Annotated in this window: 50 protein-coding genes and 1 pseudogene (1 of these 51 cut by a window edge); 25 read left to right on the forward strand and 26 right to left on the reverse strand. The window is 72.5% G+C overall.

Going from position 1 to position 56482, the window contains the following annotated elements; all coding sequences use genetic code 11:
* Both JFN87_RS07475 and JFN87_RS07480 read left to right on the forward strand, forming a co-directional pair.
* Positions 1 to 1450 (forward strand): LCP family protein (locus JFN87_RS07475; protein ID WP_245178914.1); only part of this gene is annotated, 1450 nt, incomplete at its 5' end.
* A gap of 153 nt (positions 1451 to 1603) precedes the next feature.
* Positions 1604 to 2914 (forward strand): LCP family protein, encoded by a 1311-nt coding sequence (locus JFN87_RS07480; protein ID WP_209339115.1) that lies wholly within the window; start codon positions 1604 to 1606, stop codon positions 2912 to 2914.
* Between the two features lie 59 nt (positions 2915 to 2973).
* On the opposite strand, the gene JFN87_RS07485 is transcribed toward JFN87_RS07480, so the two are convergent.
* Positions 2974 to 3303: a MarR family winged helix-turn-helix transcriptional regulator gene (locus tag JFN87_RS07485; protein WP_209339116.1), complete on the reverse strand. Its 330-nt coding sequence runs from the start codon at positions 3301 to 3303 to the stop codon at positions 2974 to 2976.
* Between the two features lie 524 nt (positions 3304 to 3827).
* On the opposite strand from JFN87_RS07485, the gene JFN87_RS07490 reads away from it, so the two are divergent.
* Positions 3828 to 6068, forward strand: coding sequence for an FUSC family protein (locus JFN87_RS07490; RefSeq protein WP_209339117.1), 2241 nt, complete (start codon positions 3828 to 3830; stop codon positions 6066 to 6068).
* Between the two features lie 27 nt (positions 6069 to 6095).
* On the opposite strand, the gene JFN87_RS07495 is transcribed toward JFN87_RS07490, so the two are convergent.
* A complete protein-coding gene (locus tag JFN87_RS07495) occupies positions 6096 to 7277 on the reverse strand; it encodes an acyl-CoA dehydrogenase family protein (RefSeq protein WP_209339118.1) in 1182 nt (393 codons plus the stop codon).
* Positions 7278 to 7483: 206 nt separating this feature from the next.
* Between JFN87_RS07495 and JFN87_RS07500 the strand changes: the two genes are divergently transcribed.
* Both JFN87_RS07500 and JFN87_RS07505 read left to right on the forward strand, forming a co-directional pair.
* Positions 7484 to 8827, forward strand: coding sequence for a UDP-glucose dehydrogenase family protein (locus JFN87_RS07500; RefSeq protein ID WP_209339119.1), 1344 nt, complete (start codon positions 7484 to 7486; stop codon positions 8825 to 8827).
* 129 nt (positions 8828 to 8956) lie between these two features.
* Complete coding sequence (locus tag JFN87_RS07505) at positions 8957 to 9319, forward strand: VOC family protein (RefSeq protein ID WP_209339120.1); 363 nt, start codon at positions 8957 to 8959, stop codon at positions 9317 to 9319.
* A gap of 58 nt (positions 9320 to 9377) precedes the next feature.
* Here JFN87_RS07505 and JFN87_RS07510 read toward each other — a convergent pair whose 3' ends face one another.
* From JFN87_RS07510 to JFN87_RS07520, 3 genes are all read right to left on the reverse strand, one after another.
* Positions 9378 to 10484: a CU044_5270 family protein gene (locus JFN87_RS07510; protein WP_209339121.1), complete on the reverse strand. Its 1107-nt coding sequence runs from the start codon at positions 10482 to 10484 to the stop codon at positions 9378 to 9380.
* Complete coding sequence (locus JFN87_RS07515) at positions 10481 to 11113, reverse strand: RNA polymerase sigma factor (protein WP_209339122.1); 633 nt, start codon at positions 11111 to 11113, stop codon at positions 10481 to 10483. Before JFN87_RS07515 ends, JFN87_RS07510 begins: the two co-directional genes overlap by 4 nt.
* Positions 11114 to 11218: 105 nt before the next feature.
* Entirely contained in the window at positions 11219 to 11545 is a 327-nt protein-coding gene (locus JFN87_RS07520; protein WP_209339123.1) for a YrhK family protein, read from the reverse strand.
* A gap of 135 nt (positions 11546 to 11680) precedes the next feature.
* On the opposite strand from JFN87_RS07520, the gene JFN87_RS07525 reads away from it, so the two are divergent.
* On the forward strand, positions 11681 to 12562 hold the full coding sequence (locus JFN87_RS07525; RefSeq protein ID WP_307865351.1) for a cyclase family protein: 882 nt from the start codon (positions 11681 to 11683) through the stop codon (positions 12560 to 12562).
* 43 nt (positions 12563 to 12605) lie between these two features.
* Here JFN87_RS07525 and JFN87_RS07530 read toward each other — a convergent pair.
* From JFN87_RS07530 to JFN87_RS07540, 3 genes and pseudogenes are all read right to left on the reverse strand, one after another.
* Positions 12606 to 13934, reverse strand: a pseudogene (locus tag JFN87_RS07530) (lipopolysaccharide biosynthesis protein); the annotation flags it as partial.
* Positions 13927 to 15213 carry a DegT/DnrJ/EryC1/StrS family aminotransferase gene (locus JFN87_RS07535; protein WP_372449195.1) on the reverse strand — a complete coding sequence of 429 codons (1287 nt, stop codon included), beginning with the start codon at positions 15211 to 15213 and terminating at the stop codon, positions 13927 to 13929. The pseudogene JFN87_RS07530 and the gene JFN87_RS07535, both read right to left, overlap by 8 nt.
* A 192-nt stretch (positions 15214 to 15405) precedes the next feature.
* A complete protein-coding gene (locus JFN87_RS07540) occupies positions 15406 to 16398 on the reverse strand; it encodes an RNA polymerase sigma factor SigF (RefSeq protein ID WP_209339125.1) in 993 nt (330 codons plus the stop codon).
* Between the two features lie 350 nt (positions 16399 to 16748).
* Here JFN87_RS07540 and JFN87_RS07545 point away from each other — a divergent pair, with 350 nt between their 5' ends.
* Positions 16749 to 17117 (forward strand): STAS domain-containing protein, encoded by a 369-nt coding sequence (locus tag JFN87_RS07545; protein WP_209339126.1) that lies wholly within the window; start codon positions 16749 to 16751, stop codon positions 17115 to 17117.
* A gap of 174 nt (positions 17118 to 17291) precedes the next feature.
* Positions 17292 to 17774, forward strand: coding sequence for an ATP-binding protein (locus JFN87_RS07550; protein ID WP_209339127.1), 483 nt, complete (start codon positions 17292 to 17294; stop codon positions 17772 to 17774).
* A 171-nt stretch (positions 17775 to 17945) separates the two neighbouring features.
* Here JFN87_RS07550 and JFN87_RS07555 read toward each other — a convergent pair whose 3' ends face one another.
* Positions 17946 to 19466 carry a peptide MFS transporter gene (locus JFN87_RS07555; protein WP_209339128.1) on the reverse strand — a complete coding sequence of 507 codons (1521 nt, stop codon included), beginning with the start codon at positions 19464 to 19466 and terminating at the stop codon, positions 17946 to 17948.
* Between the two features lie 334 nt (positions 19467 to 19800).
* Here JFN87_RS07555 and JFN87_RS07560 point away from each other — a divergent pair, with 334 nt between their 5' ends.
* Together JFN87_RS07560 and JFN87_RS07565 are read left to right on the forward strand one after the other, a co-directional pair.
* Positions 19801 to 20478: a response regulator transcription factor gene (locus tag JFN87_RS07560; protein ID WP_030897302.1), complete on the forward strand. Its 678-nt coding sequence runs from the start codon at positions 19801 to 19803 to the stop codon at positions 20476 to 20478.
* Between the two features lie 60 nt (positions 20479 to 20538).
* The gene (locus tag JFN87_RS07565; protein WP_209339129.1) at positions 20539 to 21804 is read left to right on the forward strand and encodes a sensor histidine kinase; all 1266 of its coding nucleotides are present in this window, start codon (positions 20539 to 20541) and stop codon (positions 21802 to 21804) included.
* Positions 21805 to 21859: 55 nt separating this feature from the next.
* Here the strand turns inward: JFN87_RS07565 and JFN87_RS07570 are convergent, their stop codons facing one another.
* Complete coding sequence (locus JFN87_RS07570) at positions 21860 to 22366, reverse strand: GtrA family protein (protein WP_209339130.1); 507 nt, start codon at positions 22364 to 22366, stop codon at positions 21860 to 21862.
* Positions 22367 to 22535: 169 nt separating this feature from the next.
* Between JFN87_RS07570 and JFN87_RS07575 the strand changes: the two genes are divergently transcribed.
* From JFN87_RS07575 to JFN87_RS07585, 3 genes are read left to right on the forward strand one after another with little or no spacing between them, the layout of a single operon-like run.
* Positions 22536 to 23654 carry a 5-(carboxyamino)imidazole ribonucleotide synthase gene (locus JFN87_RS07575; RefSeq protein WP_209339159.1) on the forward strand — a complete coding sequence of 373 codons (1119 nt, stop codon included), beginning with the start codon at positions 22536 to 22538 and terminating at the stop codon, positions 23652 to 23654.
* Between the two features lie 32 nt (positions 23655 to 23686).
* Positions 23687 to 24184, forward strand: a complete 498-nt coding sequence (purE, locus tag JFN87_RS07580) for a 5-(carboxyamino)imidazole ribonucleotide mutase (RefSeq protein ID WP_209339160.1) — start codon at positions 23687 to 23689, stop codon at positions 24182 to 24184.
* A gap of 8 nt (positions 24185 to 24192) precedes the next feature.
* Positions 24193 to 25401, forward strand: a complete 1209-nt coding sequence (locus JFN87_RS07585) for a dipeptidase (RefSeq protein ID WP_209339131.1) — start codon at positions 24193 to 24195, stop codon at positions 25399 to 25401.
* Between the two features lie 24 nt (positions 25402 to 25425).
* Here JFN87_RS07585 and JFN87_RS07590 read toward each other — a convergent pair whose 3' ends face one another.
* The 10 genes from JFN87_RS07590 to hutU form a co-directional block, all read right to left on the reverse strand.
* Complete coding sequence (locus JFN87_RS07590) at positions 25426 to 26526, reverse strand: glycoside hydrolase family 26 protein (protein WP_209339132.1); 1101 nt, start codon at positions 26524 to 26526, stop codon at positions 25426 to 25428.
* Positions 26527 to 26528: 2 nt separating this feature from the next.
* Positions 26529 to 26969: a hypothetical protein gene (locus JFN87_RS07595; RefSeq protein WP_209339133.1), complete on the reverse strand. Its 441-nt coding sequence runs from the start codon at positions 26967 to 26969 to the stop codon at positions 26529 to 26531.
* A 42-nt stretch (positions 26970 to 27011) separates the two neighbouring features.
* A complete protein-coding gene (locus JFN87_RS07600; protein WP_209339134.1) occupies positions 27012 to 28898 on the reverse strand; it encodes a hypothetical protein in 1887 nt (628 codons plus the stop codon).
* A gap of 119 nt (positions 28899 to 29017) precedes the next feature.
* A complete protein-coding gene (locus tag JFN87_RS07605; protein ID WP_245178915.1) occupies positions 29018 to 29809 on the reverse strand; it encodes a polysaccharide deacetylase family protein in 792 nt (263 codons plus the stop codon).
* On the reverse strand, positions 29806 to 31119 hold the full coding sequence (locus JFN87_RS07610) for a glycosyltransferase family 2 protein (protein ID WP_372449198.1): 1314 nt from the start codon (positions 31117 to 31119) through the stop codon (positions 29806 to 29808). Before JFN87_RS07610 ends, JFN87_RS07605 begins: the two co-directional genes overlap by 4 nt.
* Before the next feature lie 270 nt (positions 31120 to 31389).
* Positions 31390 to 32571 (reverse strand): GNAT family N-acetyltransferase, encoded by a 1182-nt coding sequence (locus JFN87_RS07615; RefSeq protein WP_372449196.1) that lies wholly within the window; start codon positions 32569 to 32571, stop codon positions 31390 to 31392.
* A gap of 229 nt (positions 32572 to 32800) precedes the next feature.
* A complete protein-coding gene (gene hutI / locus JFN87_RS07620) occupies positions 32801 to 34006 on the reverse strand; it encodes an imidazolonepropionase (RefSeq protein ID WP_209339136.1) in 1206 nt (401 codons plus the stop codon).
* Between the two features lie 134 nt (positions 34007 to 34140).
* The gene (locus JFN87_RS07625) at positions 34141 to 35520 is read right to left on the reverse strand and encodes a formimidoylglutamate deiminase (RefSeq protein WP_209339137.1); all 1380 of its coding nucleotides are present in this window, start codon (positions 35518 to 35520) and stop codon (positions 34141 to 34143) included.
* Complete coding sequence (locus tag JFN87_RS07630) at positions 35517 to 36719, reverse strand: allantoate amidohydrolase (RefSeq protein WP_209339163.1); 1203 nt, start codon at positions 36717 to 36719, stop codon at positions 35517 to 35519. The genes JFN87_RS07625 and JFN87_RS07630 overlap by 4 nt, the downstream gene beginning before the upstream one ends.
* A 20-nt stretch (positions 36720 to 36739) precedes the next feature.
* Positions 36740 to 38413 carry a urocanate hydratase gene (gene hutU, locus JFN87_RS07635; RefSeq protein ID WP_209339138.1) on the reverse strand — a complete coding sequence of 558 codons (1674 nt, stop codon included), beginning with the start codon at positions 38411 to 38413 and terminating at the stop codon, positions 36740 to 36742.
* Positions 38414 to 38532: 119 nt separating this feature from the next.
* On the opposite strand from hutU, the gene JFN87_RS07640 reads away from it, so the two are divergent.
* Positions 38533 to 39909, forward strand: a complete 1377-nt coding sequence (locus JFN87_RS07640) for a type III PLP-dependent enzyme domain-containing protein (protein WP_209339139.1) — start codon at positions 38533 to 38535, stop codon at positions 39907 to 39909.
* Between the two features lie 8 nt (positions 39910 to 39917).
* On the opposite strand, the gene JFN87_RS07645 is transcribed toward JFN87_RS07640, so the two are convergent.
* The gene (locus JFN87_RS07645) at positions 39918 to 40577 is read right to left on the reverse strand and encodes a TetR/AcrR family transcriptional regulator (RefSeq protein WP_209339140.1); all 660 of its coding nucleotides are present in this window, start codon (positions 40575 to 40577) and stop codon (positions 39918 to 39920) included.
* Positions 40578 to 40661: 84 nt separating this feature from the next.
* Between JFN87_RS07645 and JFN87_RS07650 the strand changes: the two genes are divergently transcribed.
* The 5 genes from JFN87_RS07650 (at position 40662) to JFN87_RS07670 (ending at position 43768) form a co-directional block, all read left to right on the forward strand.
* Entirely contained in the window at positions 40662 to 41399 is a 738-nt protein-coding gene (locus tag JFN87_RS07650; protein ID WP_209339141.1) for an SDR family oxidoreductase, read from the forward strand.
* A 197-nt stretch (positions 41400 to 41596) separates the two neighbouring features.
* The gene (locus JFN87_RS07655; protein WP_209339142.1) at positions 41597 to 42055 is read left to right on the forward strand and encodes a hypothetical protein; all 459 of its coding nucleotides are present in this window, start codon (positions 41597 to 41599) and stop codon (positions 42053 to 42055) included.
* Complete coding sequence (locus JFN87_RS07660; protein ID WP_245178916.1) at positions 42052 to 42819, forward strand: transcriptional regulator; 768 nt, start codon at positions 42052 to 42054, stop codon at positions 42817 to 42819. The genes JFN87_RS07655 and JFN87_RS07660 overlap by 4 nt, the downstream gene beginning before the upstream one ends.
* A gap of 40 nt (positions 42820 to 42859) precedes the next feature.
* A complete protein-coding gene (locus JFN87_RS07665) occupies positions 42860 to 43294 on the forward strand; it encodes a roadblock/LC7 domain-containing protein (protein WP_209339143.1) in 435 nt (144 codons plus the stop codon).
* A gap of 99 nt (positions 43295 to 43393) precedes the next feature.
* Positions 43394 to 43768, forward strand: coding sequence for a hypothetical protein (locus tag JFN87_RS07670; protein WP_209339144.1), 375 nt, complete (start codon positions 43394 to 43396; stop codon positions 43766 to 43768).
* A 31-nt stretch (positions 43769 to 43799) separates the two neighbouring features.
* Here the strand turns inward: JFN87_RS07670 and JFN87_RS07675 are convergent, their stop codons facing one another.
* Positions 43800 to 44375, reverse strand: a complete 576-nt coding sequence (locus tag JFN87_RS07675) for a hypothetical protein (RefSeq protein WP_209339145.1) — start codon at positions 44373 to 44375, stop codon at positions 43800 to 43802.
* Between the two features lie 109 nt (positions 44376 to 44484).
* Positions 44485 to 45330: a MurR/RpiR family transcriptional regulator gene (locus JFN87_RS07680; RefSeq protein WP_209339146.1), complete on the reverse strand. Its 846-nt coding sequence runs from the start codon at positions 45328 to 45330 to the stop codon at positions 44485 to 44487.
* A gap of 146 nt (positions 45331 to 45476) precedes the next feature.
* Between JFN87_RS07680 and JFN87_RS07685 the strand changes: the two genes are divergently transcribed.
* Together JFN87_RS07685 and JFN87_RS07690 are read left to right on the forward strand one after the other, a co-directional pair.
* The gene (locus JFN87_RS07685) at positions 45477 to 45887 is read left to right on the forward strand and encodes a hypothetical protein (protein ID WP_209339147.1); all 411 of its coding nucleotides are present in this window, start codon (positions 45477 to 45479) and stop codon (positions 45885 to 45887) included.
* Positions 45888 to 46289: 402 nt separating this feature from the next.
* Positions 46290 to 47171, forward strand: coding sequence for a polysaccharide deacetylase family protein (locus tag JFN87_RS07690; RefSeq protein ID WP_209339148.1), 882 nt, complete (start codon positions 46290 to 46292; stop codon positions 47169 to 47171).
* Between the two features lie 106 nt (positions 47172 to 47277).
* Here the strand turns inward: JFN87_RS07690 and JFN87_RS07695 are convergent, their stop codons facing one another.
* Positions 47278 to 48759, reverse strand: a complete 1482-nt coding sequence (locus JFN87_RS07695) for a cystathionine beta-synthase (protein WP_209339149.1) — start codon at positions 48757 to 48759, stop codon at positions 47278 to 47280.
* Positions 48760 to 49008: 249 nt separating this feature from the next.
* Between JFN87_RS07695 and JFN87_RS07700 the strand changes: the two genes are divergently transcribed.
* Together JFN87_RS07700 and JFN87_RS07705 are read left to right on the forward strand one after the other, a co-directional pair.
* Entirely contained in the window at positions 49009 to 49992 is a 984-nt protein-coding gene (locus JFN87_RS07700; RefSeq protein ID WP_209339165.1) for an SGNH/GDSL hydrolase family protein, read from the forward strand.
* Between the two features lie 364 nt (positions 49993 to 50356).
* Positions 50357 to 51577, forward strand: a complete 1221-nt coding sequence (locus JFN87_RS07705) for an acetyl-CoA C-acetyltransferase (protein WP_209339150.1) — start codon at positions 50357 to 50359, stop codon at positions 51575 to 51577.
* A gap of 151 nt (positions 51578 to 51728) precedes the next feature.
* Here the strand turns inward: JFN87_RS07705 and JFN87_RS07710 are convergent, their stop codons facing one another.
* Positions 51729 to 53213: a hypothetical protein gene (locus tag JFN87_RS07710; protein WP_209339151.1), complete on the reverse strand. Its 1485-nt coding sequence runs from the start codon at positions 53211 to 53213 to the stop codon at positions 51729 to 51731.
* A gap of 392 nt (positions 53214 to 53605) precedes the next feature.
* Between JFN87_RS07710 and JFN87_RS33555 the strand changes: the two genes are divergently transcribed.
* Together JFN87_RS33555 and JFN87_RS07725 are read left to right on the forward strand one after the other, a co-directional pair.
* The gene (locus JFN87_RS33555; protein ID WP_245178925.1) at positions 53606 to 54742 is read left to right on the forward strand and encodes a hypothetical protein; all 1137 of its coding nucleotides are present in this window, start codon (positions 53606 to 53608) and stop codon (positions 54740 to 54742) included.
* Positions 54743 to 54937: 195 nt separating this feature from the next.
* Positions 54938 to 55747, forward strand: coding sequence for an IclR family transcriptional regulator (locus tag JFN87_RS07725; protein WP_209339152.1), 810 nt, complete (start codon positions 54938 to 54940; stop codon positions 55745 to 55747).
* On the opposite strand, the gene JFN87_RS07730 is transcribed toward JFN87_RS07725, so the two are convergent.
* Positions 55698 to 56482 carry the 3' portion of a PDR/VanB family oxidoreductase gene (locus JFN87_RS07730; RefSeq protein WP_372449199.1) on the reverse strand. It continues 175 nt past the right edge of the window, so the window shows 785 of its 960 coding nt (coding positions 176-960); the start codon falls outside the window, past its right edge; it ends in the stop codon at positions 55698 to 55700. The two genes, JFN87_RS07725 and JFN87_RS07730, sit on opposite strands and share 50 nt — an antisense overlap.

The raw sequence follows: 56482 nt of genomic DNA on the forward strand, positions 1-56482 counted from the left end.
GCCGGGCGGCAGGCCCCCGGGGCGGCGCCCCGGCCGCAGGCACGGCGCGGCCGGCGTCCCGGCGCCGCGCTGGGGCATGCGGCTCGCCACCGCACTGTCGGTCTTCGTGCTCGGCGCGGGCGGCATCGGCCACGCGGTCGTGACGAGCCTGGACAGCGGCATCGGCCGCGTCGACCCGTTCAAGGACATGAAGAACAGGCCCGCGGCCGGACACGGCATGAACCTGCTGCTGGTCGGCACCGACGGCCGGTCCACCATCACCGCGGCGCAGAAGCGCGAGTACCACCTGGGCGGCGCGCCCTGCCACTGCACCGACACGATCATGCTGGTGCACCTGTCGGAGGGCGGCGAGCGCGCCAGCGTCGTCAGCCTGCCGCGCGACAGCTACACGCGGCTGCCGTCGCCGTCGAAGGGCGGGTCGGGGTCGACGTATCCGGCGAAGCTCAACGCGGCCTACGCCCAGGGCGGCCCCGGGCTCACCGTGAAGACCGTCGAGTCCATGACGGGCGTCAAGATCGACCACTACCTGGAGGTCGACTTCACCAGCTTCATGCGGACCGTGGACGCGCTGGGCGGCGTGTCCATCTGCACGCCGCGGCGGCTGAAGGACGCGAACACGGGCCTCGACCTCGCCGCCGGCACGCACAGGCTGAACGGCGGGCAGGCGCTGCAGTACGTGCGCTCCCGGCACATCCAGGGCGACGCGAGCGCCGACCTCGGCAGGATGCAGCGGCAGCAGCGGTTCGTGGCGGCGATGATCAAGCAGGCGACGAGCAGCGGCGTGCTGCTCAACCCGGTGAAGCTCAAGGACGTCGTGTCGGCCGTGCTGGACTCGGTGCGCGCCGACCCCGGTTTCGGTCCCGGGCAGCTGCTGTCGCTGGGCCAGGCGATGCGCGGCTTCTCGCTCTCGTCGTCGGAGTTCGCTTCCGTGCCGCTCGCCGATCAGGGCGTGACGCTCGCGGACGGCGGCTCGGCGGTGAAGTGGGACCCGGTGAAGGCCAAGCAACTGTTCCGCGCGGTGCGCGAGGACAAGCCGCTCGCGCCCCCGCACAAGGCCACGCCCCCGGCCGGGCGGGGCGCCACGGTGGTGGACGTCGACCCTGGCCGGATCCGGGTGCAGGTCTACAACGGCACGTCGACGGACGGCCTCGGCAAGCGCGTCGACGACGCGCTCAGGGCGACGGGCTTCGACACCACGCGCGCGCCCGGGACCAAGCCGGCGCTGAAGGCGAAGGCCACCGTCGTCGAGTACGACCCGCGGTGGGACCGCTCGGCGCGGTCGCTGGCCGCGGCGCTGCCGGGCAGCCGCCTCAAGGCGGTGAAGGGGCAGGGCGGGACGCTGAAGGTCGTCGTGGGGAAGGGGTTCACGAAGGTGGCTCCCGTGCGGGCCGAGGCGCAGCCGAAGGGCGCCTTCGGCACGGTCACGGGCGACCAGGTCGTCTGCCCCTGACCACGGCGCCGACCGGCCCGGGAGCCGCGGGCCCGGTGACCCGTTTCACACATGTGTGGATCCCGGTGCCATTGCATCAGGTTGGCAACAGGCCCGGTGCGATTTACCCCGTGATCTGTCTGGCCCCCGCCACCGCCCTGCACACTGGACCGCATGAGCGAGTGGCCCGAAGGATGGAACGGCGAGCGTCCCGAGCGCTACGGGCGCGGCAGCGCCAGCGCTGAGCCCGAGGGGGCGCGCGCGATGCCGCACGTCCAGCGCGGGAACGTTCCCCCGCGCCAGCGCGGGCGCTACGGCATCCCGCCCCAGCAGGCGCCAGGCGGGTACGGCGACCAGTACGGCCAGGGCGATCCCTACAGCCAGGGTTACGACAGCGGCTACAACACCGGCCAGGTGTACGGCGGCGGCCGGGGCGGCGGTCCTGGCGACAGCCACGGCGGCGGCCCGTACGGCCCCGGCGGGACGGCGGCGCCGCCGAGGCGCCCGGCGAACTGGGGCCGGCGCATCAGGTACGGCGTGCTGGCGCTCGTCGTCGTGGTGCTCGGCGTCTCCGTGGGCACGTACTTCTGGGCCGACTCCAAACTGCACAAGGACGTCGACCTGTCCAAGGTGATCGACCGGCCGGCCGGGGGCGCGGGCACGAACTACCTCATCGTCGGATCCGACAGCCGCAAGGGCATGACCAAGGAGCAGGAGAAGAACCTGCACACCGGCGCCGCCGAGGGCCAGCGGACGGACTCGATGATGATCCTGCACGAGGGCGCCGGCGGCCCGGCGCTGATCTCGCTGCCCCGTGACACGGACATAACGCTGCCCTCGTTCAAGGGCAACGAGTCCGGCAAGATGTACCCGGCCAGGCCCGGCGTGCACATGAAGCTGAACGCGGCGTACGCGACCGACGGCCCGACGCTCCTCGTCCGCACCATCGAGGCCAAGACGGGGCTGCGCATCGACCACTACGTGGAGATCGGCTTCTCCGGCTTCGCCAACGTCGTCGACGCCATAGGCGGCGTCCACATGAAACTGGACCACGGGTTCAAGGACAAGTACTCGGGCGCCGACTTCAAGGCCGGCGAGCAGACGCTCAACGGAAAGCAGGCCCTGGAGTACGTGCGCACCCGGCACGCGTTCGCGACCAGCGACCTTCAGCGCGAGAAGAACCAGCAGAAGTTCCTGTCGGCGCTGGCCTCGCAGACGGCGACGCCGAGCACGATCCTCAACCCGTTCAAGCTGTACCCGGCGCTCGGCGCGGGCCTCGACACGCTGACGGTGGACAAGGACATGTCGCCGTACGCGCTGGCCAAGATGTTCTTCGCGATGAAGGACGTGACGGGCGGCAACGGCGTCTCGATGACGATGCCGGTCTCCGGCAACCGCGGCGGGAACCTCGTCTGGGACCAGGCGAAGGTCAAGGAGCTGGTGAACGAGCTCAACAACGGCCAGAAGGTCACCGTCACCGGCTGACCTGCTCGCCAGCCGGTCCTGAGGGCCGCCGGGTCCCCCCTGGACGGGCCTGGCGGCCCTCAGTGCGTCGCGCGCGGCTCCGGCGTGGGCGCCGCGTCCTCCCCGGTGAGGTAGCGCTCGGCGACGGCGCGGTTGTAGCGCTCGAACATCTCGCCGAGCGTGCGCAGGTCGTCGTCCTCCCAGTCGGCGAGAAGCTCCGCGAAGCCGTCGGTGCGCTCGCGGCGTACCGTCTCGGCGCGGGCGATCCCCTCGGCCGTCGGGGTGATCAGGGCGCGGCGGCGGTCGGGCGGCTCGCAGCGGCGCTCCACGAGGCCCGCACGCTCCATGGCCGCGATCTGCCGGCCCGCGGTGGACGGGTCGAGGCCGAGCCGTTCGGCGAGGGTCTTCATTTGCTGGCCAGGGCACGTACACGCGGCTAACTCGATCGTGTGGTGGTCGGCTTCCAGGCTTGCGGTGTCCTGGGCTGTTCGCGCTACGGTGATCGTGCGATCCGGGACGCCGGGTACGGCGTCAGCGTGCGGAGCCCTCGCTCCACCGGAGTGATGGTTCGAGGCCTCCCCGTCGCCTCTGGCCGTACCCATCTGGCCAGGTCGTGAGGGAACCGGCCTCCTGGGATCGGACCACGGACGAGATCCGTGTCGCTGCCTCGGGGTTGAGTACGCCGGAGACCAGTGCGCCCAAGACCGTTCGGGGCGTGCGGCTGTGTGGATCAACTCCTGCTCAGTCCACAGGAACGGTTGGATGGCCGGGTCTGCAGGGAGCATCCGTCACATGTGACAAGGCTCCCGCCACGACCAGGGCCTGAGCAGGCTGCGGCAGGCCATAGGTGCCGCCGTCGCGGTGGCGAGCGCCATGGCCCTGGAGGATGGTTCCTCCGGGGCTCTGCACCCCGCCGGGCACCCTCGTCACGGTCATGCTCGGCACCATCGTCGCCATGATGGGCTCGATGGCCCTCGGCGGCATCCCGGCCACCACCAAGGTGTGGACCGCCGCGGGCTTCCCGTTCGCGCTCGGCACCGGCCTCGTCCTCGGCATCCTCGTGAGCGGCAGCACCACGCTGATGCTGTCCGCGTTCGTCGTCGTGATGTTCGCCGCCGTCTACATCCGCCGCTTCGGGCCCGCGTTCTTCTTCTACGGCTTCATGGTGTGGATGGGGTACTTCTTCGCCGCCTTCCTGCACCCCACGCTCGCCCAGCTGCCGGGCCAGCTCGCGGCCGTCGCCGTCTCCGCCGCCTGGGTGCTGCTGCTGTCCCTGACCGTCCTGCGCACCAACACCCGCCGCACCCTGCGCCGGATACGCCAGGCGTTCGACGCACGCTCGCGGGCCGTCGCCCGGGCCGCCGCCGACCTGCTGGAGTCCGAAGATCCGCAGAAGGCCGGACGCCGGCGGCGCCTGCTGCACGCGCGGCAGCTGGGGCTCGCGGAGACGGCGCTGATGATCGAGGGCTGGTCGGGGCAGCCAGGCGCCCTGCCGGGCGGCTGGAGCGGCCCCGCGCTGCGCCGCCGCATGCTCGACCTCCAGCTCGCCGTCGAGGCGCTGGCCACCGCCGCGGGCTCCGCGACGGAGGCGGACGGCCCGACGAGGCAGGCGGCGGCCCGCATCGCCAGGGCGCTCGCCGACCGCGACCTCGCCGCCGTCGAACGCCTCGCGCTCCCCCTGCTCGACCCGTCCGCGCTCGTGCCGCGCCCCACCGGCAGGCCCGGCGACCGGGGACCGGGCTCGATGGCCCTGCCCGCGGCGCCCACGAGCGCGTCCGGCGCGACCGGGGCCGTCGAGGGCGTGTGGGCGGCGAGCCACCTGGCGGCCGCGGCCATGGAGTACGTGGACCTGGCACGCCAGGGCGACGCACCGCCCGCCACCGGGACGAGCGAGCAGGAGTACGAGCCCGCGGTCCAGCTCGCGATGGGCAACCTGCCGGGATCCGCCGCCATCGCGGGCGGCGTCGCGGCGCGCGGCCGGCACTGGAACGTCTTCGCGCGCATGAAGCTCACCACCCGCCAGGCCATCCAGGTGGCCGTCGCGGGCGGGGTCGCGATCCTCGTGGGGCGGGAGATCAACGAGCAGCGCTACTACTGGGCCGTCATCGCCGCCTTCGTCGCCTTCACCGGCACGGCCACCCGCTCGGAGACGACGCTCAAGGCGACCAACCGCGTCGCCGGCACCCTCGTCGGCCTGGGCGCGGGCATCGGCATGGTGCACGTGACGGCCGGCCACACGCTCACCGCGCTCGCCGTGATCATCCTGGCCATGGCGTGCGGCTTCTACCTGGTGCGCATCTCGTACGGCCTGATGATCTTCTTCGTGACGATCATGGTCTCGCAGCTGTACAGCATTCTCAACGAGTTCTCGCCCGGCCTGCTCATGCTGCGCCTGGAGGAGACCGCGGCGGGCGCGGCCATCGGCATCCTCGTGGGCCTGCTCGTCCTGCCGACCTCGACGCGCGACACCCTGCACAGCGCGCGCACCACGTTCTACTCCGCGCTCTCCACGCTGCTCGAAGGCGTCGCGGGACGCCTCGACGGCTCGGAGCCGGAGACGGACCTCGACGCGCAGGCGCGCGCCATCGACCACCAGGTGCGCGGCCTCGCGCTCGTCGCGTCCCCGCTGACCAGGCCGCTCGTCTGGGGCAACGACCCCAGGCTGACCCGGCACCGGCTCACGCTGTACGCGGCGGTCTCGCGCCGCGGCAGGACGCTGGCGCTGGCCCCGCAACGGCTCGAGGTGCCCAACGCGGCGGCCGAGTACGCGGACGCGGCCAGATCGCTCGCCGCCGCGGCCGCCCACCTGGCCGACCACCCGGCCCTCACGGCCGCGCCGCACGCCGACGTCGAGCAGCATCTGAGGGACGCGGAGCACACGGTGCTCGCGCGCCGCCCCGAGTGCTCGGCGCAGCTGCCGCCCGTCGGCCTCGCGCTGACGCAGCTCGGCCAGCTGCTGCGCGAGCTGGCCGCCGTACGCCCGCTCTCGGGCCCCAAGCACCGCAGGACGCCGCCGCCGAAGCTGCGGCTGCTGGCGAGCTCGGCGTCCGGGACGTCCGGGGCGTCCGGCGACTCCGGGCCCGCGGGCGAGGAGGACGGCAGGCCCGAGCCGCCCGGCGGCCGGGTGCCCACCGCGTCGGGAGCGGCCGGCCGGGAGCGCCCGGCACACCACTGAGGCAGCGGGTACCGGGCGCAGGGGGCGTCAGGGCAGGTTCCGCGCCATGACCACGCGCTGGACCTGGTTGGTGCCCTCATAGATTTGTGTGATCTTCGCGTCGCGCATCATGCGCTCCAGCGGGTAGTCGCGCGTGTAGCCGTAGCCGCCCAGGAGCTGGACCGCGTCCGTGGTGATCTCCATGGCCGCGTCGGATGCGTAGCACTTGGCGGCCGCGCCGAAGAACGTCAGGTCCTCCTTGGCCGAGCCCTGGCTCACGCGCTCGGAGCGTGCGGCGGCCGCGTAGGTGAGCTGCCTGGCGGCCTCCAGCTTCATGGCCATGTCGGCGAGCATGAACTGGACGCCCTGGAAGTCGCCGATCGGCTTGCCGAACTGCTTGCGCTCCTGGACGTAGCCCTTCGCGTAGTCCAGGGCGCCCTGCGCGATGCCGAGTGCCTGGGCGGCGATGGTGATGCGGGTGTGGTCGAGGGTCTTCATCGCGGTGGCGAACCCGGTGCCCTCCTCGCCGATGATCCGGCTCGCGGGGATGCGGACGTTGTCCAGGTAGACCTCGCGGGTCGGGGAGCCCTTGATGCCGAGCTTCTTCTCCGGTGCGCCGAAGGACACGCCCTCGTCCGACTTCTCCACGACGAACGCGCTGATGCCCTTGGTGCGCTTGTCGGGGTCGGTGACGGCCATCACCGTGTAGTACTCGGAGACGCCCGCGTTGGTGATCCAGCGCTTCACGCCGTTCAGCACGTACGCGTCGCCGTCGCGCACGGCCCTCGTCTTCATGCCGCCCGCGTCGGAGCCCGCGTCCGGCTCCGAGAGGCAGTACGAGAACATCGCGTCGCCGGCGGCGAGCGGCGTGAGGTACGTGCGCTTGAGGTCGTCGCTCCCGGAGAGCACGACCGGCAGCGAGCCGAGCTTGTTCACCGCGGGGATCAGCGACGACGAGGCGCAGACCCGCGCGACCTCCTCGATGACGATCACGGTGGCGAGCGCGTCGGCGCCCGCGCCGCCGTACTCCTCCGGGACGTGGATGGCGTGCAGGTCGCTGCCGACCAGCGCGTCCAGCGCCTCCTGCGGGAAGCGCGCCTCCTCGTCCACCGCCGCCGCGAAGGGCGCGATCTTCGCCTCCGCGAGGCCGCGCACCGCGTCGCGGAGCGCCTCGTGTTCCTCTGCGGGGCGGTACAGGTCAAAGGCTGACGACCCAGTCGTTCCGGCCACGGTTCTCACTCCCGGGAGGCTGCTGCTAACTACCGTTAAGTAACCCGATACTAGAGCGCCGCACGCCCCAAGGCATAGGTGAGCCGGAGCACAAGGGGGGCGGGCGCGGGCGGGGCACAGCGGCTGAGGTGCGCGCGGGGGTCGCGGATATGCTCGGGCCGCGCCCTGTCGGCCGCAACCGTCCGCCGCAACCAATGGAGCAGCTCATGGCCCTCAAGATCACCGTGATCGGCACCGGCTACCTCGGCGCGACGCACGCCGCGGCCATGGCGGAGCTGGGCTTCGAGGTGCTGGCGCTCGACGTCGCCAAGGAGAAGATCGACGCGCTGCGCGCCGGGCGCGCCCCGATGTACGAGCCGGGCCTCGAAGAACTGCTGCGCAGGCACGTCTCCGGGATCGAGGGCTCGTCGGGGCGGCTGCGCGTGACGATGGACTGGGCGGAGATCGCCGACTTCGGCGACGTGCACTTCGTCTGCGTCAACACCCCGCAGAAGCAGGGCGAGTACGCCTGCGACATGTCGTACGTCGAGAGCGCGATGGACTCGCTCGCCAAGCACCTCGGCAAGGCCGCGCTCGTCGTCGGCAAGTCGACGGTGCCGGTGGGCAGCGCGGACCGGCTCGCGGCGCGGCTGGCCGAGCTTGCGCCCGCGGGCGGCGAGGTCGAGCTGGCGTGGAACCCGGAGTTCCTGCGCGAGGGGTTCGCCGTCGAGGACACGCTGCACCCGGACCGGATCGTGGTGGGCGTGCGCAGCGAGCGGGCCGAGCGTCTGCTGCGCGAGGTGTACGCGTCCCCGATCGCGGAGGGCACGCCGTTCGTCGTGGCGGACTTCGCGACGGCGGAGCTGGTGAAGACGTCGGCCAACTCGTTCCTCGCCACGAAGATCTCGTTCATCAACGCGATGGCCGAGGTGTGCGAGGCCGCGGGCGGCGACGTCGCGACGCTGGCGGAGGCGCTCGGGCACGACGAGCGCATCGGGCGCAAGTTCCTGCGCGCGGGCATCGGGTTCGGCGGTGGCTGCCTGCCGAAGGACATCCGCGCGTTCATGGCACGCGCCGGCGAACTCGGCGCCGACCAGGCGCTGACGTTCCTGCGCGAGGTCGACTCCGTCAACATGCGCAGGCGCGGGCACATGGTGGACATGGCGCGCGAGGCCGTCGGCGGCGAATCGTTCCTCGGCAAGCGGGTGGCTGTGCTGGGCGCGACGTTCAAACCGGACAGCGACGACGTGCGCGACTCCCCCGCCCTCAACGTCGCCGGGCAGATCCACCTCCAGGGCGGTCAGGTCACGGTCTACGACCCGAAGGGCATGGACAACGCGCGCCTGGTGTTCCCCACGCTCGGCTACGCGACGTCCGCGCTCGAAGCGGTGCGCGGCGCGGACGTCGTCCTGCACCTGACGGAGTGGCGCGAGTTCCGGGACCTCGACCCGGCGGAGCTGGGCGCGGTGGCCTCGGTGCGCACGGTGCTCGACGGGCGCAACGTCCTCGACCCGGCGCGCTGGCGCGACGCGGGCTGGACGTACCGGGCGATGGGCCGCCCGAACGCCTGACGCGGCGCGCGGCGGCCCCGTACGCGCCCCCTTACCTGTGTTCAATGGTGGGTACCCGTAAGGCCCGTACAGGGGCAGCGGACGCGGGAGCGAGGCGTCCGGCCCCCCCGACTGCCCGGAGGATCACCCATGCCCGTCGCCACCACCCGCGCCATCGCCATCGACGCCCCCGACCCGGTCGCACTCGCGCGCTTCTACGCGGGGATCGTCGGCGGGGAGATCAACGACGACGGGAACGGCTGGGTCGAGCTGGACGCGCCGGCCGGCACGCGGCTGGCGTTCCAGGAGGCGCCCGGCCTCGTGCCGCCCGAGTGGCCGTCCGCCGACAAGTCGCAGCAGCTGCACCTGGACTTCACGGTCGCCGATCTGGACGAGGGCGAGCGCGAGGTGCTGCGGCTCGGCGCGACCCCGCTGGACACCGACGACAACGGCCGCCGCTTCCGCGTCTACCGCGACCCGGCGGGCCACCCGTTCTGCCTCTGCGTCGACTGAACGAGCCGGGCGGCCCGCCGCGGGCGGCGTCGTGGGGCGGCGTCGTGGGGCGGCGGGTTCAGCCGGCGGCCGAGGTGCCGGCGTCCTTCTCCGGGACCATGCCGTGCTGGTCGACGATGCCGCGCCGCAGGATGGCGACGGAGCCGGCGAGGACGTCCGTCCTGCCGGGCTTCCTGTCGGCGGTGGTGTACCAGCGCGAGCCGAGGAGCGCCAGGCTGTGCTTGTCGAAGATCCACACGTCGCGGCCCGCGGAGGTCGGGTCGTCGCGGGTGATGCCGATGCCGTGGCGGCCGGCCGTGTCCACCGCGTCGGGCACCTCACGCACGCCGGGGATCTCGGCCATGGCGCGGTAGAGGGCCGCGGCGTTCTCGGGCGGCATGAGGTTGTTGCTCAGCATGTCCCCGATCGTCTCGAAGACCGCCTGGTCCCTGGACTCGTGCTTGCCGGCCTCGCTGTGCGCGGCCAGCAGCTTGAGCAGCGCGTCTGGGTCGGTCGGCAGGGACGCGAGCCACCGGTAGGTGGGCCGGTCGAACCCGGGTCCCTCGGCGCCGCTGCTGTCGGAACCGTCGGGGACGGAGGTCTCGATCGGGGTGTCCTCGCCGGGCATGAAGGCGTCCTTGCCGGTCTCGCGCATCCAGCCGAGGACCGTGACGGGGGCCGGGTTCTGCGACATCCACCGCTCGGTCCTGTGGGGCCTGCCCAGCTTCACCGGGCCGTCGAACGTCCCCGTGTTCTCCCGGACGAGGCTGCGGATGTAGACGAACTGGCTGTCCTTGACCGGTACGGCATCGGTCTTCAGGGAGGCGTCGGCGATCCTGTGGAGCGCGGTGACCGCCTGCGGCGCGCGGTGCGACGAGGCGGCGGGAGCGTCACCGGGCCCGCCGGTCAGTGTGACGGCCAGGGTCCCGGCCAGGGCGAGCGAGGCGGCCGGCACGAGCACGGCGGGCCGCAGCAGCCTGCGCCGGGGCAGCAGCCTGCGCCGGAGCGGTGGGACGAGGGGCGCGGTGGCGTCGCGGTCGTGGTCGATGTGCTGCATCAGGAGGTCCTTGTGGTGGAGGTGACGCCCGGCGGGCAGGTCGAACTCCACGGGCCGCGGCAGCAGTCGGGCCAGCTCCTCCACGTCGTCAGGCCGGTGGCCGGGACGGGGCGGTTCGGCGGCGTTCATGAGTTCTCCTCCCGTAGGGGCAGGGCCGCGAAGGCGGCTTCACTTCTTCCCTCTCCGCGGGTCTTCCGCGGTTCCCAGCGTTCCCGGTGCTCCCGGTGCTCCTGTTGTTCTTCGCTGAGCCTGCTGAGGCGGGCGCGGGCGCGTGAGAGACGCGACCGCACGGTGCCCACCGGCACCCCGAGCGCCTCGGCGGCCTGCGCGTAGTCGAGACCCGACCACACGCACAGGGCGAGCACCTCGCGTTCCTGGCGGCGCAGCCCGCTCAGCGCGGCGTGGACGGCCGCCAGCCTGCGGGAGTCGTCGAGGCGGCCGGCCGTCTCCTCGGCGAAGTCGGGCACCGCGGGCGGGGGCGGCCGGTGGGCGAGGAACGCGAGACGCCGCCGCAGGCCGCGGTTGGCGTTGTACGACTTGTGCGTCGCGATCCCCAGCAGCCAGGGCGCGAGCGAACCGCCCTCGGGTTCCAGCCGTTCCCGGTGCGACCAGGCGGTCAGGAAGGTCTCGGACATCACCTCCTCCGCCGTCGACCAGTTGCCCGTCAGCCGCAGGACGTGGTTGTAGACCGGCCGCGCGTGCTCCTCGTAGAGATCGGCGAACGCCTGGCGGTCCCCCGCCCGGATGCGCGCACGCATGCCGTCTCCGTCGTCAGTGTTCCTCACACCCGTTGTCTCTCCGCGGGCCGGCGCGGGTTCCTGTGGCGTGCCTCACGCCGTGCGGCCGGGCGGCGGACCGGACCTCTAGTAGTCCTGGACGGAGTCGGCGGCGGCGCCAGAGGCGGCCCTCGCGCCGCCCGCCCCGTCCGGGGACTCGCGGATGCGCCGGATGTGCACATGGCGGGTGAGCCGGATCACCGGCCGGATCAGCAGTTCGACGCTGCCTATGAGGAAGCACCACGTCCCCGTGGTGGTCCAGTCCTCGGAGAAGAACATCACGCTGCCGACGATGAACCACAGCGCGACGAGGATGTCGTTGAGGATGCTGGCGACCTCGTAGCGGCGGCGTACGACCAGTTCGTCGTGCCCGATGTGCAGTGTCAACGGCTGAGAAGGCGTGCTGTTACCCATGCGCCCAGGCTACGGCGGCGCCCGGATCGCGCCGTGGCCGCCGCGGTGGCGGACCGCGCCGCGGGGCCCGTTCCGGCCGCGCGGTACGTTGCCACGAGCCGAGCCGACGAGTCGCCGATGAGGGGAACCGAGCGCGTGAGCACTTCGACCGAGCCTGAGATCCCGGACAACTGGGGGCGGTGGGGAGCCGACGACGAACTCGGCACCCTCAACCTGATCACCGACGAGGTGCGCGCGCGGGCCGCCGCCGAGGTGCGGACGGGCCGGTGGGCGTCGCTGGCGCAGCCGATCGTCCCCAACCCGATGATCAGCAGCCCGTTCGCGCCGACGACGGTGGACGTCTCGCCCGTGCAGCAGGTGATGACCCACACCGGGGTGGGCGTCGCCGCCGACCTGATGCTGGTGACGAACCATCACGCGAAGTCGACCCACATCGACGCGCTCGCCCACTGGTCGACGGGCGACGAGGTCTACCCCGGCCGTCCCAGGAACCAGGTCGTGACGCCCGCGGGCGTGGCCTTCGCGTCGACGTCGGCCTTCGCGGCCGGGATCGTGACGCGGGGCGTCCTGCTCGACCTGGCCGCCGACGGCCCGCTGCCGTCCGGACACGCGGTGACGTCGCGCGACTTCGAGGAGGCCGAGGAGCGGCAGGGCGTGGAGGTGCGGCCGGGTGACGCGCTCGCGGTGCGGTTCGGCTGGCCGGCCGACCCGTTGATCGCGGACAGGCCGACCCCGGGCATCAGCCTCGACGCGGTGCGCTGGATGCACCGCCGCGGGGTCGCCCTCTACACGGGCGACAGGGGCGACGCCTACCCGGCGCTCGACCCCGAAGGACCGTCCCCGCTGCACGGCGTCGCGCTCGGCCGGATGGCCATGCCGCTGATCGACGCGTCACACCTGGACGATCTCGCCGCGCTGTGCGCGGAGTTGGGGCGCCACAGCTTCCTGCTCACCGTCGCGCCGCCGCGTGTGCACGGCATGACGGGAAGCCCGGTCAACCCGACCGCGGTGTTCTGACCCGGCGCGGGGGGCCGCCGAGCCGGTGCCGCCCCCGGCCGCCCCGGCCGGGTGGCGGGACGCGCAGCGCCCTGCGCAGGCCGGGCGCCGCGAACAGGGCCACCAGGACCATCGAGCACAACACGGCCGTGCCCGCGCCCGCGATGCCCGTACGGCCCATCAGCACGGCCGCGCCGCCCAGGACGCCGAGGCACATGGCGCCCTGGAGCGCGGCCAGCACGCCCGTACGGCCCTGCACGCGCAGCACGCCGATGTACAGCTCGACCACCACCCTCGGGAGTGTGGCCAGCGCAAGCAGCCGCAGCACCGTCGTGCCGTGCGCGGCGTACGAGCCGCCGAACGGTGCCAGCACCAGCGGCGCGAACGCCACGATCACCGCGACCACGGGCACGAGGAGCAGCAGCATCCTGCGCAGCGCGCCGCGTACGCCTGCCGCGAGACCGGCGGGGTCGTAGGAGGCGTGGGCCGTCAGCGACGAGGCCATGTTGATGGCCATGAACTCCATCGTGCCGCCGACGGTGTACGCCGTGTAGAAGAAGGCGTTGTGCGCGGCGTCGAACCGCACGGCCACCATGACGGGCAGCAGGTTGATCATCGCCAGGCTGAACAGCGAGCCGACCGAGTCGCCCGCCATGAAGCGGGCCACGTCGGCGTAGCGCAGCGGCGGCCGCCCGCGGTCGGCCGCCGCCTGGCGGGGGATGAGCCTGCGGAAGGCCAGCCAGCCGAGCGGCACGACGGACAGCGCCATGGCCGCCGCCCAAGACACGAACACACCGAGCACCGGCAGCGCCGCGGCGAGCGCGGCCAGCAGGACGAGCTTGCCCAGCGAGAAGGCGGCGTTGCCGACGGGCACCCAGAACGACTTCCTGAGCCCTGTGAGCACGCCCTCCTGGAGGGTGAGGATCGCCCACACCACGCAGGACAGTGTGAAGACCAGCCCGGGCACGAGCCCGCCGAGCGGCGCGTACGACGGCCCCCACCAGCCCAGTGTCGCGAGGAACACCAGGGACGCGGCGCACACCACCAGGGAGCTCACCGCGTACACCCGCCGCACCAGCGGTCCCGTGCCGCGTCCCGCACGCGGGACGTACCGCACCACCGCGCCGAACATGGTCGTCGCCGTGATGGACGCGAGCAGCCGCATCGCCGCGATGGCCGCCGACCCCTGCCCGACCGCGTCCTCCGTGTAGTAGCGCGCGGCGACCAGCCAGAACCCGAGCCCCAGCGCCGCCGACACACCGGTCGACAGCATGAGGGCGTACGCGTTGCGGAACAGCGAGCCGGCATCGGCGCCCGAAGCTCCACCGCCGCCCGAATCGGCCGGCGTGACCGGGAGTTCGGGGCGGTCGGGCAGTCTCGCCGTGTCAGCCACCCCCACCACTGCCCTCCGCCGCGCCGTCGCGCGCGAGTGCCGCGGGCGGCCGTACGGGGGTGATCGGCAGGCCGTCGAGCACCCGCAGCACCTCGTCGGCCCTGCACGGGTTGACCGGGAGGGCGTGCCGCGCGAACCACGCGGCCGGGCGGGGCAGTGGCGAGGGGTCGGTGAAGGCGGCGGAGTCGTCCGCGGTGGAGCCGTCCGCGGCGTAGACGTCGAGCGGCGGGTCGTAGAGGTACCCGACGGTGATGCGCCGGCGGGCGAGCGCCGCGATCGCCGCGTCCCGGTCGGACACCAGCAGCGGTACGCGGAAGAGCGGTTGGGCCCTTGTACCGCCTGTATCGCCGGCGTCCGGCTCGCCGTGACCGCTCCCCCAGCGCGAGCGCAGCAGCGCGGCCGTGCCCGCCCGGTGCAGCGCCAGGCGCCGGTCCAGGTCCCCCAGCAGGCGGGCGGTGCGCCGCAGCCGGACGCCGCCCGGCGCGATCCTGTAGGGGTGCATGTCGACCCGCACCCACGACTCGAACGGGTCGAGGCCGGGCGCTGCCGCGATCGCCCGCCTCAACTCCCCTGCCCGCAAAGGCATCCGGATCTCCTGGCGCTCCTCGGCGCCGAGCAGCCGCAGCGCCAGGTGTGCCGCGCGCACGAGCCGCAGCCCCCGCACACCCGCCTCCGCGTACGGGCGGACCGCGTAGAGCGCCTCGGAGGCCGACGCGGCCGGTTTGAGCAACGCGTCGCGCAGCGCGGTCAGTTCCGCGCGCAGCCCCGGCTCCGCGAACGCCAGGAACCCGCCCGTCTTCGCCCCCACGTGCTTGGAGAGGCTGAAGGCGGCCGCGTCGCCGACGGTGCCCACGGCCCGGCCGTCCGGCAGCCGGCTGCCGATGGCGTGCGCCGCGTCCTCGATCAGCGGGATGCCCGCGGTGTCGCACCGCTCGCGCAGCGCGGCCACCGGGTCGGGGTTGCCGTACAGGTTGGTGGTGACGACGGCGGAAAGGCCGCGCCAGGTCTCCTCGGGTACGGCCGCCACGTCGATGGACCCGTCGATCGGGTCCAACGGCGCCTGCACCGGACGCAGTCCGGCCGCGAGCACGACGAAGAAGATGACGTCGTCGTTGACGGGCGACATCAGCACCCGCCCGCCGGGCCTGCACCAGTGGCGCAGCGCCACGTAGAGCGCCAGCCTGCACGACGGTGTGTACAGGCACTCCCTGCCGAGACGCCGGCCCATCAGCGCCTCGAGCGCCGTGGTGCCCTCCGGACGGCCTTCCCCACGCGCCATGCCGATCCCCCCTGCCCCGGCGCTCAATGTGACCCATACCGGACGGCACGTCAATAAGGCATCCGGCCGATCCCGAGCCCTCCACGGCCACCGGCCGCGCGGGGCGTCTCACCGCACGCACGACCGCACCCCGCCGGATCCTCCCGGCGGGGCGCGGTCGCGTTCGGGTTCCGGCCTCGGGCCGCGCGGTGCTCACTCCTCCAGCGTGAGCCCCTTGCGGAGCTTGACCAGCGTGCGCGAGAGCAGGCGCGAGACGTGCATCTGCGAGATGCCGAGCTCCTCGCCGATCTCGGACTGCGTCAGGTTCGCCACGAAGCGCAGCGACAGGATCCGCCGGTCGCGGTGCGGGAGCCCGGCGATCAGGGGCTTGAGCGACTCGATGTACTCGATGCCCTCGATGCCGTGGTCCTCGTAGCCGATGCGGTCCGCGAGCGCGGCCTCGCTGTCGTCCTCCTCGGGCTGCGCGTCGAGCGAGCTCGCCGTGTAGGCGTTGCTCGCCGTCATGCCCTCGACGACCTCCTCGCGCGTGAGACCCAGGGCCTCGGCGAGCTCGCCGACGCTCGGGGCGCGGTCGAGTCGCTGCGCGAGTTCGTCGCTGGTTTTCGCCAGGTCGAGGCGGAGCTCCTGGAGCCTGCGCGGCACCCGGACCGACCACGAGGTGTCGCGGAAGAAGCGCTTGATCTCGCCGATGATCGTCGGCATGGCGAAGGTCGGGAACTCGACACCGCGGCTGAGCTCGAACCGGTCGATCGACTTGATCAGGCCGATCGTCCCCACCTGGACGATGTCCTCCATGGGCTCGCTGCGGGTGCGGAAGCGGGACGCCGCGAACTTCACGAGGGCGAGGTTCAGCTCGACCAGGGTGTTGCGCACGTAGGCGTGCTCGTGGGTGCCCTCCTCCAGCGCCTCGAGACGCGCGAACAGCGTCTTCGACAGCGCTCGCGCGTTGACCGCGCCCATCTCGCCGAGTGCCTGCTGAGAGGGGATGCCGGTCGGGTGCTCGCCTTCGAGGACCGCGTAGTCGGCCACCGCGCAGTCGGCCGGCACGTCCTCGGCCACCGTGTCGCCGGGCACCGTGTCGCCGGGCGCCGATGTGACGTCGGCCACAGAATGTTCGCGCGTTGATACCGACGGCGCGAGCGGGGTACGCGCTTCGTCGAGCCGGGGTGACATGGTCTCCTCCATCGTTCTCGGCATATGGCTGCCGATGCCTGTTCGCATCGCTTGCGGCGTGCGGCGCCTCCCAGTGCCGTGCCGTGTCGTATCTGTCTCCCTCTAGCCCTACCTGCTGGGCACTGACGGTTGCAAGTGCCAATTGTCCCATTTGTCATGCATTGTTGGCTAGTTCGGCTACCCGGTGGCGACTGAAAGGCGTAATGTTCGAGCGGCGTCCGCGGTCGGCCCGTCCGCGGCGGCCGCCGGTCGGCCGGGCCACACGGTCCACGCGCGATCAGCGCGGCCGACGCGCTGTCGAACAGAACACACGCACCACCACTATGCGAAATCACGGGCAAACCACGGCGAAAAGGGACGGGATGGACCGCCAGACGGTCGGCAGTACGAACCAGGGCCGACTCAGGGTCGAGGTTCGCACCGAGGGCCGCAGCGAGGTCGTGACAGCGGCCGGCGAACTCGACCACCACACGGCCGAGCTGTTGCGCGTCCCACTGGACGAAGCGCTCGAGCAGGGCAGGTCACGGCTGGTGATCGACTGCTCACAACTCGAGTTCTGTGACTCGACGGGACTCAACGTCCTGCTGGGTGCCCGCCTCAAGGCGGACGCCGTCGGCGGCGGTGTCCACCTGGCCGCGATGCGGCCCGTGGTCGCGAGGGTCTTCGAGATCACCGGCGCGGACGCGGTCTTCGGCGTGCACGAATCGCTGCACGCCGCACTGGCGGAGTGAGGGTGTGAGTCCGATCCCGGCAGGGTGCTGTCGCGTCGCCGGGTGTTGTCCCGCCGCTCCGGGTGTCGTCACGGCCCGGACGGGCAGAAGACTCCCGCGGGCCGCACACATCCCTGCAATCACTCTCAGTGTGGCACTCATGGCAAATTGGCGAATCGGTGAGGTGAAGCGCTGATGAGCACCACCCGGCAGCCATCGCCGGGCGACCTCGGCCCCGAGCCGGACGCCGAGCAGGCATCCGCGTCCGGGGGGACGAACCGCACGCTCGCGCTGGAGAGCGCCAGCGGCGTCGTCCCTCTCGCCCGCGACTTCACCCGTCAGGCTCTCTACGACTGGGGCTGGCTGCCCGCCTCCACCGCCGACGGGCGGGCGGCGGCGGAGGACGTCCTGCTGGTCGTGTCGGAGCTGGTCACCAACGCGTGCCTGCACGCGGAGGGACCGGAACGGCTCCGCGTGTCGACCGCCTCGAAGGTGCTGCGCCTCGAGGTCACCGACCGCGGCGCGGGCCAGCCGGCGCCCCGCACCCCGCACCGGGCCGGCCGGCCCGGCGGCCACGGCATGTTCATCGTGCAGCGGCTCTGCCTCGACTGGGGCGTGCACCGCATGACCGACAGGCCCGGCAAGACGGTCTGGGCGGAACTGGCCGCGCCGGCGTAATCCGGCACCCCCGCCGCGGAGCCGGGCGTGGCACCGCCCACACCCCCCGCAGCCGCCGCCTTCCCGCGTCCGCATGCCGGCGCCCAGCGTGGCCGTCGGCGTGCGCGCGTGCCGCCCGTGGGCGAGGCCCCTTGCCGCCGCCCTCCCGGCGGCGGTAAGGGGCCTCGCGCGTCAGTGAACCTCGCCCATCAGGTCGCGCACGCGCCGCCGGTACATGAACACGGCCACACCCGCGAGCACGGCGAGTGCCGCCTCCAGCGTGACCACGCCCGTGCTGTTGAGGCCGACGTGCGCGATGGACAGCAGTCCCGTCACCGAGTCGCCCGCCGTCACGGCCAGGAACCACACGCCCATCATCTGGCTCGCGTACTTCTCCGGCGCCATCTTCGTCGTCACCGAAAGGCCGACCGGCGACAGGCACAGTTCGCCCACGGTCTGTATCAGGTAGATGCCGACCAGCCACATCGGCGAGACGAGCGACCCGTTCGACGCCATGAACAGCGGGATCAGGAAGAAGAAGAACGAGAGGCCGATGAACGCCAGGCCGACCGAGAACTTCACCACCGTGCTCGGCTCGGAGCCGCGCCGGTTGAGTCGCAGCCAGAACCAGGCGAGCACGGGCGCGAGCGCCATGATGAAGATCGGGTTGAGCGACTGGTACCAGGACGTCGGGAAGGAGAGACCCAGCACGCTGTCGGACGCCTTGTTGGTGCCGAACGCCTGGACCGTCGAACCGCCCTGGTCGTAGATCATCCAGAACACCGCCGCGGCGACGAAGAACCAGATGTAGCCCGACATCTTGCCCTGCTCGCCCGTCGACAGCGACCGGTCGCGCTTGATCCGCCACAGCACGCCCGCGGGGATGATCAGACCCGCGACGGTCAGCGGGATCATCACCCAGTTGGGCGTGAAGTGCCCGCTGAGCACGATGATCGCGTAGGCGACCACCGCGACGGCCAGCCAGGTGAAGCCCTTGCGCAGCCACGCCGAGCGCTCCTGCGGGGACAGCGGCTGCGGGACCTTGCTGCTCTCCGGGCTCAGGTTGCGGCTGCCGATGAGGAACTGGGCGAGGCCGAGGGCCATGCCGACGGCCGCGAGCGCGAAGCCCAGGTGCCAGCTGACCTTCTCGCCGACGGTGCCGATAGCCAGCGGGGCGAAGAAGGCGCCGACGTTGATCCCCATGTAGAAGATCGTGAAACCGCCGTCCCTGCGCGGGTCGTCCGGCCCCTTGTAGAGGTGCCCGACCATGGTCGAGATGTTGGCCTTGAGCAGGCCGGAGCCGAGCGCCACGAGGGCGAGGCCCACGAAGAAGGTGCCGGAGCCCGGCAGGGCCAGCGTCAGGTGCCCCACCATGATCGTGCCGGCCGCGACCGCGACCGTCTTGCGCGGGCTCCACACCCGGTCGCCCAGCCAGCCGCCCGGCATCGCGAGCAGGTAGACCAGCGAGTTGTAGATCGAGTAGATCGCCGTGGCGGTGGCGAGGTCCATGCCGAGGCCGCCGGTCTGCAGGCCCTTGGACGCGTCGGGACCGCCGGACAGCAGGTAGATCGTGAGCAGCGCCCGCATGCCGTAGAAGCTGAACCGCTCCCACATCTCGGTCATGAACAGGGTGGCCAGGCCGCGCGGGTGGCCGAAGAAGGTCTTGCCGCTGCCGGGTGGGCTCGACGCGTCCTTCGTCGGTGTGGTCGCCATGGTGTTCCTTGCTCGTGATGGCGCACCGGCCGTGGGGTGGCCGGGACCGTGGGGGGTCAGGGGGCCTTGTGGGCCGCCGGGCCCGTGGGGGAACCGCCTGCACACAAAAAAGACCTTTGGCAGCTTCATCGCCAAAGGTCCTAGGTAGTACTACAGGCCTCGCATAACCATACGGCACGCTATAGGCCTATTTGAAAGTACTTGAGAGATGAGTCACAGGTAATCGGCACGGTTGACACCATAAATCGAAGGCGAAACCCTGCTTCCCAGACCGTACCGCAGGCTCGGTCGATCGTTGCCCGAGCGATGCCGTCCGCGGACTACCATCACGTCCATGACCCGAGTACTGCTCGCCGAGGACGACGCTTCCATTTCCGAGCCGCTGGCCCGCGCCCTCCGCCGAGAGGGGTACGAGGTCGAGGTGCGCGAGGACGGGCCCACAGCCCTCGACGCGGGACTGCAGGGCGGCGTCGACCTGGTCGTGCTCGACCTCGGCCTGCCGGGCATGGACGGCCTCGAGGTGGCCCGCAGGCTCAGGGCGGAGGGCCACGCGGTGCCGATCCTGGTGCTCACCGCGCGCGCCGACGAGGTCGACACGGTCGTCGGGCTAGACGCGGGCGCCGACGACTACGTGACGAAGCCCTTCCGCCTCGCCGAACTGCTCGCCCGGGTGCGCGCCCTGCTCAGGCGGGGCGCCGCGGAACCCGCGCCCGCGCCCGCCACCCACGGCGTGCGCATCGACGTCGAATCGCACCGCGCCTGGATGGGCGATGACGAACTGCAGCTCACCGCGAAGGAGTTCGACCTGCTGCGGGTCCTGGTCAGGGACGCGGGCCGGGTCGTCACGCGCGATCAGCTGATGCGCGAGGTGTGGGACACGACGTGGTGGTCGTCCACCAAGACGCTCGACATGCACATCTCCTGGCTGCGCAAGAAGCTCGGCGACGACGCGGCCAACCCCCGCTACATCGCCACGGTACGCGGCGTCGGCTTCCGCTTCGAGAAGAGCTGACCCGCCCGGCCGCGGGCACCGGCCCGGGCGACCCCGAGCCACCCATGCCCGGAGGGCACATTGCGCCGTCGACTGATCAACTCCACGCTCGCCGTGGTGCTCGTCGTCATCGCCGTCTTCGGCGTCTCCCTCGTCATCGTCGAGACGCGGACGATCACGAACAGCGCCCAGGAGAGCGTGGACTCCGAGGCCCTGCGCGTGGTCAGCATCGTCGACGGACGGCTGCTCGGCGGCGAGTCCATCAGCGCGGACGCGCTGAAACAGCAGATCACCATCCACCGGTACGCGCGCGTCGACGTGCCAGGACACCCCGACGTCCACGTGGGCAAGAAGCCCACGGGATCCGTCATCCGCGGCCAGGCGCGCGGTGAGCAGGGCGAGGTCGTCACCGTCGAGGAGCAGAGCTCGTCCGTCACGCGCGAGGTCGGCCGCACGCTGCTGATCATCGGCGCGGTCGCGCTGCTCGCGATCATCGCCGCCGTGCTGCTCGCCGTGCGGCAGGCCAACAAGCTGGCCTCGCCGCTCGTCGACCTCGCGGAGACCGCCGAGAAGCTGGGCTCGGGCGACCCGAGGCCGCGCCACAAGCGGTACGCGGTGCCCGAGCTCGACCGTGTCGCCGACGTGCTGGACTCGAGCGCGGAGCGCATCGCCCGCATGCTGACCGCCGAGCGCAGGCTCGCCGCCGACGCGTCGCACCAGCTCCGTACGCCGCTGACCGCCCTGTCGATGCGTCTTGAGGAGATCACGCTCACCGAGGACCTGGACACCGCGCAGGAAGAGGCGGCGATCGCGCTCAACCAGGTGGAGCGGCTCACCGACGTGGTGGAGCGCCTGCTCACGAACGCCCGCGACCCGCGCACCGGCTCGGCGGTCGCCCTCGATCTCGACAGGATCATCAAGCAGCAGATAGAGGAGTGGAAGCCCGTCTACCGCAGCGCGGGCCGCGCCATCGTGCGCTCCGGGCGGCAGGGCGTGTGGGTGATGGCCACGCCAGGCGCGATCGCGCAGGTGCTTGCCGCGCTGATCGAGAACTCGCTCATGCACGGCGGCGGCACGGTGGCCCTCAGGACGCGCGTCACCGGGAACCAGGCCGTCATCGAGGTGACGGACGAGGGGCCCGGCGTGTCCCCGGACCTCGGCGCGCGGATCTTCGAACGGGCGATCAGCGGCCACAACTCGACGGGCATCGGCCTCGCCGTCGCGCGCGACCTCGCGGAGGCGGACGGCGGGCGCCTCGAACTGCTCCAGCCGTACCCGCCGGTGTTCGCGCTGTTCCTGAGCCGCGAGACCCAGGAGCGGAAGGAACCGGAACGCCCGGTGCGGTGACCCGGCGAACCGGTGACCGGTGACCGGTGACCGGTGACCGGTGAACCGGTGACGCTCAGCCGACCCGGTCGGGCTGCGCCTTCACGGGCGCTTCCCGTCCGGGCGGCGCCTCGGCGGCGGGCACCAGGGCCTTGAACACCCACGACCGGTACGACCAGAAGCGGAACAGCGTGGCCACCCCGATCCCGATGAACTTGAAGACGTTGCTCTGCAGCGGCCCGTCCCAGCCGAACCCGTACGTCGCCGTGTAGAGCACGCCGTTCTCGATGACCAGGCCGATCGCGCTGAAGACCAGGAAGAGCGTCAGCTCGCGCGTGCGGCCGGACTTGTCGCGGTCGCGGTAGGCGAAGTACCGGAAGCCGATGTAGTTGGAGATGATCGACACGACCGTCGCCAGCACGGACGCGCGGACCACCTGCAGGTCCGTGACGTGCCTGACCAGGTTGAAGACCAGCAGGTTCACCAGCAGGCCCGAGCCGCCGACGGCGCCGAACTTCACGACCTCCTGGATCAGCCGGCGCAGTCGCGTTCCCGGCGTCCCGCCGGCGCCCTGTCCGCTCATCTGGCCTCGCCCCGTCCGTTCGGTGTCGTGGCGGCCCATGCTAACGAGCCGCAGGCGCCACGGCTGTCCCTCCAGGACATCCGGGCGTCCTGGCAGGTGCCGGTGAGTGGCCCGGCGGCCGCCGCGGGGCGCCGGATACCCTGGTCGGGTGACGTTCCCCGTAGTCGGCATGGTCGGTGGCGGTCAGCTCGCCCGTATGACCCACGAGGCCGGCATTCCCCTCGGCCTGAAGTTCAAGCTGCTCAGTGACACACCGCAGGACTCCGCCGCCCAAGCGGTCGCGGACGTCGTCGTGGGTGACTACCGCGATCTGGAGACCCTCCGGGCGTTCGCACGCGGCTGTGACGTGATCACCTTCGATCACGAGCACGTACCGCTCGAACACCTGCGGGCACTGGAGGCGGACGGCGTGCCCGTCCGTCCCTCCCCCGACGCCCTCGCGCACGCGCAGGACAAGGGCGTGATGCGCGAGCGGCTCACGGCGCTCGGCGTGCCGTGCCCGCGCCACCGCATCGTCCGCGACCCGGCCGACGTGACGGCCTTCGCCCAGGAGGGCACCGGGTACCCGGTCGTCCTCAAGACGGTCCGCGGCGGGTACGACGGCAAGGGCGTGTGGGTCGTACGGTCCGAGGCGGAGGCGGCCGACCCGTTCAGGGCGGGCGTGCCGGTGCTGGCCGAGGAGAAGGTCGACTTCGCGCGGGAACTTGCCGCCAATGTCGTCCGGTCCCCGCACGGCCAGGCCGTCGCCTACCCGGTGGTGGAGTCCCAGCAGGTCAACGGCGTCTGCGACACCGTCATCGCGCCGGCCCCCGGCCTGTCGGAAGAGCTGTCGGGCGAGGCCCAGGAACTGGCGCTGCGGATCGCGAAGGAGCTCGGCGTCGTCGGCCACCTGGCGGTCGAGCTGTTCGAGACCCGCCAGGGCGAGATCCTCGTCAACGAGCTGGCGATGCGCCCGCACAACTCGGGCCACTGGACGCAGGACGGCTCGATGACCTCGCAGTTCGCCAACCACCTGCGGGCCGTGCTCGACCTGCCGCTCGGGGACCCGCGTGCCCGCACGCCGTGGACGGTGATGTGCAACGTGCTCGGCGGTGACTACCCCGACATGTACGCCGGCTACCTGCACTGCATGGCACGCGACCCGCAGTTGAAGATCCACATGTACGGCAAGGACGTGAAGCCCGGCCGCAAGGTGGGGCACGTCAACACCTACGGCGACGACCTGGACGACGTGCTGGAGCGCGCCCGCCACGCCGCCGGCTACCTGCGAGGAACGATCACCGAGTGACTTCCGTTGATGAGCCGCTCGTCGGCATCGTGATGGGCTCCGACTCCGACTGGCCGGTCATGGAGGGCGCGGCCAAGGCACTGGACGAGTTCGGTGTGGCCTACGAGGTCGACGTGGTCTCCGCACACCGCATGCCGCACGAGATGATCGCCTACGGCGAGGGCGCGGCGGACCGCGGGCTGAAGGCGATCATCGCGGGCGCGGGCGGCGCGGCGCACCTGCCGGGCATGCTGGCGTCGGTGACGCCGCTTCCGGTGATCGGCGTGCCGGTGCCGCTGAAGTACCTGGACGGCATGGACTCGCTGCTGTCGATCGTGCAGATGCCTGCGGGGGTGCCGGTGGCGACCGTGTCGGTGGCGGGCGCCCGCAACGCGGGGCTGCTCGCCGCGCGGATCCTCGGCGCGCACGATCCGGGCCTGCGGGCCCACATGAAGGAGTTCCAGCAGGAGCTGAACCACCAGGCGACGGAGAAGGGCAAGCGGCTGCGCGCGAAGCAGCAGGGCGACGCGTCCTTCGGTTTCGGGAAGTGAGCGGCGCGATGACATCCTCCTCGTACGAGGCCGAGGCCCGGGAACTGCTGGCCGAGTTCCCCGTGGTCGACGGCCACAACGACCTGCCGTGGGCGATGCGCGAGAAGGCGCGCTACGACCTGGACGCGGTCGACGTCGCGGGCGACCGGACCGGCGAGCTGCACACGGACATCCCCCGGCTGCGCAAGGGCGGGGTCGGCGCCCAGTTCTGGTCGGTGTACGTGCCGTCCGACCTGGGGCCCGAGGAGAACGCCGTCGCGGCGACGCTCGAGCAGATCGACTTCGTCGGGCAGCTGCTCGCGCGCTACCCGAAGGACCTGGCGCCCGCCTGCACCGCCGACGAGATGGAGGCGGCGCGCGCCGAGGGCCGGATCGCGTCGCTGATGGGCGCGGAGGGCGGCCAGTCCATCGCGAACTCGCTCGGCACCCTGCGGGCCCTGTACGCACTGGGCGTGCGGTACATGACGCTCACGCACAACCACAACCTGCGGTGGGCGGACTCGGCGACGGACGAGCCCCGCGTGGGTGGCCTGTCGGCGTTCGGCCGCGAGGTCGTGCGGGAGATGAACCGGCTGGGCATGCTGGTCGACCTGTCGCACGTCGCGGCGACGACGATGCACGCGGCGCTCGAGGTCGCCGAGGCACCGGTGGTCTTCTCGCACTCCTCGTCACGCGCGGTCTGCGACCACCCGAGGAACATCCCGGACGACGTGCTGGCGCTGCTCCCGGCCAACGGCGGCGTGGCGATGGCGACGTTCGTTCCGAAGTTCGTCCTGCCGGACGCGGTGGCGTGGACGCAGGCCGCCGACGAGAACCTGCGGGCGCACGGGCTGCACCACCTGGACACGACGCCGGCCGCGATGCGTCTGCACGAGCAGTTCGAGGCGGCGCACCCGCGCCCGGTCGCCACGTCGGCCACGGTGGCGGACCACCTGGACCACATGCGCGAGGTCGCGGGCGTGGACCACGTGGGCATCGGCGGCGATTTCGACGGCACGGCGTTCACGCCGAGCGACCTGTCGGACGTCGCCGGCTACCCCAACCTGCTGGCGGAGCTGCGCGCCCGCGGCTGGTCCCGCGCCGACCTGGCGAAGCTGACCTGGCAGAACGCCGTGCGCACGCTGCGTTCGGCGGAGGACGCCGCACGCGGCCTCCAGGCCGGCAGGGGCCCGTCCCTGGCGACGATCGAGCAGCTGGACGGTCCGCCCCAGGCGTGAGCCGCGCTGCCGGCCGGGGCCCCGTCAGCGGACCTCGGCCGGCAGCGGCTGGTGGAAGTAGGGCGCCTCACCGGCCGTGCGGTAGCCCTGGAGCGCCGGCCCGTGATCCGCTCGCAGGTCGCAGTCGGGTCCGGGCACGGGGCTGTCCCACTGCACCATCGCCTTCACCGCTGGCAGGTGCGGTGCTGCCTTCGGTATCCGCTCGTACCAGTCCTTCTGCCGGCCGGGGTCGGCCGGGTCTGGCGCCGTGGAGAACTCCGCCATCATCAGGGGCTTCGTACGCGAGATGTTCTCGCGCAGCCAGGTGTAGGAGGGCTGCTGGCTGCTCCGGAAGTCCAGCCAGTTCGTCGACCTGTGGCAGAGGTAGTAGTTGTACTGGTCCATGCCGATCCAGTCGACGTACGCGTCGCCCGGGTACAGCTCCTTCATGAGCTCCTTGTGCCCGAGGTAGCCGGACACGGTCCACACCCAGACGACGTTCTTCACCCCCAATTGCTCGAAGCGGTCGTGGACATGGCGGTAGGCGGCGACGAACTCGGCGGGCGTGCCGGCGGCCGGTGTGCGGAAGTCCGACTCCTGGTCGAAGGAGAAGAAGATCGTCTTCCCGTACGCCTTGATCCGTTCCGCCTGCGGATCGATGATCGTCCGGTCGTAGTCCCCGGCCGCGACCTTCGACCAGCCGAGCTGCCGCTCCGTGTAGTTCTTGTGGTGGGGCTCCTTCCACACCGTCGATTCCCAGGCCAGCATCAGCATCCGGTCCTTGCCCAGCTCCCGCTCGTCCGGGGTGAGCAGCAGGCCGTCGCGCCGGGTGTTGGACATGTCGTGGTACGTGTACACGAGGTCGAGCCTGCGGCCGATCTTCTTCTCGAAGGAGTGCACGGCGTCCGTGAGCGAGCCGTTCTTCGCATACGGCACGTACGCCCCCCACCAGGCCCCGCACGGCGGTTCCAGCAGCTTCGTCGGCGCGCAGTCGCCGGCGGCCGGTGTGTGGTCCGGCCGGTTGATCCACCAGGTGGCGAGGCCCGCCAGCAGGGCACCCACCGTCGCCAGGGCGAGGAGCAGCTCCGTGCCGCCGAACCTGCGTGCCGCGGAGGAAGCGGGCCGCCCGCCCGTGGGACGCCTCATCCTCAGGGTTCCCCGCCCGTGCCACTGCCGGCACCCGCCGCGCCCGCACCCACCGCGTCCACCGGCTCGTCCGGCTCGTCGCCCGCGCCCCGGAGCGCGGCCGGCAGCGGCAGCCCGGGCAGCAGCGCGGCCACCGTGCAGAACGCCGCGAGCGATATGAGGAACACCGTGGCGGAGAAGCCCCGCACGAGGAACAGCGCGGTCGCGGCGAGCGTAGCGAGCGACCAGCTCAGGGGCGCCGCGAGCGCGAACAGCTCCAGACGGGCCCCGGGCCGCGGTACGCCGGGCTGCGGGTGGAGCAGTGCGAGCCCCGGGCCGAAGGTGACGAACAGCAACACGGGGATCCAGCGCAGCAGCGCGCCGCCGGGCAGCAGGGTCACCGCGAGGGCGATCCATCCGGAGCAGGCGAGGACGGCTCTGAGTTGTGTGCGGGTGCGGTTCATGAGGTGGCGTGGCTCCTGGTGGTCGCGGCGGGGCGGTCGGGATCAGGGCTCGACGTCCGGTGGCAGGGGCTCGGGCTTCGTGGGCAGGGGGAGATGTTCGAGCAGCAGGCCGTGCCTGGTGTTCTCGACGATCTTGAAGTGAGGGGACTGCTTCAGCTCGGCGACCAGCCGGTCGTAGCCGCCCGTCGGCAGGTACCCCTCGCCCTGCACCGCGTCGCGCTGTGTGGGCGTGAGGATGATGAAGGCAGGACAGCCGTCGGGTATCCCGCCAGCCAGGTAGTCCCCGGGATCCTTGAGGAGCTTGCGGTTGGCCGCCGCGTCCTGCTCGGTGAAGAACCAGTGGTCGTAGTGGTTGTAGTGGTAGTACGCGTCGGGGAAGGAACCCGTGGCCGCCATGACGAGCGCGCCGGTCGGCGCCCTGTCGTAGGCGCGTTTCACGAACGCGACCTCCTGGGGCGGCGCGTACTGCATGCTCTCCTTGCCGTAGTACGACGGCAGGAAGCCGGCGAGCAGCACCAGTGCCCCGGCGGGCAGGGCGACCACCATGGCCCGCTGGGCGATCCTCCTGGCCGTGCCGGCGTACGCCGCGGACGGGACGAGCGCGGCGGCCGCGAAGAACGCGGCGCCCGGCAGGCCGAACAGGTAGACGCGGAAGACCATTTCGCCGCCGTAGTTGTTGACGGCGAGGAGCGGCGCCGGCGCGATCGCCGCGAGCAGCAGTGGCAGCGCCGATCTGGCGAGGCGGCGGCGCAGCAGGACGGCGGCCACGGCCAGGACCCCAAGGGCGACGACCATGATGATGTTGACCATGCCGACGAGTTCGGCGCCCTCACCGGTCGGGGCGCCACCGATCCCGGGCTTCGCGTTGCTGAGCAGGTCACCGAGCTGGCCGCTGAGCGTCTTCATGGTGTCGACGAAGAGCGGCCTGCCCATGGTGAGGTCCCAGACCCCCATGATGACCACGGCGACCACGAACAGGCCGATGTTGCGGTAGCGCCGGGTGAGGCAGAACGCGAACAGCGTCACGCACAGCATCACCGGCGTCAGCTGGTGAGCGGAGTTGATCGCCGCGATCAACGGCGCCAGCAACACGACTCCCAGGGCCCGTTGCCGCCAGGTCGTCGCGGGCGGTACCGGCGCGGCCGCCGGGTCGAGCGCGTCCCGGTCGCGCAGCCGGCCGGCCGTGCCCGGCCGTACGAAGTGCCGCAGCACGACCGCGAAGACCGCGAGGAACAGCACGTAGGCGAAGCCCTGCGGCGAGAGGTAGTCCTGGCCGACCCAGTTGGCGAGCTGGAAGATCCACACCGCGGTCCACACGAGCCGCCAGTCGTCGGTGAACGTCCGGTAGATGACCACGAGGATCGGCAGCATCAGGGCGCCGTATATGACGGGCGCCCAGTTCGTGTAGACGGCGGCGCCGTGCACGCCGAATGCCCGGATCAGCGCCGCGTTGAGGGAAAAGAACCCGGGCCACTGGTCGTAGGCGGACATGCCGCCGTTCAGCGCGTGGTGCGGATGGACCGTGCCCTCGGTGAGCAGACGCGCGATGACCGCGTCGTGCTTGGACGCCCAGGCGTAGCGGACCGTGTCGTACAGCAGCGCTGTGGGTGCCTTGAGCGCGAACAGCATGCCGAGGCTGTACGTCAGCGGCCACCAGGGGGCGGTGCCGGCGCGGCGCAGGGACGCGATGAAGCCGACGGTGAGGACGGCGAGCGAGGCGTAGAAGGCGATGGGGAAGCGGTCGAGCAACCCGAAGTCGTCCATGTCGCGGAAGACGATCCTCGGCAGCGACCAGGCCCACAGGGCGGCGCCGACCGGGAGCGGCAGCCATGTCAGCAGCCGCGCCGGGCTGACCGGAAGGCGTTGCGAACGCTCCCGTGTCAGCGTGCGGTGCGCGCCGCCCGGCGCGGACATCTCGTGCTGTGCCACGGTCCTGCTCCCCCTGGTGTCTCGGTGGTGCTACGGGTGTCTGTCATGTCCCGGTTCCTCTTCGGCCCGGTGGTTCGCTGCCGTCCCTGTCCACGTCCCCCTCACGTGCCCGCCGCCGGCTACCCCGCGAACTCCGGGCCGCGCACACGGGCGCGGGCCCGGCGGTAGAGCCGCCAGCCGACCGTCTTCGGCGCATCGGGGAACGGCGCGACACGCGCCCCCTCTCCCGCCATCCACGACGCGACGTCGGCCGCCGTGTGCGATCGGCGCACGATCAGCCGGGCCATCCGGTAGGGCTCGTCGTCAGGCGAACTCAGTGCGTGCCGTACCGCCGCGGCGGACGCGTACCCCGCCGACGCGGCGGCGGCGCGCACGGCCCGGCTGTTGTAGCCGTGCGGGTAGGCCAGGTGGTCCACCCGGTGTCCGAGGACGTCCTCGAGGACGTCCTTCGACTCGCCGAGCTCGCGGCGCAGTTCGTCCGCGGGCAGCGTGTCGAGCTGCGGGTGCGTCACCGTGTGGGCACCTATCTCGATGCCGTGCGCCTCCAGTTCGGCGGCCTGTGCCAGCGCCATCATCGGCGCGGACGGCAGCAGGCTGCCACCGCCTCCTCGGACGGCGCCCGTCGTGAGATACGCGGTGGCGGGCAGCCCCCGGGCCGCGAGCGCCGTGGCCGTCGGCCCCGGCAGGTCTGCGAAGCCGTCGTCGAAGGTCAGCACGACCGGCCGCGCGGGCAGCTCCGCCCGGCCCGCGAGGCCCGCGGCGAACGTGCTCGCGGTGACGGGCGTGCGCCCGCTCGCGACGACCGCGTCGAGCTGGACGGCGAACGTGCGCGGTGTGACCGTGAACTCCGCGATCCAGGCCGGTGGATCGAGCATCACCGCGTGGTACAGCAGCACCGGTACAGGTGTCATGTCCGCCGCCTCCCCCGCTGCGCGAACCGCGCCCTGGCGTAGCCCAGCGGCCCGTACAGCATGCCCATGCGTTCGAGACGGGACAGCGAGCGCGGCCATGGGTGGCCCTGCCCGCCGTGTGTTCCTGGCGCGGCCGGCCGGCCCTCCACCGCCCCCGTACCGGCACCCGGTGCCGCCGGACGGTGAGCGGTGATGGCGCGCGCGTGCGCCAGTCCGCGTGGCATCTTCGCGAGCAGCGCGGGCAGCAGGGCCGGGCGCCGTACCAGGACCGCGGTGAGGTATGCCGTGAGGCCCACGCCGTAGCCGTACGCCTGGTTCCTGAGGTCCTGCCAGGTCTCCCTGTGGTGGTGCCACACGAGCGCGTCGGGCGTGTACCTCAGCCGGTGGCCCTCGCTGAGGACTCGTACGAATCCGTAGAGGTCGTCGCCGCCGCGGGCGGCGGTGCCCGTGCCTGTGGCCGGGTCGAAGCCGCCGACGGCGCGCAGAACCTCCGTGCGGAATGCCATGTTGGCGCCGGAGCCGAAGCTGCCCGCGGTGAACGGGAACAGCGGCTCGTCGGCGGGTGGCGCGGCCGGGTCGTACAGGCGGGGCGTGAACCCCTTGGCGAAGCCGCCGTGGCTCTCCAGCAGGATCTGTGCGCGTGTCGTGAGGCGTGCGGGCAGGATCAGCCCCGTGGCGCAGCCGAGGCGCGGATCGGCCGCGAAGGGTGCGGTGAGCGAGGTCAGCCAGTGGGGATCGGCGACGACGTCGTCGTCGGTGAACGCGACGACGTCCGTGCCAGGGGGCACGGCCGAGAGCCCGCGGTTGTGCGCGGCGGCGAGACCCGGCACGGGTTCGCGCACATAGGTGACGCGGCCGGCGTACGCGTACGTCACGAGTTCACTTGTGGCCGGCGTGGCCGGGGCGTTGTCCACCACGATGATCCCGAAGTCGGGGTGGTCCTGCGCGAGCAGGGAGTCGAGGGCGCGAGCGAGGCGGCCCGCCCGCTCACGCGTCGCGACGACGACCGTCGTACGCGGCGGCTCAGCGGCCCGCCGGACACGGTCACAGGCCCCGGCGCCCGCGCCGCCGGCCGTCCCGGCCGTCCCGGCCTCGCGATGGGCATGGTGGGCGCGGTAGGCCGCCGCGAGTGCCTCCGCCGGATCCGCGCCCTGCGGGATGTGTGTCAGGACCGTGGCCACCGGCACTCCGCCGAGGCGGACCAGCGCGTACGCGTCACCGCCGGACACCGGCTCGGGGCCGCCCGGCGCGGGCGTGCAGGACAGCACGGGTCCATCAGGACCCGCGAGATCGAGGTCGGCGACGGTGATCGCCTCGGGCCCCGGCGGGGCCAGGGTCTCCTCGGCCACCGCGCCACCCGCCCCCGGTGCGCGGCGGGCACGCGCCGTCAACTGCGGTGGCACATCTCTGTACGGCATGGTTCCCCCTCGTTCTGTACCACTGTCCGTGTCGTGCTCCGAGCCCGGCGAGCCGTTCTCGCGCCGTGCTCTGCGCGCCGATCCCTCCCCTGTTTCCTTTGACTCCGCCGGAGCCCGGGTGTCACGCGGCGTCACCCGATCGTGTGTCCTCGCTGTACCGCTTCAGCGTGCCCGCACCCTGCCGACCTGGTTGAGCGTGCGCTGCGCGAGCGAGGCGAGCACCGGTCTGTTCCTCACGAAGCTGTGGATGCGGCGGCCCGGCTCCCTGCTCGCCCGGTGGAGCACGGCCAGCGGCCCCGGCCGCATCGCTGAGCCTTCGTAGACCTTGAGCCCGCCGGTCTTGAGCGAGTCCTTGTACTCCGCGGCCCCCCGGCCCAGGTCGAGCATGCAGATGCCTTCCGCCGCGGCCGCCTCCGCCATCCGCAGATGCAGGACGAGGCCGGGCGAGTACTTCGCGAACTCCGTGTCGTACGAGGGGAACCAGCAGGACAGCACGGTCGCGGAGCGCAGGCCGAAGTGCGCGGCGACCGGCCGGTCCGCCACGTACAGCACGCTCAGCACGCCGGAGCAGCCCGGGGTCCGGGTGTTCGCGAGGAGCCGCACCAGGTCACGTATCCAGTCCTTGGCGAACCGGTCGCGGCGGCCCGTCCGCCTGTACTGGGCGGACTTCCACTCCATCAGCGCGTCCAGCGCCGCCGGGTCCCGCTCGTCGAAGACGAAGCGGACCTCGCCCGCCTGCCGGCCCAGGCGCCGCTCCTTGGCCGTCGTGGTCCTGTAGAACTTGGGCGCGCTCAGGCGCAGGCCGGCCTCGTACGCCTCGTAGCCGTCCCCCATGTCGATGACCGGTGACTCGAATCCTTCGGCCGCGTAGGGCAGGAAGCCGGTCTGCCCGTCCTCCAGATTGTCGAACTCCCAGGCTGAGAGCGAGCATGCGCGCATCAGGTCACGGACGTCGAGGCGCAGCCCGGGGCGCAGAACGGACCCTTGGCTGTCGGACACGCCAAGGCCGATGGCGCGGCCGCGTCCGAGTGGGCCCGCCTCGTACGGAAAGAATCCTGCGGCCGCGAGCCCCGCCCCGGCCGCGAGCCCGGCCCCAGCAGCGGGCCCGGCCCCGGCACCCGGCGCCCCCGGCACGGCCCCGGCGTCCGCAGATCCGTTCCGGGACGTCCCCTGCGCCTCCGTCACGACGGCGACCCGTGCGGCCGGCCGCACTCTGCCCACCGCCCGGGTGAACTCGGGCTCCATGAAGGGGTTCAGCGGTGCCCCCGACGCGGCGCGTAACGCGCGCCACGCCTCCACCTCCGCCTCGCCCAGCTCCTCCGGCGCGACCACCCGGATTCGCACGGCACTGTGCACAACGCTCAACTCGACCCCCCGGTCGCGGTGCTCTGGGCACCAGTCCCCCCGCGGGTCCACGATCTCCGTGGCGCCCGCATGCGGAACAGGACGTTACCGGCCCGCCTACTCCGGGGACAGGGCTTCCGCCCTTCCTGTGGGGCGGGTGGTACGGGGGTGACGTACGAGCCAACTGTTGTGCGGCAGCCGGTGGTTCTGAGGACCGGCGGCCGGTCGTTCAGAGGACCTTCAGGCCCGCCTGCCACACCGAGGACACCAGCGGCACGCCCGGCCGGTAGGCCAGGTGGACATGGCTCGGCGCGTCGAGGAGGACGAGGTCGGCGCGGGCGCCGACGGTGATCCGGCCGACGTCGGAGCGGCGCAGGGCCGCGGCGCCGCCCGCGGTGGCGGACCAGACGGCCTCGTCGGGGGTCATCCCCATGTCCCGTACAGCGAGGGCGATGCAGAACGCCACGGACGAGGTGAACGAGGAGCCGGGGTTGCAGTCGGAGGCGAGTGCCACGGTGGCGCCGGCGTCGAGGAGGCGGCGGGCGTCCGGCCATTCGGCGCGGGTGGAGAACTCGGCGCCGGGCAGCAGCGTGGCGACGGTGTCGCTCTGGGCCAGGGCGTCCACGTCGGCGTCGGTGAGGTGGGTGCAGTGGTCGGCGGAGGCGGCGCCGAGTTCGACGGCGAGCTGGACGCCTGGGCCGAACGTCAGCTGGTTGGCGTGGATGCGGGGCAGCAGCCCCTTCTTCATCCCTGCGGTGAGGACGGTGCGGGCCTGGTCGCCGTCGAAGGCGCCCTGCTCGCAGAAGACATCGACCCAGCGGGCGTGCGGGGCGCAGGCGTCGAGCATGTCGCCGGTGACGAGGTCGACGTAGGCGGCGGGGTCGTCGGCGAGTTCGGGGGCGACGATGTGGGCGCCGAGGTAGGTGACCTCGTCGGTGCGGGACGCCGCGACGCGCAGCGCGCGGGACTCGTCGCCGGGGGTGAGGCCGTAGCCCGACTTGGTCTCCATGGTGGTGGTTCCCTGCCGCAGGGCCTCGGCGAGGTAGCGGTCGAGGGTCGCCGCCAGCTGCTCGTCGGTGGCGGCGCGGGTCGCGGCGACGGTGGTGCGGATCCCGCCGGCCGAGTAGGCGCGGCCGGACATGCGGGCGTTGAACTCGGCGGTGCGGTCGCCCGCGAAGACCAGGTGGGAGTGGGAGTCGACGAAGCCCGGGATGCCCGCCCTGCCCTCGGCGTCGACCCGATTGTCAGTGGCGGGTGCTTTGCTTGATTCACCGACCCAGGCGATGCGGTCGCCGTCGATGACGACGGCCGCGTCCTGGATCAGTCCGACAGGCGCGTCTGACGCGCTGTCGGCCGTGTTCGAGCGGGGCGACCCCGATCCGAGGGAGGGATCGTTGGTGACCAGGCCGGAGATGTGGGTGACGAGTGTCGTCATCGCGGTGCTGTGTTCCTTCCTGGGACGCGTGCGTGGTGACGTCTTCTGGGGCGACGGGCGGCGGCTGGGCGGCCGGCGTCTTCTGCGCGAGTGCCCGGTCGGCGGGCCGGCCGGCGGCCCGATCGGGCGCCCGGTCAGGGGCGCAGCGCCGCTATCGCGTCCGCGAGGGCGGTGGGCACGTCGGGCACGAGCGTGTGGACGCCGTCCTGTACGACGTGACGCCCGGCCACCACGGTATGGCGCACATCGGCCGCTGACGCGGCGAATACGGCGGTCTCCGCACCGATCGCCGGCCGTGCACCCGCCGTTCTGACGGAGTCGAGGGCGACGGTCGCCAGGTCGGCGGGCGCTCCCGGCTCGATGACGCCCGCGTCCGGACGGCCGAGGGCCGCGTGGCCGGTCGCCGACGCGGCGCGCAGCAGTGCGGCCGCGGTCCAGTGGCCGCGCCTGCGGGTGCGCAGGCGCTCGTCCAGTTCCATGGCGCGTGCCTCTTCGAGCAGGTCGATGACGGCGTGGCTGTCGCTGCCCAGCGAGAGGGGGGAGCCGGCGGCTTCGAGGGCGACGGCGGGGCCGATGCCGTCGGCGAGGTCGCGTTCGGTCGTCGGGCACATGCAGGTGCCGGTACGGGAGGAGCCGATGAGCTCGATGTCCTGGTCGGTCAGGTGTGTGGCGTGCACGGCCGTGGTGCGCGGCCCGAGCACGCCGTGGTCGGCGAGGAGCGCCGCCGGGGTACGGCCGTGCGCCTCGCGGCAGGCGTCGTTCTCCGCGGTCTGCTCGGACAGGTGGATGTGCAGGGGTGCGTCGTGGGCCTCGGCCCAGGCGGCGACGGTGGCCATCTGATCGGCGGGCACGGCGCGTACGGAGTGGAGGGCGGCGCCGATGAGCGCCTGGCCGGGGTCGGCCGTCCGCAGGGCGGAGACGCGCTCGGCCCAGGCGTCGGCGGTGCCGTCGGAGAAACGGAGTTGCTGACGGGTGAGGGGCGCGCCACCGCGCTCCGCCGAGGGTCCGGAGGAGAGGTACAGGGTGTCGAGGAGGGTGATGCGGATGCCGGCTTCCGCGGCGGCGGCGATGAGGGCCTCGCCCATGGCGTTGGGGTCCGTGTAGGGCGTGCCGTCGGGCGCGTGGTGCAGGTAGTGGAATTCGCCGACCGCGGTGATCCCCGCGAGGGCCATCTCGGCGTACGCGGCGCGGGCCAGCGCGTGGTACGTGTCGGGTGTGAGGCGGGCGGCCGTGCCGTACATGACGTCGCGCCAGGTCCAGAAGGTGCCGCTGCCGACCTGCACCTCGGACCGCAGGGCGCGGTGGAAGGCGTGGCTGTGGGCGTTGGCCAGGCCGGGGACGGTGAGCCCGCGCAGGGCGGTCGCGCCGGGCGGTGGCGCCTGGGTGCCCGGGTAGACGGCGGTGATGCGGCCGTGTGCGGTCTCGACCGTCACGCCCGGCTCGACGCGGGTGCCGAGCCAGGCGTGCTCGAGCCAGTAGGTGGCGGCACTGGTGCCGGCGGCGCTGGCGCTCATGCGCAGGCAAGTCCTTCCAGTACGTCGGCGAGGGCTCGCACCCCGGCCACGCAGTCGTCCTCGGTGGCGCTCTCCGCCGGGGAGTGGGAGATGCCGGTGGGGTTGCGGACGAACAGCATGGCGGTCGGGACGGATGCGGAGAGGATCCCCGCGTCGTGTCCAGCGCCCGAGGGGATCACGGGGAGCGGCGCGTTGGATGTGCGGCCGAGGATACGGGCGAGTTCGTCGCGCAGGGCGTGGCCGAACTCCACGAGGGGGGTGAAGGACTCGCGTACGACGTCGAGTTCGACGCCGGAGCGGGTGGCCGCGTCGCGGGCGGCCGACTCGACGGCGCCGACGACGGTGTCAAGGGACGAGGGATCGGCGGCTCGGGAGTCGAGCCAGGCACTGACGAGGGAGGGGATGGCGTTGACACCACCGGGCTGGACGAGGACCTTGCCGAAGGTGGCGAGGGCACCGGCGAGTTCCGCTTCGCGGCGGGCCGCGAGCACGGTCTCCGCGTAGGGCAGCATCGGGTCGCGGCGGTCCTCGATGCGGGTGGTGCCCGCGTGGTTGGCCTCGCCGTGGAAGTCGAACCGCCAGCGGCCGTGCGGCCACACGGCGGAGGCGAGGCCGACGGGCGCGTTGGTGAGGTCGAGCGCCCGGCCCTGTTCTACGTGCAGTTCCACGAGTGCGCCGATGCGGCCGAGGCGTTCGGGGTCGGGGCCGATGGCGTCGGGGTCGTAGCCGGCGGCCTCCATGGCCTGCGGCAGCGTGGTGCCGTCGGTGGCCCTGAGGGCGTGGGCCTGCTCGCGGGTGAGTTGGCCCGCCGACAGGCGGGATCCGACGCAGGCGACGCCGAAGCGTGCGCCCTCCTCGTCGCCGAAGGCGGTGATGGCGAGCGGCTTGGTGAGGCGCGTCCCGCGGGCGCGGAGTTCGTCGAGTGCCGCGAAGGCGGAGACGACGCCGAGCGGCCCGTCGAAGGCTCCGCCGTCGGGGACGGAGTCGAGGTGGGAGCCGGTGACGACGGCGTCGCCGGCCTCGGGGTCGCCGAGCCATGCCCACAGGTTGCCGTTGCGGTCGGTCTCGTTGCGCAAGCCCCTGGATTCGGCCTGCTCGCGGAACCATGCGCGGCAGTCGGTGTCGGCTCCGGTCCAGGCGTAGCGGCGGTAGCCGCCGGTGGAGGCCTCGCGCCCGATGCGCGCGAGGTCGTCCCACATCGTCTGGAAGGCGGCGGTGGTCACTTGCCCTCCTCCTGCGCCTGCTCGCGCATCGGGACGCGGACGCCCTTGGCCTCGGCGACGGCCTCGGCCTCCTCGTACCCGGCGTCGACGTGGCGGATGACGCCCATGCCCGGGTCGTTGGTGAGGACGCGGCGGATCTTCTCGCCCGCGAGTGGCGTGCCGTCGGCGACCGTGACCTGCCCCGCGTGCAGGGAGCGGCCCATGCCGACGCCGCCGCCGTGGTGGATGGAGACCCAGGAGGCGCCGGAGGAGACGTTGACCATGGCGTTGAGCAGCGGCCAGTCGGCGATGGCGTCGGAGCCGTCGCGCATGGCCTCGGTCTCGCGGTAGGGGGAGGCGACGGAGCCGGTGTCGAGGTGGTCGCGGCCGATGGCGAGGGGCGCCGCGAGCTCGCCGGAGGCCACCATGTCGTTGAAGCGCTCGCCCGCGCGGTCGCGCTCGCCGTAGCCGAGCCAGCAGATGCGGGCGGGCAGGCCCTGGAAGTGGACGCGCTCCTGGGCCATGGTGATCCAGCGGTGCAGCGACTCGTTCTCCGGGAAGAGGTCGAGGATCGCCTTGTCCGTCTTGTGGATGTCGGACGCCTCGCCGGACAGCGCGGCCCACCGGAAGGGTCCCTTGCCCTCGCAGAACAGCGGCCTGATGTAGGCGGGGACGAAGCCCGGGTAGTCGAAGGCGCGCTCGTAGCCGGCGGTCTTGGCCTCACCGCGCAGGGAGTTGCCGTAGTCGAAGACCTCGGCGCCCGCGTCCTGGAAGCCGACCATGGCCTCGACGTGCCGCGCCATGGATTCGCGGGCGCGGGTGGTGAAGTCGGCGGGCTTCTCGGCCGCGTATGCGGCCATGTCGTCGAAGTCGATGCCGACCGGCAGGTAGGAGAGGGGGTCGTGCGCGGAGGTCTGGTCGGTGACGATGTCGACCGGGGCGCCGTCGGCGAGCATCCGGGGCAGCACCTCGGCGGCGTTGCCGAGCAGGCCGATGGACAGGGGGCGGCGGGCGTCCCTGGCCTCGACGGCGAGCTGGAGGGCGTGTTCGACGCTGTCGGCGCGGACGTCGAGGTAGCGGTGCTCGATGCGCCGTTCGATGGCGCGCGGGTCGCAGTCGACGCAGATGGCGACGCCGTCGTTCATGGTGACGGCCAGGGGCTGGGCGCCGCCCATGCCGCCGAGGCCGGCGGTGAGCGTGATCGTTCCCGCGAGCGTGCCGTTGAAGCGCTTGGCGGCGACGGCCGCGAACGTCTCGTAGGTGCCCTGGAGGATGCCCTGGGTACCGATGTAGATCCAGGATCCCGCGGTCATCTGCCCGTACATCGTGAGGCCGAGCGCCTCAAGGCGGCGGAACTCCTCCCAGTTCGACCAGTCGCCGACGAGGTTCGAGTTGGCGATCAGGACGCGCGGGGCCCACTCGTGGGTCTGCATCACGCCGACGGGGCGCCCTGACTGGACGAGCATCGTCTCGTCCTGCTTGAGGGTGCGCAGCGTGCGGACCATGGCGTCGAAGGAGCGCCAGTCGCGGGCGGCCTTGCCGGTGCCGCCGTAGACGACGAGCTTCTCCGGGTGCTCGGCCACCTCGGGGTCGAGGTTGTTCTGGAGCATGCGCAGGGCGGCTTCCTGCTGCCATCCCAGGGCGCTGAGCTGGGGGCCGCGAGGGGCCCTGACAAGGCGAGGCTCTGACATGGCGGGTTACTCCTCCGCGAGCGATCCGGCGTGAACTGGTTATTCACATCCTGACGTGCTGAATATTTTTAGTCAACAGGGCCGGGCGAGCGGGCAGGCCCATCAAGCATCATGGGCACATGCACACGGGCGAGACAGAGACCGACATACAGGACACGACCGGGGGCAGGGGCGAGGCGGCCGCCGCCAGGCGCGAGCGCGCCGTGCGGGCCGCCGTGGCCGAGGGGCTCATCACTGACGAGCAGCCGGTGGTGGGCCTGCTCGACGTGGTGGGGATCCGCGAGTCCGCCGCCGCGCTGCGCACGGCGTTCGCCGCGGCGCTCCCGCCCGGCACGCCGGTGCTGCACGCCTTCGCGGTGAAGGCCTCGCCGCTCGTCGCCGTGGTGCGGCTGCTGCGCGAGGAGGGCGTGGGCGCCGAGGTCGCGAGCCCCGGCGAGCTGGCGCTCGCGCGCGCCGCCGGGATGACGGCTGACGCGATCGTGCTGGACTCGCCCGCCAAGACGACCGCCGAACTGCGGGAGGCGCTCGACCTGGGCATCGCGGTCAACGCCGACAACGCCCAGGAGCTGGCGCGGCTCGACGCGCTCGTCGACGGCCGCGGGACGGCCTCCCCGCTCGGCATCCGGGTCAACCCGCAGACCGGCACGGGCTCGATCGGCGCGACCTCGACGGCCACGTCGACGTCGAAGTTCGGGGTGGCACTGCGCGACGAGGGCGCGCGCGAGTGGCTCATCGACGCGTACACGCGCCGCCCGTGGCTGACCCGTCTGCACGCGCACTCCGGCTCGCAGGGCGTGCCGCTCGCGCTGAGCGCCGAGGGCATCAGGGCGCTGTACGAGTTGGCCGAGGAGATCAACGCGGCGGCCGGCAGGCGGCAGATCGACACGCTCGACATCGGCGGCGGCCTCCCGGTGAACTTCGCCTCGGACGAGCCCACGCCCGGCTACGCGGAGTACGTGCGCGTGCTGAAGGAGGCAGTGCCCGGGCTGTTCGACGGCAGGTACGGGCTGGTGACGGAGTTCGGCAGGTCCCTGCTCGCCAAGCACGGGACGGTGCTGGCGAAGGTCGAGTACACGAAGTCCGCCGGCGCGCGCCCCATAGCCGTGACGCACGCGGGCGTCCAGGTGGCGACGCGCACGGTCTACGTGCCTCAGGCGTGGCCGCTGCGGATCGCCGTGTTCGACGAGAAGGGCGAGCCGCGCACGGGCGAGCCGATCGCCCAGGACGTGGCGGGCCCCGCCTGCTTCTCGGGCGACCTGCTGGCGACGGACAGGCCGCTGCCGCGGATCGAGCAGGGCGACGTGGTCGCGGCGCTGGACACGGGCGCGTACTACTTCGCGCACCACTACGCCTACAACAGCCTGCCGCGGCCCGGCGTGCACGGCTTCACGGCCCCGGACGACGGCCCGGTGTCGTTCGCGACGGTGAGGACGCCGCAGACGGTCGAGGAGATCGTCGCCGAGTCGGGTGGCGCCCACCGGGACGCACTGATCTGACCCACGGCTCACATCGCGTTGCCGCGCACCAGGGCGGCCGCCGCCCGGGCGGCACGTTCGGCGGTCTCCTCGTCGGACAGGCGGGAGTGGCTGAGGAGGCCGCCCGTGTCCAGGGCCGTATAGCCGTGGGCGAGCGCGAAGAGCTGCTCGAGCACCGCCAGGGCCCGGGCGGGATCCGTGTGGCCCGCGTCCCGGGTGAGGTCGAGCAGCAGGGCCATGAGCTCCCGTCCGGCCCCGGCCAGCTCGCCGTCCCGCAGGTGCCGCAGCTCCCGGGCGTAGACGACGTCGAGCCCGGCGCCGCGGGCGCCCACGTAGCGCACGTAGGCGCCGACGGCGGCCGCGAGCCGGTCGACCGGGTCGCCGCCCGCCGCTTCGGCGGCGTCCCGTAGTGACCCCGTGAGCTCGTGGGCGGCCTGTGTGGCGACGACGGCGAGCAGTTCGTCGCGGTCGCGGAAGTGACGGTAGGGAGCCGCCGCGCTCACGCCGAGCCTGCGGGCGAGCTCCGCGACCGAGAAGCCGGCGAGCCCCGACTCGGACAGTAGCGCGAAGCTCTCGGCGACCAGCGCCGCCCGCAGCTGCCCCCTGGCCGGTCGCACCCCCGTGCGCCCGGTCGCGCCCGCACGCCCAGCGGCCCCCGCACGTCCCGTCTCGCCCCTCTCACCCGCCACCCCGGCACCTTTCTTGACAACAACGTTAGAGGGTTCTTACTTTAAAAGTAATAGCCCTCTTACTTCAACATAAGCGAGGTCACCATGGACGGACTCGACGGCAAGGTCGTGGCGATCACAGGAGCCAGCAGTGGGATCGGCGCGGCGACCGCCTCACTCCTGGCGGCACGCGGCGCGAAGGTGGTGCTCGGGGCGCGCCGCGCCGAGCGGCTCGAGGCGCTGGCGGCCCGCATCAGCGCGGACGGCGGCAGCGCCGCCTGGACGGAGGTGGACGTGCGGCGGCGCGCGGACCTCGCGGACCTGGTCGCCCTCGCCCGCGAGCGGTACGGCGCGCTCGACGTCCTCGTCAGCAACGCGGGCATCGGCCCCATCTCGCCGCTCGACGAGCTGCGCGTCGACGACTGGGACCGGATGGTCGACGTCAACTTCAAGGGCGTGCTGCACGGGATCGCGGCGGCGCTGCCGGTCTTCCGGGAGCAGCGGCGCGGGCACTTCGTCAACGTGATCTCCACGGCCGGCCTGCGCATCGTCCCCGACCAGGCGGTCTACGCCGCGACGAAGAACGCCGTCCGCACCCTCACCGAGGGCCTGCGCCAGGAGGCCGGGCCCGACCTGAGGGTGACCATGGTCTCCCCCGGCTATGTCGGCACGGAGTTCGCGGACTCCGTGACCAGCCCGTCGATCAGGGCCCAGGTGCGGGAGACCGGCCTCGACATCGCCATCCCGCCGGAGGCGATCGGCCGCGCCATCGCCTTCGCGGTCGAGCAGCCCGCCCAGGTGGACGTCGGCGACATCGTCGTCCGCCCCACAGCACAGGGCTGAGGACAGGGGGAGGCAGGCCCGTCCGATCGGGAACGATCGCGATCAGACACGTTTTCGCATATGCCACGTTCATAACTGGGAAAGTTCCGACGGAAAAAAGACGACGCCCCTCCAGCGCCGGAAGCGGTGCGTAGTGTCGCGGTCACAGTTACCGCACGGGTGTGCGCCCGCACACTCGACTGGGGGAGGGACTCCGCGTGCCCGGAATCGACGCATGTCTGGACGAGGCGATGGCCTTGCCCGGAGCGCGCGGCGCGTCGGTCGTCGACTGGACCAGCGGGCTCTCCCTCGGCACCGCGGGCGAGTCCCCGGGCGGCGACGCGGAGGCCACGGCAGCCGAGACGGCGGAACTGGCGCGCGCCGCCGCCGAGTACGCGACGTTCGCGCCCGAAGCGGCGGTTACCGAAGCGGCGACTTCCGAGGGAGCGGCTACCGAGGGGGCGGCTTACGAAGGGGCGGCTTCCGAGGCGGACAAGGGCCTGCCCGTGGAGGACGTGATCGTCTCGACCCGTACCGGCTACCACGTCCTGTGCTTCGTGGAGACGACCTTCGACAGCAGCGTCTTCATCCACCTGTGGCTGGACGGCGCCACGGGCAACCTCGCGCTCGCCCGCATCCGCATGCGGCAGCTGGCGCAGCGGCTGGTGCTCGGATGACCGGACGCTCGGTCTCCCCCATGCTGCTGCGCCTCGCCGAGGAGCGCGCGACCGGCGCCCTGCTGCGCGACCACGGCACCCTCTACCTCTCCGAGGGCCGGATCGTGCACGCGGAGAGCCCGGCCGCGCCCGGCGTCGACGTCCTGCTCACCGCGGGCGGCAGGCTGCCGCGCACGGGCTGGCAGGAGGCCGTCGACAAGGCGGGCGCTCGCGGCGCGGTGGGTCGCTACCTGGTCGACAGTGGCCGCGTCGGCGGCGGTGAGCTGGAGATATGCCACTTGGGCGCGATGTTCGACGCGGCGTTCTTCGCGCTCGCGCCCGCCAGCGGGCCGACCAGGTTCCGCTACGGCGTCGCCCACTGGTTCGGCACCGTACGGCCCGTGTCCGCGGCCGCCGTCGAGCGCGAGACGCTCCGCCGCCGCGAACTGCTCGACGCGGTCTGGCCGTACGAGGCCGTCGACAGCGCCCCCGTCGTCGCCCGCCCTCCCGCGCCGGGCCAGACCGTCACCCGCAGGCAGCGCGACCTGCTCGCCATGGCCGACGGCACCAGGTCGCCCGCCGCGATCGCCTGGACGCTCGGCCGGCCCGCCTTCCACACCCTCCTCGACGTGCGGCGGCTCGCCGCCGCGGGGCTCGTGGACACGCCCCAGGGCCCGCCGCAGGAGCCTGCGGGGGCCGTGCCCCCGTGGGTCGCGGCCATCTCCGACGACCCCGACATCGCCCAGCTGCGCAGGCTGCGCGACGCCCTGGAGGCAACCCTGTGATCCCTCGCTCCCCCGCCGGGCACGCCCCGACCACCGCGTCATGAGGCGCACGCTGCGGCAACGCGCCGAAAGGAGACAGCTGTTGACGGCAGAGGCCGACGTCCTCGGCGAGCTGAGACGGCTCAGGGCCCGCCTCCCGCAGGTCACCGGGGCACTCGCGGCGAGCGCCGACGGGCTGGTGCTCGCGCGGGAGACCGCGGGCGACGAGGCGGAAGGCGTGGCGGCGCTGACCGCGGCCGCGCTCGGCGTCGCCCAGCGCCTCACGGACACCACGGGCCAGGGCGCCTTCCGTGAGCTGCTCGTACGCGGCGAGCGCGGCTACGTCGCCACGTACGCGGCGGGCTCGTCCGCGGTGCTGACGCTGCTGGCCGAGCCGCGCATCAACGTGGGCCGGCTGCACCTGGAGGCCCGCAGGTCGAGCGCCCGCGTCGGCGCACTCGTGGACGGCGCACTCGAACGATTGGAGAACGCCTGACCGATGACTTCCACACCCGCGAAACCCCCCACGTCCCCGAAGAGCCGTGGCACCCGCCAGACCAAGGGCGCCACCAGAACCAAAGGAAGTGCGACATCCATGGCCAACACGGAAGCGTCACTCAAGGAAGCGCTCACCACCATCGACGGCGCGATCGGCGCCGCGCTCGTCGACTACACCAGCGGCATGGCGCTCGGCACGGTCGGCGGCGGCAAGGACCTCGACCTGACGGTCGCGGCCGCGGGCAACACCGACGTGGTGCGGGCGAAGGTGCGCACGCTGGAGCTGCTCGGCCTCAAGGACGAGATCGAGGACATCCTGATCACGCTCGGCGGCCAGTACCACCTGATCCGGCTGCTCAAGGGGCGTGGGAACAACGGCCTGTTCCTCTATCTGGCGCTGGACAAGACCAGAGCGAACCTGGCGATGGCGCGCCACCAGCTCTCCGGCATCGAGGCGGCGCTGGAGGTCTGAGTCCAGGGCCCAAGGCTGCTGGACGGTCCCGTCAGCGGCTCGCGCGGCGCCGCGCCCCACCCGGCGCGGCGTCGCCGGCCGCGACGCCGGTCGTCCGGTAGCCCTTGACCTGCTTGCCCGCGGGGCGGCCAGTGCCCGCCCAGTCGGTGCGCACCCAGTAGACCGTGCCCGCGCCGCGCTCCTCGCGGCCGATCCACACCGCCTTCAGCCAGAGCCCGGCCCCCGCGCCGGCGACGGCCATGCCGAACGCGGCGGGCACCGCGATCGAGCAGGCGATCCCGAGCACGAAGGCCACGACCAGCCACCAGCGGTGCGCCTTGCGCCAGTTGCGCAGCGTGACGGCACGGTCCTGCAGGAAGTCGAACTTGCCCGCGCGCGAGGCGCGGTCGGCCCACGCGCGGTAGCGGCGCCGCCGGACAAGCGCGACGACCGCCGCGCAGACCAGGAACAGCGCGGCCCCGGCGAGGACGCCGACGCGGCGGCCGGTGAAGCCGGGCACCAGCAGCCCGATCGCGGCGGAGAGCACGCCGAGCCAGAAGAGCGGGACGGCTCCCGCCCGTACGACCACCGCCACCCGAGCCAGGGACTGCTGTCCTCCGCGCGCCACGCTGTTCCTCCTCCGCTCCGCTCGCCGTTGCCGGGGCGGCAGATTAACCAGCGGACGTGAGGGAGCGATGAGAGAAGCTGAACGGGACCTGAGAAACGGCGCGCCGAAGCTACCCGGCGAACAGCCCGCGCGCGACGGCGGCGGCGTCGAACTCCTCGAGCCTGGTCGGCGCGTCGGGCAGTTCGTCGAACATGGCCTCGAGCAGCACCCTGCCGAGCAGCATGGGCGCGCAGACCGTGTCGAAGGCGAGGCCCGTGCCGACCGCGGCCGGGATGAGGACGTCGCTGTGCGCGGCGACCGGCGCGAACGTCGAGTCGGCGACGGTGACGACGGTGAGCCCGAGTTCACGGGCGTGCGCGAGCGCGTCGACCACCTCGCGCGGGTGGCGCGGCAGCGCGAAGCAGATCAGCGCGGTCGCCCCGCTGCGGCACGCGGCGTCGAGGCGGTCGACGAGCATGCTGCCGCCCTCGTCGAGGAGGCGGACGTCGGGGTGGACCTTGGCCGCGAAGTACGCGAAGCCGCGCGCCTGCGAGGAGGCCGCCCGCAGCCCGAGCACGGGCAGCGGCCTGGACGCGGCGAGCAGCCGCCCCGCCCGCTCGACGGGCGCCGGGTCGGCGAGGAGCGCGGCGAGTTCCCTGAGGTTGTCGATCTCGCCGAGCACGGCCTGCTGGTACGCGTTGCACTCGCTGTCCCCGCCGTCCTCGTCGGGCGCGGCGCCCGGCGCGACCTCCCGCAGGTGCCTGCGCAGCGCCGGGTAGCCGTCGAAGCCGAGCGCGACGGCGAACCGGGTCACGGACGGCTGGCTGACCCCTGCGAGCTCCGCCAGTTCGACGCTGGACAGGAACGGCGCCTCGCCTGGCCGCCGTACCATGCAGTGCGCGATGCGCCGCTGCGCGGGCGTGAGGCGGTGCCCCTCGAAGAGCCGATGCAGCCGCTCGGCGGGAGTGTCGCTCATGCGGGCAAGGTATCAGCGATCCATTCACAACCGCACCTGATTGCATATATCCATGCAGAAGGCGCCTTGCCGAGGGCCTGCACGACCGGCAAGAGGGGGGTTACCCCCACTGTGCGCAAGGGCGCCTCACCGTACCGTCATCAGGTATGGACACCCACGACTCGGAGCTCAAGAAGGAGCTCAACGCCACCCTTCAGGCCCGCCGGGAGCTCGGCGAGGAGTACGACTCCGCGCTCGTGGACTCGTTCCTGGAGAAGATCGACCAGCGCCTGGACGGGCGGAACAAGCAGATCCGCCGCGAGCTGGCGGAGCAGCAACTGGTTGTCGCCCGCGGGGCTTCCAGCCCCCGCTCCACGCACGAGGGCTTCGGCGAGCGCCACGGCTTCGGCATCGTCTCCCTCGTCCTCGCCGTGCCGCTCTCGGCGATCGCGGGATCGCTGGGGCATCTCGCGGGCCTGCTGGTCGCCTGGATCGGCATCGTCGGGGTGAACATGGTCCACTCGACGCGCTTCGGGGCATGGGCGCGCCACGGCCGCCGGTCGGAACGCGAGGACTGAGCCAGGACCGGCCAGAACGCCCGGCCGGAAGGACCGGCCGCCGCAGGCCCTGGGCGATTCCGGCTCCGGGATCGCCCCACGCACCGCGAAGTCGTCGCCGATCGCCTCGGCGGTCGCTCGTCAACGAGCGCCCGCTGAAATACGGCCGGGCTCGGACGTCGCCCCGCCGGGGCTGACAAGGGCCCTGGCGTCCCCGATGGGCCTGTCGGCCCGCGCTTCCGCCTCGTGCACCTCCCCTTGGACCACTATGCACTGCATGTATACGCTCCATGTATAGTCCTTGACCAGGTGGCGCCGCGACGGCAATGCACTGGCTTGGAGGAAGCCGGTCCCCGGCCGACCGCTCCTCCGGTCATCTGTCATGCCCTCGTCATGTCCTCGCGGAAGTACGGAAGCATCCCCATGCCCCAGCACATATCCATGTCCTCGGCCGCGGCCCGGTTCGTCGCCGGAATCGCCGTCGCCGGGTGCCTCGTCCCCGCACTGAGCGCCTGCGGCGCGTCCTATCCGGTGATGACGCCCAAGGACGCGCGCGACGCGGCCGGGAATGTGGCCGGGAACGCCGCCAAGAGTTCGGCCGGGAGCGCGGACGCCAAGCCGCCGGCAGCCTCCGGGAGCGCGGCCGCCCGGGCCGCGGCCCTCGCGGCCGGCCGCCCCGGTGCGGTGGACTGCCGCAAGGTGAAGTGCGTGGCCCTCAGCTTCGACGCGGGTCCCAGCAAGTACACGCCCGCCGTCCTCGAGGCGCTGAAGAAGTACCACGCCCACGCCACCTTCATGACCCTCGGCAAGAACCACGTGCTCGTCCACCCGGAGCTGGTCCGCCAGGAGGCCGCCGCCGGCATGGAGATCGGCAACCACACCTGGACCCACAAGATCCTCACCGACGTCGAGCCCGCCGAGGCACGCAAGGAGCTGGAGCTCGACCAGAAGGCGGTCGAGAAGATCACCGGCACGGCGCCCACCCTGATGCGCCCGCCGCAGGGCCGCACCAACGAGAACGTCACGAAGGTCTGCCGCGAACTCGGCCTGTCGCAGGTGCTGTGGAGCGTCACCGCGAAGGACTACAAGACCAAGGACTCCGCCGTCATCAAGAAGCGCGTCATCGACCAGACGCGGCGCGACGGCATCATCCTGCTGCACGACATCTACCCGGGCACCGCGCCCGCCCTGCCGGGGATCCTGGCCGAGCTCGACCGCCGCGGCTACACCGTCGTCACTGTCTCCCAGCTGCTCTGGCCGGCGAAGCCGAAGCCGGGCGAGGTCTACCGACCCGACAAGCCGTGACGCCGGCCGCACGGCGGGCGGGACGGGCGGGCCGCTGCCCGCCCCCACCAGGGGCGGGCAGTGCGCGCGAACCGCCGCACCCCGTACGGGGGGCGGCGGTCACGCCCTACGCGACCGGAGTCACGGCCCCGGGGCCCGCGGCCGCACCCGCGGTGGCACTCGCTGCCGCGCCCGCGCTCGCGGCGGTCCCCGCCGACAGGTACGCCAGCAGGTCCTGCCTGCTCACCACGCCCACGGGCTTGCCCTCGACGAGGACGATCGCGGCGTCAGCGCCGTCACGTCCCGTGCCGCTCAGCGCCGCCATGAGGTCGGCCACCGGCTCGCCCGAGCCGACCTGCGGCAGCGGCGGCGACATGTGCGACTCCAGCGCGTCGGTCAGCGTGGCGCGCTTCGCGAACAGCGCGTCGAGCAGCTCGCGCTCCACCACCGAGCCGACGACCTCGGCGGCCATCACGTCCGGGTGCCCGGCGCCCGGCTTCACGAGGGGCATCTGCGACACCCCGTACTCCCGCAGCACCTCGATGGCCTCGCCGACCGTCTCGCCCGGGTGCATGTGCAGCAGCGTCGGGATCGCGCCCTCCTTGTGCCTGAGGACGTCGCCGACCGTGGCGCCGCCGCCGTGCTCGAGGAAGCCGTAGTCGTTCATCCACTCGTCGTTGAAGATCTTGCTGAGGTATCCGCGTCCGCTGTCCGGCAGCAGCACGACCACCACGTCGTCGGGTCCGAGCCCCTCCGCCGCCTTCAGCGCCGCGACGACCGCCATGCCGCAGGAACCGCCGACGAGCAGGCCCTCCTCCTTGGCGAGGCGGCGCGTCATCTGGAAGGAGTCCTTGTCGGAGACGCCGATGATGTCGTCCGTCACCGTGCGGTCGTAGGCCGTCGGCCAGAAGTCCTCGCCGACGCCCTCCACCAGGTACGGGCGCCCCGAGCCGCCCGAGTAGACGGACCCCTCCGGGTCGGCGCCCACGATCCGCACGGGACCGCTCGCGCGGTCGGCGCTGATCTCCTTGAGGAAGCGGCCCGTCCCCGAGATGGTGCCGCCGGTGCCGATGCCCGCCACGAAGTGCGTGATGCGGCCGTCCGTCTGCTCCCACAGCTCGGGCCCGGTCGTCTCGTAGTGCGAGCGCGGATTGTTCGGGTTGCTGTACTGGTCGGGCTTCCAGGCGTCGGGCGTCTCACGCACCAGCCGGTCGGAGACGTTGTAGTACGAGTCGGGGTGGTCGGGGTCGACGGCCGTAGGGCAGACGACGACCTCGGCACCGTACGCGCGCAGGACGTTGATCTTGTCCGTGGAGACCTTGTCCGGGCAGACGAAGACGCACTTGTAGCCCTTCTGCTGGGCCACGATGGCGAGGCCGACGCCGGTGTTGCCGCTCGTCGGCTCCACGATCGTGCCGCCGGGGCGCAGCTCGCCGCTGCGCTCGGCCGCCTCGATCATGCGGAGGGCGATGCGGTCCTTCACCGAACCGCCGGGGTTGAAGTACTCGACCTTGGCCAGGACCGTCGCCTGGATGCCCGAGGTCACGCTGCGCAGCCTCAGCAGCGGGGTGTTGCCGACGAGGCTGATCATCGAATCGTGGAATTGCACCGTTTGTCTCCGGTTTGTCCGGGGCTGCCATCGGGATCTCCGAGATGGTCCCCGACAGCCTAGACACGGCCTGCGTACGGGCGTACGGGCCTTGGACACGGCAGCCTAGGCACCACGGCGGCCCCGTTCAGGCATACCGGTCGGATTTCGACCGTTGATGTCGTTGGTGGGGGGCCGCGCGGCGGGCAGATATGCGGTGTACGTGCGTGTGTGCAGGAGGAGGTGGCTCGGACAGTGTCGAGAGCGAGGGTGGCACGGCGGATCGCGGCGGGCGCGGCTTTCGGAGGCGGAAGCATCGGCCTGCTGGGGGCGGCCGGCATGGGGGTGATGCTGGCGGAGGTCCAGCTCGCCAAGCGCCGTGTGGGGACCCCGGACGCGCCGATCCCGGCGAACGGCAACGGCTGGTACGGGCTCGCCTTCGGCGAGGCGCGGTCGCTGCGGATCGGCGTGATCGGGGATTCGCTGGCGGCGGGGCAGGGGGTGCGGCGGGTCGGGCAGACGCCGGGGGCGCTGCTCGCCTCGGGGCTCGCGGCGGTGGCGGAACGGCCGGTCGACCTGGTGAACGTGGCGCTGCCCGGCGCGCGCTCCAACGACCTGGACCGGCAGGTGACGCTGATGCTGTCGGACCCGTCGCGGCTGCCGGACGTCTGCGTGGTCATGATCGGCGCCAACGACGTCACGCACCGCATGCAGCCGACGCAGTCGGTGCGCTACCTGTCGGCGGCGGTGCGGCGGCTGCGGACGGCGGGGGCGGAGGTGGTGGTCGCCACGTGCCCTGATCTCGGCACGGTCGAGCCCGTGTACCAGCCGCTGCGCTGGCTCGCGCGCCGCACGAGCCGCCAGCTCGCGGCGGCGCAGACGATCGTCACGGTCGAGCAGGGCGGCCGCACGGTATCGCTGGGCGACCTGCTCGGCCCCGAGTTCGAGGCGCACCCGAGCGAGATGTTCGGGCCCGACCACTATCACCCGTCCGTGGACGGGTACGCGACGGCGGCGATGGCCGTGCTGCCCACGGTCTGCGCGGCGCTCGACCTGTGGCCGGAGACGGACAGGCTCGACGTGCTGCGCGACGAGAACATGCTGCCGGTCGCCAAGGCGGCGTCGGAGGCGGCATCCCGCGGCGGCACGGAGGTCACGGGCGCGCGTGCGCCGTGGGCGCTGCTCAAGCACCGCCGCAGGCGCCACCTCCCGGCCCAGGAACCGGCCCCGAGCGAGGCGCGCCAGGACTCCTGACGGCCCGGGCATCCGACCGGGCCGTACGTGCCGCGCCGGCCGGCATCGTCCCCCGCGCCGCCCCGGTCGCCCGGCCCGCTTCACCGGCCCGCCGTCAAGGCGGCCAGGTCACCCGGCACCCGGGCGCCGCGTCCGGGTGCCGGGGGGCGGCCGCAGTGGCCGAGGACCCGCCCCGGCGGCCCGGCCGGCCGGGGCGGGGTGGCTCTGGGGCAGCCGGGGGTGGCCCATCTCACCCCGTCCTCGCCCGCGCCGCGGTTTCGGGACCGGGCACGGCGGGGAACTACCATCGCAATCGCCTGAGCAACCGCTTAGAATGGGCGGACGAGAAGAGCCGCCGACCCACCCCGCCCCCAGGAGCGTCTCGATGCCAGAAGCCGTGATCGTCTCAGCCGCCCGCTCCCCCATCGGGCGGGCCTTCAAGGGTTCACTCAAGGAGCTGCGGCCGGACGACCTGACCGCCACCATCATCAAGACCGCACTCGACAAGGTGCCGGCGCTCGACCCCAAGGACGTCGAGGACCTGATGCTCGGCTGCGGTCTCCCCGGCGGCGAGCAGGGACACAACCTGGCCCGCATCGTGGCCGTGCAGATGGGCATGGACCACCTGCCCGGCTGCACGATCACGCGGTACTGCTCGTCCTCGCTGCAGACCTCGCGGATGGCGCTGCACGCCATCAAGGCGGGCGAGGGCGACGTCTTCATCTCGGCGGGCGTCGAGATGGTCTCCCGCTCCGTGAAGGGCACGAGCGACGGCCAGCCCGACACGCACAACCCCCTCTTCGCGAGCGCGGAGGCCCGCACGGCGGAGGTCGCGCAGTCCACCGGCGCGGACTGGCACGACCCCCGGCAGGACGGGCTCTTCCCCGACCCCTACATCGCCATGGGGCAGACCGCGGAGAACCTGGCGCGGCTGAAGGGCATCACGCGCGAGGAGATGGACGAGTTCGGCGTGCGCTCGCAGAACCTCGCGGAGGAGGCCATCAAGAACGGCTTCTGGGAGCGGGAGATCACCCCGGTCACGCTGCCGGACGGGACGGTCGTCGCCAAGGACGACGGCCCGCGCGCCGGCGTCACGATGGAGGGCGTCGCGGGCCTCAAGCCGGTCTTCCGCCCGGACGGACGCGTCACCGCGGGCAACTGCTGCCCGCTCAACGACGGCGCGGCCGCGCTCGTGATCATGTCGGACACGAAGGCGCGCGAGCTCGGCCTGACGCCGCTCGCCCGCATCGTCTCCACGGGCGTGACGGCGCTCTCCCCCGAGATCATGGGCTACGGCCCGGTGGAGGCGTCCAAGCAGGCGCTGAAGCGGGCCGGGATGACGATGGCGGACATCGACCTCGTCGAGATCAACGAGGCGTTCGCCGCGCAGGTCATCCCGTCCTACCGCGACCTGGGCATCCCGCTGGAGAAGCTGAACGTGAACGGCGGCGCGATCGCCGTTGGCCACCCGTTCGGCATGACGGGGGCGCGCATCACGGGCACGCTGATCAACAGCCTGCAGTTCCACGACAAGCAGTTCGGCCTGGAGACGATGTGCGTGGGCGGCGGCCAGGGCATGGCCATGGTGCTGGAGCGGCTGAGCTGAGCCGCAGCGAAGGGTAGGGGTTCGTCCGAGGAACGAGGACGGGCACCTGCCCGCAGCGGAGGCGAAACTCAGCGCGACCGACAACACGCACGGCTGAGCTGAGGTGAGGTGAGCCGGCCCTCGTCCGGCCGGGGGCCGCCTCGGCGGTCCCTCAGCCCGACGAGAGCTGGTTCTCGATCTCCTTCAGCCACTTCTCGGTCTGCTCCGGATCGTTCAGGGACTTCTCCCACTCGTCCGTCGCCATCCGCATCTTCTGCGGCCCGGCCTTCAGGACGACCAGCAGTTCCCTGGCGGAGGCGCGCAGCTTCGGCGAGGTGCCCTTGCCGGCCGGGACGTCGGGGCCGGCGGCGAGGCCGTAGAGGGTGCGCGCCATGGCCTGGCGCTCACCGTGCTTGGCCTTCTTCCAGAACTTCAGCGCCTCCTTGAGGGCCTCCTGCTGCGAGGCGGGCTCGGCGGGTGCCTCGCCGCCCTCCTCCACCGAGGGGGCCCAGCGCTCGGGGTGGCGGGCACCCTCGTAGCGCTTCATGCCGGCGCGTCCGGTCTTGTACGCGGTGACCGAGAGCAGCAGTCCCGCCGCCGTCGCGGCGAGTGCCCAGCCGACCGGGTTGCTCGCCAGCGTTCCCGTGGCGGCCGCGGCGATCGTCACGCCGGCGGCTGCCGACCTCACGCCGTCGCCCAGCGCGCCGACCCCCAGCTTGAGCACCTTGTTGCGCTGCTTGCCCAGGACGTAGTTCTTGCTGGTGTTGAGCGCGTTGGTGTCCTCCGCGAGCTTGAGGCCGCCCGCGGCCTTGTCGATCCCCTTGAGGGCGTCGCCGACCTGGTCGAGGGCGGTGTCGAGCCGCTGCGCGAAGGTCCCCTCCCCCTCGTCGTACGAGCGTTCCAGCACGAGGTAGGCCTCGCCGAGTGCCCGGTGGCCCGCCAGCTCCGCCTCGCGGAGCTCGGCGAGTTCCTCGTCGCCGACCGGCGTTCCCACGTCGACCTTCTTGATGGCGCGGTACTTGCGTGTCGTCACCCCGGCCCGCCGCGTGGCGCGGACGCTCTTGGCGCCCGCCACGGTGCTGAGCACCCCGCCGCCGGCCTCCGCGGTGGTGGCCGCCGCGACGGCGTCCGAGTGCAGGAGGTTCTTCGCGACGGACAGGTTGTCGGAGACGAACGTCGTCATGGACTGGATGGCGTCGAGCGCTTTGGAGGGGTACTTCTTGCGCGCGGCGTGGGATGCCGGCCCCGACGGGTTCTCCTTGGACTCCTTGTACGCCTTGCGCGCGTCCAGGACGCCGTTGACCGCGGTGAGGCCGTCCGTGGCGGCCATCTCCCCCGCGGCCCCGCCGGAGGCCTCGTGCACGTTATCGCCGAGCGGCGCGTCGGAGGTCTTGGCGGCCTGCGTGGCCAGCCCCGCGTCGATCGGGTTCATGCCGCGGAGAACGAAGGTGTCGAGGCGGTCGAACTGCTTGTTGGCCCGCTCCAGCGCGTCGGCGATCTTCTCGCGGATGTTCAGCCCGCTGCGGGACTTCTTCGCCTTGCCCGCCGCCGCCTTGCCGTCCTCTTCGAGGCGCTGGACGACGGCGGACGCGGCACGGTTGCCGGCGAGTGCCTGGATCGTCCCCATCGCGGGCCCGACGCCGCCCGCGTGTGGCACCCCCGACAGGCTCCCCGGCCTGGTGGCGGGGCGTCGCGACTGTGAAGCCGCCGGTCGCCGCGTGCGGGCCTCGAAGGCCGGGATACCCACCGCCATCCTCCCCGTGTTCATTTCGCGTGTTCGTAGTATCGACTACCCGCGATCGTGAGACAACGTTTCCCTGATGTTCGGATCGGCGTGCACCCGGCCGTGACGGAAACGTCCCCCGGATTGTGACCAAGTCCAAGGATCGCTTCTTTTTCCCTGGTCAGAGCGTTCGCCGTGGCTACTGGTGGGTCCAAAGACCCGCCCATTTCGTGACGTAATGCACTGACGGCCGCCACGCCCGCACGACAAGCTGAGATAGGAAGACCGGGGGAATCCGATGAGTTTGGGAGTAGTGAGTGAGCGCCATGTCTCTTGCCCTGCTGCTGACCACGGCCACCGCCACCGCCGTGGGTGCGGCCGCACTGCACGCGGCCCACGGTCTGCGGAAGCAGGTCACCGCGCTGCGCGGCGACCTGGCCGAGGTCAACGGCTGCGGGCTCGGCGCCTCCGTGCCACAGGCCAGGAACAGCGCGAACGCGGCCGTCACGCCCGACGCCGCGGAGGCGATACGCACGGCGGTGGCCGAGGCCCTCGCCGACGAACGCGAGCGTGAGCTCGCGGAGGCCCGTGCCTTCTGGGCGGCCCAGGACGCCCGCGACGCGGCCGACGCCCCTACGGTGTTCGGGAGCCTGAACGGCGCGGGCATGGACCCGTCCATCGAGGACGTGGCCTTCTACATGCCGCGCCAGGCCGACTTCTCCGGCCTTGAGGCCCTCGACCACGACCTGCCCGGCCTCTCCGGCCTTCCCGGGCTCTCCGGCCTGTCCGGCCTTCCGGGCGGCGCCGGTGCCGTGAACGGCGCAGCGCCCGAGCCCTACGAGCCCGTCGCCTACGACCAGGTCGCCTTCGACCACGTCGCCGACGCGTTCGACGACTTCACCGGCCCCCTGCCGTCCACGAACCCGGAGGCCGGCCAGGACGCCGCGATCGGCGCGGACGGCCTGAACGGCCTCAACGGCTTGGATGCCCTGGGTGACCTGGACGGCGACGGCACCACGGGATCCTCGGAATCCACGGACGAGTACCCGGCGGACTCGCCCGAGCTGGCCGCGGCCCGCCGCAGGCACCCGTCCCACCCGGACTTCGTGCCGAGCCGCACACCCGTCGTCACGGACCATGAGCGCACGGTCGCCCGGCTGGGGAAGCTGGCCGAGTCGCGTACCGCGCTGTCGGACGTGCGTCCGGGACCGCTGGGCACGCTGGACGTCTACATGTTCACCGACGGCACCACCCTCTGCATGACGCCCGGGCACCGGGAGACGGCGGAGCGCCTCGCGCGCGCCCTGCGCGAGGGTGCGGCGCCGTTCCTGCTCGGCGGGTCGGGCGTCGCGGGCGCGTACAGCCTGACGTTCTCCTGCGGCACGGGCGAGGACGGCGTCGACGGCGCGGCCGCCGATGACCACGTCTACATCCTCGCGGACCGCGTCATCGCGTCGCTCTAGGCGCGGAGCGCTCCAGCCGGACGCGAAGCGTCCGAGCGCGCCGGCACCCCGAAACACAGGCGGGCCCCCATGGAGGCCCGCCTCGCTGTTTCCGGCTGCGCACCGGATGCGCCGGCGCATGTGCCTCTCCGTTGACGAAGACGGGGCGCCTGCCTAGCTTTTCGTCAGGCGACGGGCCGGCCGAGGGAGAGCCGTATGACAGGCATGGACGGCACGGGGTCGGTGACCAGCAGGGCGCTGCGGGTTCTCGAGGCGTTCTCGGCGGACACGCCCGTGCTGAGGCTGACGGACATCTCCCGCCACACCGGCCTGCCGCTCACCACGGCCCACCGGTTGGTTGCCGAGCTGACCGAGTGGGGCGCGCTGGAGCGCGAGAGCGGGGGCGGGTACCGGATAGGGCTGCGGCTCTGGGAGATCGCCTCGCTCGCCCCTCGCGGGCTCGGGCTGCGCGAGCCGGCCCTCCCCTCGCTCTCCGACCTCGCCCATGTCACCCGTGAGAACGTCCAGTTGGCCGTGCGCGAGGGCCTTGAGGTGGTGTACGTGGAGCGCCTGGCCGGGCGCGGCGCCGTGCCGGTGCTCACCCGCGTCGGCGGCCGCTTCGCGCCGGCGCCGACGGGCGTCGGGCGCGTCCTGCTCGCCTACGCGCCCCCGGAGGTCCAGGAGCAGGCGCTGGCGCAGCCGCTGGTCCGCTGCACCGAGGAGACGCTCTGCGACCCTGACAGGCTCAGGCAGGCGCTGGCCGAGGTGCGCCACGCGGGGGTCGCGATCTGCGAAGGCCAGGTCACCCTGGACAGCGTGTCCGTCGCCGCGCCCGTGTACGGGCCTAGCGGCGAGGTCGTCGCGGCGGTCTCCGTCGTGGTCCGCCTCGGCAGCGTCCAGCCGTACGCGCTCGTCCCGCTGGTCCAGGTGGCGGCGCGCTCCATCTCGCGCGTCCTGGGCGGTGAGGGCGGGCCGGTCAGAGGTCGAGCACCAGCCTTCCCGAACGGCACCGGGACACGCAGATGAACATCACGTCCCCCACGGCCCGTTCGTCGGCCGTCAGCAGCGAGTCCCTGTGGTCGGGCACGCCTGCGAGCACCCCTGTCTCGCAGGTGCCGCACGTGCCTTCCCGGCAGGAGGACAGGACGGGCACCCCCGCGTCCTCCACCGCTTCGAGCACGGAGCGGTCCGGCGGCACGGTCAACGTCATTCCCGACTGGGCGAGTTCCACCTCGAACGACTCCGCGGACCCCGCGTCGCTGCCGGCCGTTGGCGCGAACCTCTCCGTGTGCAGGGCCGTCGGCGGCCAGGACGCGCAGCGCTCCTCGACCGCGGCCAGCAGGGGCTCGGGGCCGCAGCAGTAGACCGCGGTGCCGTCGCGCGCGACGCCCAGCAGGCCGTCCAGGTCGAGCAGTCCGGTCTCGTCCTGCGGGCAGATCTCGACGCGCTCGTGCCACCTCGCCCGCAGTTCGCCGGCGAACGCCATGGACGCCCGGGTGCGGCCGCCGTAGACGAGGTGCCAGCCTGCGTCGCGCCGGTCGGCCTCGGCGATCATCGGCAGGAGCGGTGTGATGCCGATGCCTCCCGCGATGAAGAGGTAGCGCTCGGCGGGGACCAGGGCGAAGTGGTTGCGGGGCCCGCGTGCCCGTACCGTGGCGCCCTCGGTGAGCTTGTCGTGCACGTACTGCGAGCCGCCGCGGCCCGCGGTCTCGCGCAGGATCGCCACTTGCAGGGCGGACGTGTCGCCGGGGTCCCCGCACA

It is taken from the genome of Streptomyces montanisoli (assembly GCF_017813245.1).
In the GTDB taxonomy this organism is placed as follows: Bacteria; Actinomycetota; Actinomycetes; order Streptomycetales; family Streptomycetaceae; genus Streptomyces; species Streptomyces montanisoli.

Coding starts and splice junctions, on each gene's coding strand:
- JFN87_RS07505 (WP_209339120.1), top strand. CDS start 8,957: ATGCCCGTCGCCACCACCCGCGCCATCGCCATCGACGCCCCCGACCCG.
- purE (WP_209339160.1), top strand. CDS start 23,687: ATGGGCTCCGACTCCGACTGGCCGGTCATGGAGGGCGCGGCCAAGGCA.
- JFN87_RS07630 (WP_209339163.1), bottom strand. CDS start 36,719: ATGTGGGACGACCTCGCGCGCATCGGGCGCGAGGCCTCCACCGGCGGC.
- JFN87_RS07570 (WP_209339130.1), bottom strand. CDS start 22,366: ATGAGCGGACAGGGCGCCGGCGGGACGCCGGGAACGCGACTGCGCCGG.
- JFN87_RS07500 (WP_209339119.1), top strand. CDS start 7,484: ATGGCCCTCAAGATCACCGTGATCGGCACCGGCTACCTCGGCGCGACG.
- JFN87_RS07540 (WP_209339125.1), bottom strand. CDS start 16,398: ATGGAGGAGACCATGTCACCCCGGCTCGACGAAGCGCGTACCCCGCTC.
- JFN87_RS07510 (WP_209339121.1), bottom strand. CDS start 10,484: ATGAACGCCGCCGAACCGCCCCGTCCCGGCCACCGGCCTGACGACGTG.
- JFN87_RS07595 (WP_209339133.1), bottom strand. CDS start 26,969: ATGAACCGCACCCGCACACAACTCAGAGCCGTCCTCGCCTGCTCCGGA.
- JFN87_RS07690 (WP_209339148.1), top strand. CDS start 46,290: ATGCCCCAGCACATATCCATGTCCTCGGCCGCGGCCCGGTTCGTCGCC.
- JFN87_RS07585 (WP_209339131.1), top strand. CDS start 24,193: ATGACATCCTCCTCGTACGAGGCCGAGGCCCGGGAACTGCTGGCCGAG.
- JFN87_RS07640 (WP_209339139.1), top strand. CDS start 38,533: ATGCACACGGGCGAGACAGAGACCGACATACAGGACACGACCGGGGGC.
- JFN87_RS07590 (WP_209339132.1), bottom strand. CDS start 26,526: ATGAGGCGTCCCACGGGCGGGCGGCCCGCTTCCTCCGCGGCACGCAGG.
- JFN87_RS07485 (WP_209339116.1), bottom strand. CDS start 3,303: ATGAAGACCCTCGCCGAACGGCTCGGCCTCGACCCGTCCACCGCGGGC.
- JFN87_RS07535 (WP_372449195.1), bottom strand. CDS start 15,213: ATGGCGCGTGGGGAAGGCCGTCCGGAGGGCACCACGGCGCTCGAGGCG.
- hutI (WP_209339136.1), bottom strand. CDS start 34,006: ATGACGACACTCGTCACCCACATCTCCGGCCTGGTCACCAACGATCCC.
- JFN87_RS07650 (WP_209339141.1), top strand. CDS start 40,662: ATGGACGGACTCGACGGCAAGGTCGTGGCGATCACAGGAGCCAGCAGT.
- JFN87_RS07545 (WP_209339126.1), top strand. CDS start 16,749: ATGGACCGCCAGACGGTCGGCAGTACGAACCAGGGCCGACTCAGGGTC.
- JFN87_RS07575 (WP_209339159.1), top strand. CDS start 22,536: ATGGTCGGTGGCGGTCAGCTCGCCCGTATGACCCACGAGGCCGGCATT.
- JFN87_RS07680 (WP_209339146.1), bottom strand. CDS start 45,330: ATGAGCGACACTCCCGCCGAGCGGCTGCATCGGCTCTTCGAGGGGCAC.
- JFN87_RS07605 (WP_245178915.1), bottom strand. CDS start 29,809: ATGACACCTGTACCGGTGCTGCTGTACCACGCGGTGATGCTCGATCCA.
- JFN87_RS07665 (WP_209339143.1), top strand. CDS start 42,860: ATGAGGCGCACGCTGCGGCAACGCGCCGAAAGGAGACAGCTGTTGACG.
- JFN87_RS07660 (WP_245178916.1), top strand. CDS start 42,052: ATGACCGGACGCTCGGTCTCCCCCATGCTGCTGCGCCTCGCCGAGGAG.
- JFN87_RS07520 (WP_209339123.1), bottom strand. CDS start 11,545: ATGGGTAACAGCACGCCTTCTCAGCCGTTGACACTGCACATCGGGCAC.
- JFN87_RS07480 (WP_209339115.1), top strand. CDS start 1,604: ATGAGCGAGTGGCCCGAAGGATGGAACGGCGAGCGTCCCGAGCGCTAC.
- JFN87_RS07670 (WP_209339144.1), top strand. CDS start 43,394: ATGGCCAACACGGAAGCGTCACTCAAGGAAGCGCTCACCACCATCGAC.
- JFN87_RS33555 (WP_245178925.1), top strand. CDS start 53,606: ATGTCTCTTGCCCTGCTGCTGACCACGGCCACCGCCACCGCCGTGGGT.
- JFN87_RS07685 (WP_209339147.1), top strand. CDS start 45,477: ATGGACACCCACGACTCGGAGCTCAAGAAGGAGCTCAACGCCACCCTT.
- JFN87_RS07705 (WP_209339150.1), top strand. CDS start 50,357: ATGCCAGAAGCCGTGATCGTCTCAGCCGCCCGCTCCCCCATCGGGCGG.
- JFN87_RS07515 (WP_209339122.1), bottom strand. CDS start 11,113: ATGCGTGCGCGCATCCGGGCGGGGGACCGCCAGGCGTTCGCCGATCTC.
- hutU (WP_209339138.1), bottom strand. CDS start 38,413: ATGTCAGAGCCTCGCCTTGTCAGGGCCCCTCGCGGCCCCCAGCTCAGC.
- JFN87_RS07490 (WP_209339117.1), top strand. CDS start 3,828: ATGCTCGGCACCATCGTCGCCATGATGGGCTCGATGGCCCTCGGCGGC.
- JFN87_RS07550 (WP_209339127.1), top strand. CDS start 17,292: ATGAGCACCACCCGGCAGCCATCGCCGGGCGACCTCGGCCCCGAGCCG.
- JFN87_RS07625 (WP_209339137.1), bottom strand. CDS start 35,520: ATGAGCGCCAGCGCCGCCGGCACCAGTGCCGCCACCTACTGGCTCGAG.
- JFN87_RS07555 (WP_209339128.1), bottom strand. CDS start 19,466: ATGGCGACCACACCGACGAAGGACGCGTCGAGCCCACCCGGCAGCGGC.
- JFN87_RS07560 (WP_030897302.1), top strand. CDS start 19,801: ATGACCCGAGTACTGCTCGCCGAGGACGACGCTTCCATTTCCGAGCCG.
- JFN87_RS07725 (WP_209339152.1), top strand. CDS start 54,938: ATGACAGGCATGGACGGCACGGGGTCGGTGACCAGCAGGGCGCTGCGG.